The sequence below is a fragment of the Streptomyces sp. URMC 127 genome (assembly GCF_051386535.1).
Classification (GTDB): Bacteria; Actinomycetota; Actinomycetes; order Streptomycetales; family Streptomycetaceae; genus Streptomyces.
In genome coordinates this window covers 1-56,394 of sequence record NZ_JBPQTW010000007.1, presented here as the reverse complement: position 1 = coordinate 56,394, position 56,394 = coordinate 1, and the positions used below count along the sequence as shown (strand labels likewise).

At 72.4% G+C, this 56,394-nt stretch carries 51 protein-coding genes and 1 pseudogene (1 of these 52 only partly in view); 36 read left to right on the top strand and 16 right to left on the bottom strand.

The annotated features are described in order from the left end of the window. Both ACSNOH_RS03685 and ACSNOH_RS03680 read right to left on the bottom strand, forming a co-directional pair. Positions 1 to 1,498: the 5' portion of an ArsA family ATPase gene (locus tag ACSNOH_RS03685; protein WP_436719723.1), read on the bottom strand. It extends 41 nt beyond the left edge of the window; 1,498 of the gene's 1,539 nt are visible here — the first part of the coding sequence; its start codon is at positions 1,496 to 1,498; the stop codon falls past the left edge of the window. 158 nt (positions 1,499 to 1,656) lie between these two features. Then, positions 1,657 to 2,649, bottom strand: a complete 993-nt coding sequence (locus tag ACSNOH_RS03680) for an ArsA family ATPase (protein ID WP_436719707.1) — start codon at positions 2,647 to 2,649, stop codon at positions 1,657 to 1,659. Positions 2,650 to 2,741: 92 nt separating this feature from the next. Here ACSNOH_RS03680 and ACSNOH_RS03675 point away from each other — a divergent pair, with 92 nt between their 5' ends. From ACSNOH_RS03675 to ACSNOH_RS03660, 4 genes are all read left to right on the top strand, one after another. Continuing rightward, complete coding sequence (locus tag ACSNOH_RS03675; RefSeq protein WP_086785308.1) at positions 2,742 to 2,900, top strand: DUF4177 domain-containing protein; 159 nt, start codon at positions 2,742 to 2,744, stop codon at positions 2,898 to 2,900. After that, positions 2,897 to 3,361, top strand: a complete 465-nt coding sequence (locus tag ACSNOH_RS03670) for a RidA family protein (RefSeq protein WP_436719706.1) — start codon at positions 2,897 to 2,899, stop codon at positions 3,359 to 3,361. Before ACSNOH_RS03675 ends, ACSNOH_RS03670 begins: the two co-directional genes overlap by 4 nt. Positions 3,362 to 3,461: 100 nt before the next feature. After that, positions 3,462 to 4,349, top strand: a complete 888-nt coding sequence (locus tag ACSNOH_RS03665; RefSeq protein ID WP_436719705.1) for an NUDIX hydrolase — start codon at positions 3,462 to 3,464, stop codon at positions 4,347 to 4,349. Continuing rightward, on the top strand, positions 4,346 to 5,179 hold the full coding sequence (locus tag ACSNOH_RS03660) for an MBL fold metallo-hydrolase (RefSeq protein ID WP_436719704.1): 834 nt from the start codon (positions 4,346 to 4,348) through the stop codon (positions 5,177 to 5,179). Before ACSNOH_RS03665 ends, ACSNOH_RS03660 begins: the two co-directional genes overlap by 4 nt. Positions 5,180 to 5,433: 254 nt before the next feature. Here the strand turns inward: ACSNOH_RS03660 and ACSNOH_RS03655 are convergent, their stop codons facing one another. Then, the gene (locus ACSNOH_RS03655; RefSeq protein WP_030367278.1) at positions 5,434 to 6,108 is read right to left on the bottom strand and encodes a Crp/Fnr family transcriptional regulator; all 675 of its coding nucleotides are present in this window, start codon (positions 6,106 to 6,108) and stop codon (positions 5,434 to 5,436) included. 343 nt (positions 6,109 to 6,451) lie between these two features. Here ACSNOH_RS03655 and nth point away from each other — a divergent pair, with 343 nt between their 5' ends. The 3 genes from nth to ACSNOH_RS03640 all read left to right on the top strand — a co-directional run bounded on the left by nth (position 6,452) and on the right by ACSNOH_RS03640 (position 9,255). Beyond that, on the top strand, positions 6,452 to 7,294 hold the full coding sequence (gene nth / locus ACSNOH_RS03650) for an endonuclease III (protein ID WP_436719703.1): 843 nt from the start codon (positions 6,452 to 6,454) through the stop codon (positions 7,292 to 7,294). Further along, positions 7,291 to 7,974, top strand: a complete 684-nt coding sequence (locus tag ACSNOH_RS03645) for an NUDIX hydrolase (protein WP_436719702.1) — start codon at positions 7,291 to 7,293, stop codon at positions 7,972 to 7,974. The genes nth and ACSNOH_RS03645 overlap by 4 nt, the downstream gene beginning before the upstream one ends. Positions 7,975 to 8,055: 81 nt before the next feature. Then, on the top strand, positions 8,056 to 9,255 hold the full coding sequence (locus ACSNOH_RS03640; protein ID WP_436719701.1) for a MarP family serine protease: 1,200 nt from the start codon (positions 8,056 to 8,058) through the stop codon (positions 9,253 to 9,255). Positions 9,256 to 9,376: 121 nt separating this feature from the next. Here ACSNOH_RS03640 and ACSNOH_RS03635 read toward each other — a convergent pair whose 3' ends face one another. The 6 genes from ACSNOH_RS03635 to ACSNOH_RS03610 all read right to left on the bottom strand — a co-directional run bounded on the left by ACSNOH_RS03635 (position 9,377) and on the right by ACSNOH_RS03610 (position 17,314). Next, complete coding sequence (locus tag ACSNOH_RS03635) at positions 9,377 to 9,589, bottom strand: hypothetical protein (protein ID WP_436719700.1); 213 nt, start codon at positions 9,587 to 9,589, stop codon at positions 9,377 to 9,379. 162 nt (positions 9,590 to 9,751) lie between these two features. Next, entirely contained in the window at positions 9,752 to 10,759 is a 1,008-nt protein-coding gene (locus ACSNOH_RS03630; RefSeq protein WP_436719699.1) for an alpha/beta fold hydrolase, read from the bottom strand. Then, entirely contained in the window at positions 10,756 to 11,223 is a 468-nt protein-coding gene (locus ACSNOH_RS03625) for a phage holin family protein (protein WP_436719698.1), read from the bottom strand. Before ACSNOH_RS03625 ends, ACSNOH_RS03630 begins: the two co-directional genes overlap by 4 nt. Positions 11,224 to 11,289: 66 nt before the next feature. After that, entirely contained in the window at positions 11,290 to 12,687 is a 1,398-nt protein-coding gene (nhaA, locus tag ACSNOH_RS03620; protein WP_436719697.1) for a Na+/H+ antiporter NhaA, read from the bottom strand. A 223-nt stretch (positions 12,688 to 12,910) separates the two neighbouring features. Further along, a complete protein-coding gene (acs, locus tag ACSNOH_RS03615) occupies positions 12,911 to 14,872 on the bottom strand; it encodes an acetate--CoA ligase (protein WP_436719696.1) in 1,962 nt (653 codons plus the stop codon). A 144-nt stretch (positions 14,873 to 15,016) separates the two neighbouring features. Further along, positions 15,017 to 17,314: a SulP family inorganic anion transporter gene (locus ACSNOH_RS03610; protein WP_436719695.1), complete on the bottom strand. Its 2,298-nt coding sequence runs from the start codon at positions 17,312 to 17,314 to the stop codon at positions 15,017 to 15,019. A gap of 306 nt (positions 17,315 to 17,620) precedes the next feature. Between ACSNOH_RS03610 and ACSNOH_RS03605 the strand changes: the two genes are divergently transcribed. Further along, the gene (locus ACSNOH_RS03605) at positions 17,621 to 18,850 is read left to right on the top strand and encodes a hypothetical protein (RefSeq protein ID WP_436719694.1); all 1,230 of its coding nucleotides are present in this window, start codon (positions 17,621 to 17,623) and stop codon (positions 18,848 to 18,850) included. A 1-nt stretch (position 18,851) separates the two neighbouring features. On the opposite strand, the gene ACSNOH_RS03600 is transcribed toward ACSNOH_RS03605, so the two are convergent. Further along, positions 18,852 to 19,841: an ATP-binding protein gene (locus tag ACSNOH_RS03600; protein WP_436719693.1), complete on the bottom strand. Its 990-nt coding sequence runs from the start codon at positions 19,839 to 19,841 to the stop codon at positions 18,852 to 18,854. Positions 19,842 to 19,942: 101 nt separating this feature from the next. Between ACSNOH_RS03600 and ACSNOH_RS03595 the strand changes: the two genes are divergently transcribed. Continuing rightward, positions 19,943 to 20,764 (top strand): oxidoreductase, encoded by an 822-nt coding sequence (locus tag ACSNOH_RS03595; protein ID WP_436719692.1) that lies wholly within the window; start codon positions 19,943 to 19,945, stop codon positions 20,762 to 20,764. 393 nt (positions 20,765 to 21,157) lie between these two features. Here the strand turns inward: ACSNOH_RS03595 and ACSNOH_RS03590 are convergent, their stop codons facing one another. Continuing rightward, positions 21,158 to 22,003, bottom strand: a complete 846-nt coding sequence (locus tag ACSNOH_RS03590) for an HAD family hydrolase (protein ID WP_436719691.1) — start codon at positions 22,001 to 22,003, stop codon at positions 21,158 to 21,160. 454 nt (positions 22,004 to 22,457) lie between these two features. Between ACSNOH_RS03590 and ssd the strand changes: the two genes are divergently transcribed. From ssd to ACSNOH_RS03555, 7 genes are all read left to right on the top strand, one after another. Further along, entirely contained in the window at positions 22,458 to 23,570 is a 1,113-nt protein-coding gene (gene ssd / locus ACSNOH_RS03585; protein WP_436719690.1) for a septum site-determining protein Ssd, read from the top strand. Then, positions 23,567 to 24,724, top strand: a complete 1,158-nt coding sequence (locus ACSNOH_RS03580; protein WP_436719689.1) for a TadA family conjugal transfer-associated ATPase — start codon at positions 23,567 to 23,569, stop codon at positions 24,722 to 24,724. Before ssd ends, ACSNOH_RS03580 begins: the two co-directional genes overlap by 4 nt. Further along, positions 24,721 to 25,668 carry a type II secretion system F family protein gene (locus tag ACSNOH_RS03575; protein ID WP_436719688.1) on the top strand — a complete coding sequence of 316 codons (948 nt, stop codon included), beginning with the start codon at positions 24,721 to 24,723 and terminating at the stop codon, positions 25,666 to 25,668. Before ACSNOH_RS03580 ends, ACSNOH_RS03575 begins: the two co-directional genes overlap by 4 nt. Continuing rightward, entirely contained in the window at positions 25,665 to 26,474 is an 810-nt protein-coding gene (locus ACSNOH_RS03570) for a type II secretion system F family protein (protein ID WP_436719687.1), read from the top strand. Before ACSNOH_RS03575 ends, ACSNOH_RS03570 begins: the two co-directional genes overlap by 4 nt. 254 nt (positions 26,475 to 26,728) lie before the next feature. Further along, positions 26,729 to 26,866, top strand: coding sequence for a DUF4244 domain-containing protein (locus tag ACSNOH_RS03565; RefSeq protein ID WP_436719686.1), 138 nt, complete (start codon positions 26,729 to 26,731; stop codon positions 26,864 to 26,866). Between the two features lie 163 nt (positions 26,867 to 27,029). Next, complete coding sequence (locus ACSNOH_RS03560; protein WP_436719722.1) at positions 27,030 to 27,368, top strand: TadE family type IV pilus minor pilin; 339 nt, start codon at positions 27,030 to 27,032, stop codon at positions 27,366 to 27,368. Then, complete coding sequence (locus ACSNOH_RS03555) at positions 27,346 to 27,765, top strand: Rv3654c family TadE-like protein (protein ID WP_436719685.1); 420 nt, start codon at positions 27,346 to 27,348, stop codon at positions 27,763 to 27,765. The genes ACSNOH_RS03560 and ACSNOH_RS03555 overlap by 23 nt, the downstream gene beginning before the upstream one ends. Here ACSNOH_RS03555 and ACSNOH_RS03550 read toward each other — a convergent pair. Next, on the bottom strand, positions 27,695 to 30,184 hold the full coding sequence (locus ACSNOH_RS03550) for a DEAD/DEAH box helicase (protein WP_436719684.1): 2,490 nt from the start codon (positions 30,182 to 30,184) through the stop codon (positions 27,695 to 27,697). The genes ACSNOH_RS03555 and ACSNOH_RS03550 overlap by 71 nt on opposite strands. A 54-nt stretch (positions 30,185 to 30,238) precedes the next feature. On the opposite strand from ACSNOH_RS03550, the gene bldG reads away from it, so the two are divergent. From bldG to ACSNOH_RS03505, 9 genes are all read left to right on the top strand, one after another. Further along, positions 30,239 to 30,580, top strand: coding sequence for an anti-sigma factor antagonist BldG (gene bldG / locus ACSNOH_RS03545; RefSeq protein ID WP_030367299.1), 342 nt, complete (start codon positions 30,239 to 30,241; stop codon positions 30,578 to 30,580). Between the two features lie 116 nt (positions 30,581 to 30,696). Next, on the top strand, positions 30,697 to 31,149 hold the full coding sequence (locus ACSNOH_RS03540; RefSeq protein ID WP_436719683.1) for an ATP-binding protein: 453 nt from the start codon (positions 30,697 to 30,699) through the stop codon (positions 31,147 to 31,149). A gap of 551 nt (positions 31,150 to 31,700) precedes the next feature. Further along, positions 31,701 to 34,091, top strand: a complete 2,391-nt coding sequence (locus ACSNOH_RS03535) for a sodium-translocating pyrophosphatase (RefSeq protein WP_436719682.1) — start codon at positions 31,701 to 31,703, stop codon at positions 34,089 to 34,091. A 221-nt stretch (positions 34,092 to 34,312) separates the two neighbouring features. Further along, the gene (locus ACSNOH_RS03530; RefSeq protein WP_436719681.1) at positions 34,313 to 34,900 is read left to right on the top strand and encodes a small secreted protein; all 588 of its coding nucleotides are present in this window, start codon (positions 34,313 to 34,315) and stop codon (positions 34,898 to 34,900) included. Positions 34,901 to 35,018: 118 nt separating this feature from the next. Next, on the top strand, positions 35,019 to 36,545 hold the full coding sequence (locus tag ACSNOH_RS03525) for a DUF7059 domain-containing protein (RefSeq protein WP_436719680.1): 1,527 nt from the start codon (positions 35,019 to 35,021) through the stop codon (positions 36,543 to 36,545). A 541-nt stretch (positions 36,546 to 37,086) separates the two neighbouring features. Next, positions 37,087 to 39,951 carry a type I DNA topoisomerase gene (gene topA / locus ACSNOH_RS03520; protein WP_436719679.1) on the top strand — a complete coding sequence of 955 codons (2,865 nt, stop codon included), beginning with the start codon at positions 37,087 to 37,089 and terminating at the stop codon, positions 39,949 to 39,951. Between the two features lie 166 nt (positions 39,952 to 40,117). Further along, a complete protein-coding gene (gene tmk / locus ACSNOH_RS03515) occupies positions 40,118 to 43,447 on the top strand; it encodes a dTMP kinase (protein ID WP_436719678.1) in 3,330 nt (1,109 codons plus the stop codon). A gap of 286 nt (positions 43,448 to 43,733) precedes the next feature. After that, a complete protein-coding gene (locus ACSNOH_RS03510; protein WP_436719677.1) occupies positions 43,734 to 44,948 on the top strand; it encodes a DNA polymerase III subunit delta' in 1,215 nt (404 codons plus the stop codon). 297 nt (positions 44,949 to 45,245) lie between these two features. Beyond that, on the top strand, positions 45,246 to 47,003 hold the full coding sequence (locus ACSNOH_RS03505; protein ID WP_436719676.1) for an alpha/beta hydrolase: 1,758 nt from the start codon (positions 45,246 to 45,248) through the stop codon (positions 47,001 to 47,003). 349 nt (positions 47,004 to 47,352) lie between these two features. Here the strand turns inward: ACSNOH_RS03505 and ACSNOH_RS03500 are convergent, their stop codons facing one another. The 4 genes from ACSNOH_RS03500 to ACSNOH_RS03485 form a co-directional block, all read right to left on the bottom strand. Beyond that, a complete protein-coding gene (locus ACSNOH_RS03500; RefSeq protein ID WP_436719675.1) occupies positions 47,353 to 47,817 on the bottom strand; it encodes a deaminase in 465 nt (154 codons plus the stop codon). Then, positions 47,814 to 48,497, bottom strand: coding sequence for a RibD family protein (locus ACSNOH_RS03495; protein WP_436719674.1), 684 nt, complete (start codon positions 48,495 to 48,497; stop codon positions 47,814 to 47,816). Before ACSNOH_RS03495 ends, ACSNOH_RS03500 begins: the two co-directional genes overlap by 4 nt. A gap of 40 nt (positions 48,498 to 48,537) precedes the next feature. Beyond that, positions 48,538 to 49,953 carry a helix-turn-helix domain-containing protein gene (locus ACSNOH_RS03490; RefSeq protein WP_436719673.1) on the bottom strand — a complete coding sequence of 472 codons (1,416 nt, stop codon included), beginning with the start codon at positions 49,951 to 49,953 and terminating at the stop codon, positions 48,538 to 48,540. A gap of 245 nt (positions 49,954 to 50,198) precedes the next feature. Continuing rightward, entirely contained in the window at positions 50,199 to 50,564 is a 366-nt protein-coding gene (locus ACSNOH_RS03485; RefSeq protein ID WP_436719672.1) for a GntR family transcriptional regulator, read from the bottom strand. A gap of 784 nt (positions 50,565 to 51,348) precedes the next feature. On the opposite strand from ACSNOH_RS03485, the gene ACSNOH_RS03480 reads away from it, so the two are divergent. The 11 genes and pseudogenes from ACSNOH_RS03480 to ACSNOH_RS03430 form a co-directional block, all read left to right on the top strand. Beyond that, the gene (locus ACSNOH_RS03480) at positions 51,349 to 51,618 is read left to right on the top strand and encodes a DUF6284 family protein (RefSeq protein ID WP_436719671.1); all 270 of its coding nucleotides are present in this window, start codon (positions 51,349 to 51,351) and stop codon (positions 51,616 to 51,618) included. Next, on the top strand, positions 51,618 to 52,277 hold the full coding sequence (locus tag ACSNOH_RS03475; RefSeq protein WP_436719670.1) for a GGDEF domain-containing protein: 660 nt from the start codon (positions 51,618 to 51,620) through the stop codon (positions 52,275 to 52,277). Before ACSNOH_RS03480 ends, ACSNOH_RS03475 begins: the two co-directional genes overlap by 1 nt. Continuing rightward, a complete protein-coding gene (locus ACSNOH_RS03470) occupies positions 52,274 to 52,981 on the top strand; it encodes a hypothetical protein (RefSeq protein ID WP_436719669.1) in 708 nt (235 codons plus the stop codon). Before ACSNOH_RS03475 ends, ACSNOH_RS03470 begins: the two co-directional genes overlap by 4 nt. A gap of 29 nt (positions 52,982 to 53,010) precedes the next feature. Further along, entirely contained in the window at positions 53,011 to 53,220 is a 210-nt protein-coding gene (locus ACSNOH_RS03465; protein ID WP_436719668.1) for a hypothetical protein, read from the top strand. Beyond that, positions 53,217 to 53,555, top strand: coding sequence for a hypothetical protein (locus ACSNOH_RS03460; protein ID WP_436719667.1), 339 nt, complete (start codon positions 53,217 to 53,219; stop codon positions 53,553 to 53,555). Before ACSNOH_RS03465 ends, ACSNOH_RS03460 begins: the two co-directional genes overlap by 4 nt. After that, the gene (locus tag ACSNOH_RS03455; RefSeq protein ID WP_436719666.1) at positions 53,552 to 54,562 is read left to right on the top strand and encodes a DUF2637 domain-containing protein; all 1,011 of its coding nucleotides are present in this window, start codon (positions 53,552 to 53,554) and stop codon (positions 54,560 to 54,562) included. Before ACSNOH_RS03460 ends, ACSNOH_RS03455 begins: the two co-directional genes overlap by 4 nt. After that, positions 54,559 to 54,798, top strand: coding sequence for a hypothetical protein (locus ACSNOH_RS03450; RefSeq protein WP_436719665.1), 240 nt, complete (start codon positions 54,559 to 54,561; stop codon positions 54,796 to 54,798). The genes ACSNOH_RS03455 and ACSNOH_RS03450 overlap by 4 nt, the downstream gene beginning before the upstream one ends. 5 nt (positions 54,799 to 54,803) lie before the next feature. After that, positions 54,804 to 55,166 (top strand): RRQRL motif-containing zinc-binding protein, encoded by a 363-nt coding sequence (locus ACSNOH_RS03445; RefSeq protein WP_436719664.1) that lies wholly within the window; start codon positions 54,804 to 54,806, stop codon positions 55,164 to 55,166. A 23-nt stretch (positions 55,167 to 55,189) separates the two neighbouring features. After that, positions 55,190 to 55,441: a hypothetical protein gene (locus tag ACSNOH_RS03440; RefSeq protein ID WP_436719663.1), complete on the top strand. Its 252-nt coding sequence runs from the start codon at positions 55,190 to 55,192 to the stop codon at positions 55,439 to 55,441. After that, complete coding sequence (locus tag ACSNOH_RS03435) at positions 55,441 to 55,749, top strand: hypothetical protein (RefSeq protein WP_436719662.1); 309 nt, start codon at positions 55,441 to 55,443, stop codon at positions 55,747 to 55,749. Before ACSNOH_RS03440 ends, ACSNOH_RS03435 begins: the two co-directional genes overlap by 1 nt. An 84-nt stretch (positions 55,750 to 55,833) precedes the next feature. Then, positions 55,834 to 56,394, top strand: a pseudogene (locus tag ACSNOH_RS03430) (hypothetical protein); the annotation flags it as partial.

Here is a 56,394-nt window from a genome sequence, read left to right as displayed (position 1 = left end):
CGGGCGAAGCAGCCGAGGCAGCCCTGGGAGCCGGGACAGCGGGCTGAGCGGCGAGGCGCTCGCCGATCTCCCGCAGTCCCGCCAGGTCGTGCACATCGCCCGGCAGGGCGGCCACTTCCGCCACGGCGACCTCCGGGTGCAGAGAAGTGAAGCGGTCGCGCGTACGGCGCTCGCGGTCGAGCACCTGCATGCGCTCGGCATGCAGCCGCAGCAGGCCTGCCGCCGTCCTGGAGGCCTCGCCTTCCGAGACGTCGCCTTCCGAGACGTCACTCTCCGAGATGTCACTTTCCGAGACATCGCTCGGTTCTCGCGAATCTCCCGAAGATGCCGGCTGGGGGAGGCCGCTCACGGGAGAGGACGGAGAAGACGGAGCAGAAGAAGCAGACGGAGCTGTGGGAGCGTCGGTGCCCGCGACGCGAACGGTACGTGACCCAGCTTGCCCGCCGTCACGATCCACAATGCCACCGGCAGCAAGATTTTCCGATGTTCCTGCCGGAGCGGGCTCCGGCGCGTCCACGGGAGCGTCCGGACGGGCCGGATGAGCCGGATGAGCCGGACCGACCGGGTCAACCGGATCGTTCACCAGCCCCTCCGAGAGAGCCTCCGCAGCCGCCAGCGCCCGCTCCGCCGTCAGCTGGCCGGCCGCACTGCCGTGCACCCGGTTGAGGACGAGCCCCGCCAGCGGCATGCGCTCCGCGGCCAGCCGCTCCACGAAGTACGCCGCCTCCCGCAGTGCGTCCCGCTCGGGCGCCGCGACGACCAGGAAGGCCGTACCGGGCGCCTGCAGCAGCCGGTACGTGGCATCCGCGCGCGTACGGAACCCGCCGAACATGGTGTCCATGGCGGCCACGAACGTCTGGACGTCCCGCAGGAGCTGGGCACCCATCAGCTTGTTCAGCGGCCCGCTCATGACGGACATGCCCACGCCCAGGAACTTCATCCCGGCCCGCCCGCCGAGCTTCGCCGGCGCGACCAGCAGCTTGATCAGCTTCCCGTCGAGGAACGATCCGAGCCGCCCGGGGGCGTCCAGGAAGTCGAGCGCCGAGCGGCTCGGCGGGGTGTCCACGACGATCAGGTCCCACTCGTCGCGGGAGCGGAGCTGGCCGAGCTTCTCCATGGCCATGTACTCCTGCGTGCCCGCGAAGCCGGCCGACAAGGACTGGTAGAAGGGGTTCTCCAGGATCGCCCGGGCCCGCTCCTTGTCGGAGTGCGCCTCCACGATCTCGTCGAACGTCCGCTTCATGTCGAGCATCATGGCGTGCAGCTCGCCACCGGCGGACGAGTCGATGCCGGGCACCCGGCGGGGCACGTTGTCGAGCTCCTCGATGCCCATCGACTGCGCCAGCCTGCGCGCCGGGTCGATCGTCAGGACGACGACCCTCCGGCCGCGCTCCGCGGCCCGCACCCCGAGCGCCGCCGCCGTCGTCGTCTTGCCGACGCCGCCGGAGCCGCAGCACACCACGATGCGGGTGCGCGGGTTGTCCAGGACGGGGTCGATGGCGAGGACGGACGCGCTGTCGAGCCCCTTCCGCCGGGCCGGTACATCTGCTGCCGACGACCCTGCCGTCGGCGACCCTGCCGTCGGCGACTCTGCTGTAGACGAGCCCCCTGCCGACGAATCTGCCGCCGACGACCCTGCTGTCAACGAGTCTGCTGTCAACGCGCCACTCCTTGCTTCCGCAGTTCGCGCGCCATGCGGTAGAGCCCCGCCAGGTCGACGCCGTCGCCGAGCAGTTCCAGTTCGTACGTGGGCAGGCCGAGCGCCGCTATGCCCGCGCGGCCGCTCCGCTCCAGGGCGAGCCGCTCGATGTGCTCGCGGGCCTCGGACAGCAGCGGATCGACGAGCTGCTCGGCGAGGCCGGGGTTGCGGGCGCCACCGAACCCGGTGCGCTCCAGGGCGAGCGACAGGGACCGTGCGACGGCGGTCCGCCGGCCGTTCGCGGGGGCCTCGACGGCCGCCGCGTCCAGTATCTCCGGACGCACCATGTTGATGACCACGCCGCCCACGGGCAGGCCCGCCGCGCGGAGCTCGGCAACGCCGTCGCGGGTCTCCTGGACGGGCATCTCCTCCAGCAGCGTCACGAAGTGCACGGCCGTCTCCGGCGACTTGAGCACCCGCATGACGGCCTGTGCCTGGTTATGGATCGGGCCGATCCGGGCGAGCCCGGCCACCTCGTCGTTCACGTTGAGGAAGCGGGTGATGCGACCGGTGGGCGGAGCGTCCATGATCACGTAGTCGTACGTGAAGCGGCCGGTGCGGTCCTTGCGGCGCACCGCCTCGCAGGCCTTTCCGGTCAGCAGGACGTCGCGCAGCCCGGGCGCGATCGTTGTCGCAAAATCGATGGCGCCGATCTTCCGCAGCGCCCGCCCGGCACTGCCGAGCTTGTAGAACATGTGCAGGTAGTCGAGGAGCGCCCGCTCCGCGTCGATGGCCAGGGCGAACACCTCGCCCCCGCCCGGCGCCACCGCGATCTTCCGCTCCTCGTACGGCAGCGCCTCCGTCTCGAACAGCTGGGCTATGCCCTGACGGCCTTCGACCTCGACCAGGAGAGTGCGTTTGCCCTCGGCGGCGAGGGCAAGCGCGAGTGCCGCGGCGACCGTGGTCTTGCCGGTTCCGCCCTTGCCGCTGACGACATGGAGCCTGCTCATGAATCGGAGCCTAATTCGTCGGCAACGCCCTTGTGGCGCCAGGTGGCGACATGAGGTCATTCGCCGCCGGCGGGAGGCATTACAGTCGGCCTATGACCAAATGGGAATACGCCACCGTGCCGCTGCTCGTGCACGCGACCAAGCAGATCCTGGACACCTGGGGCGAGGACGGCTGGGAGCTCGTCCAGGTCGTGCCCGGGCCGAACAACCCCGAGCAGCTGGTGGCCTACCTCAAGCGGCCGAAGCCGTGAGCGCCGTCGAGAGCCGGCTCGCCGAGCTCGGGCTGAGCCTGCCCGACGTCGTGCCGCCGCTGGCCAGCTACCAGCCGGCCGTGCGCTCCGGCGCGTACGTCTACACCGCCGGCCAGCTGCCCATGGTCAAGGGTTCCATCCCGGTCACGGGCAAGGTCGGCGCCGAGGTCAGCCCCGAGCAGGCCAAGGAGCTCGCGGGGATCTGCGCGCTGAACGCCCTGGCGGCCGTCAAGTCGGTCGTCGGTGACCTGGACCGCATCGTCCGCGTGGTGAAGGTCGTCGGCTTCATCGCCTCCGCCCCCGACTTCACCGGCCAGCCGGGCGTCCTCAACGGCGCCAGCGAGCTGCTCGGCGAAGTGCTCGGCGAGAAGGGCGTGCACGCCCGCTCGGCGGTCGGCGTCGCGGTGCTGCCGCTGGACGCGCCGGTCGAGGTCGAGTTCGTGGTCGAGGTCGAGGCCTGAGCGGGCTCCGGCCCCCTCCGCCCCTCCGGGCCGTCCCCCGGGCCGCCCCGGCCCCCGGCGTCCCCTCGAACATCCGCCCGTGAGCGCATAGCATCCGGCCATGTCGACTTCGAACGGCCAGTGGTACCCGCCGGAGTGGCCGGACCGGATCAGAGCGCTCACGCGGGGCGAGCTCGACCCCGTGCGCCCGCGCCGCGCCGCGACCGTCCTGCTGCTGCGCGACGGAGCCGGCGGCCCGGCCGTCCACATGCTGCGCAGACGCGCCTCCATGGCCTTCGCCGGAGGCGCGTACGCGTATCCGGGCGGCTCCGTCGACCCGCGCGACGAGCGGGACGTGCCCTGGGCGGGCCCCGCGCCCGCCGACTGGGCCCGGCGCCTGGGCGTCGACGCCGTCTCCGCCCAGGCCATCGTGTGCGCCGCCGTCCGGGAGACGTTCGAGGAGGCGGGGGTGCTGCTCGCGGGCCCCACCCCCGGCACGGTCGTCGCGGACACCACCGGGCCCGAGTGGGAGGCCGACCGGGCCGCACTCGTCAGCCGCGAGCTGGCGTTCGCCGACTTCCTCGTGCGGCGCGGCCTGCTCCTGCGCAGCGACCTCCTGGGCGGCTGGGCGCGCTGGATCACGCCGGAGTTCGAACCGCGCCGCTACGACACCTGGTTCTTCGTCGCCGCGCTCCCCGAGGGCCAGCGCACCCGCAACGCCTCCACGGAAGCGGACCGGACCGTGTGGATCGGCCCCGCCGAGGCGGCCGCCGGCTTCGACCGGGGCGAGCTGCTGATGATGCCGCCCACCATCTCCACGCTGCGGCAGCTGCGCCCGTACGGCAGCGCCGCCGAGGCCCTCGCCGCCGCGCGTGACAGGGATCTCACCCCCGTCCTGGCCGAGGCGCGCCTGGAGGGCGAGGAGATCGTGCTGAGCTGGCCCGGACACGACGAATTCACCCGGCACGTCGCCATGAAACCCTCGGGACCTTCGGAGGCCGACTCATGACATCCGCGACCGAACTCCCCGGCCAGCCCCGCACAGGGGCCCTCGGCGGCCCCGCGACCGCCCGCGCGACCTGTGTCCTCGCCCCCAACCCGTCACCGATGACGCTCGACGGCACCAACACCTGGATCGTCGCCGAACCGGACTCCGACCTCGCCGTCGTCATCGACCCCGGTCCGCTGGACGAGGCCCACCTGCAGGCCGTGGTCTCGGCCGCCGAGGCGGCCGGCAAGCGCATCGCCCTCACTCTGCTCACGCACGGTCATCCCGACCACTCCGGCGGCGCGGCTCGCTTCGCCGAGCTGACCGGCACGAACGTACGGGCCCTGGATCCGGCGCTGCGCCTGGGCGGCGAGGGGCTCGGCATCGGCGACGTGGTCACCACCGGCGGGCTGGAGCTGCACGTCATCTCCACGCCCGGCCACACCGCGGACTCGCTCTGCTTCCACCTGCCCGCCGACGGGGCGGTGTTCACCGGCGACACGGTGCTGGGCCGCGGCACGACCGTCGTCGCCCACCCCGAGGGCCGCCTCGGCGACTACCTGGACTCGCTGCGCCGCCTGCGCGCGCTGACGGTGGACGAGGGCGTCGGGACGGTGCTGCCGGGCCACGGCCCGGTCCTCGACGACGCGCGCGGCGCCGTCGACTTCTACCTCGTGCACCGGGCGAAGCGGCTCGCCCAGGTGGAGACCGCCGTGGAGAGCGGCTACCGCACGCCGTCCGAGGTGGTCGCCCACGTCTACGCGGACGTCGACCAGTCGCTGTGGCCGGCTGCGGAGCTGTCCGTACGGGCGCAGCTGGAGTACCTGGGGGAGCACGGGCTCATCCAGTGAGCGGCGGCTGCGGCGGCGGGCCGGGAGCTGCCGGCTCCGGTAGCTCCTGACGCGTGCGCGCGCGTAGGTCCGCAGCTCCTGACGCGCGCGTGCGCGCGCGTAGGCCCGTGCAGGCCTGCGTCTGCAAGCATGCGCATGCCGAAGGCCCCTGCCGTACGTGGCAGGGGCCTTCCGAGCTCGTGGGCGCGCCGGAGGGCGCTCCCGTCAGGCCGTGCGCCCCGGGCGTGCGGCGTGCACGCCCGGCACGGCCCGCATCAGCGGGAGCGCTTCGCGAGCCGCTCCACGTCGAGGAGGATCACCGCACGGGCCTCCAGACGCAGCCAGCCGCGGCCGGCGAAGTCGGCGAGGGCCTTGTTGACCGTCTCGCGGGAGGCGCCGACGAGCTGGGCCAGCTCCTCCTGCGTGAGGTCGTGCACCACGTGGATGCCTTCCTCGGACTGCACGCCGAAGCGGCGCGACAGGTCCAGCAGGGCCTTGGCGACGCGGCCGGGCACGTCCGAGAAGACGAGGTCCGACATCGAGTCGTTGGTGCGGCGCAGCCGGCGGGCGACGGCGCGCAGCAGGGCGGTGGCCACCTCGGGGCGGGCGTTGAGCCAGGGCTGCAGGTCGCCGTGGCCGAGGCCGAGCAGCTTGACCTCGGTGAGGGCGGTGGCGGTGGCGGTGCGCGGCCCGGGGTCGAAGAGCGACAGCTCCCCGATGAGCTCACCGGGGCCCAGGACGGCCAGCATGTTCTCGCGGCCGTCGGGGGAGGTGCGGTGGAGCTTCACCTTGCCCTCGGTCACCACGTAGAGGCGGTCGCCGGGGTCCCCTTCGTGGAACAGGGCGTCGCCCCTCGCGAGGGTGGCCTCGCCCATGGAGGCGCGCAGCTCAGCGGCCTGCTCGTCATCGAGCGCCGCGAAGAGCGGGGCGCGCCGCAGAACGTCGTCCACGAGTTCTCTCCTTGTCGACATGCACAGGGGACCGTGGTCCCCATGATGCCCGTCGGTAAAACTGTGTGATCAAACACAAGTGTCGCGCATCGTCGCCCGAAGCCCTACGGCAGGGGTCCGATTGGGCTGTGGTTTTTCTGCGCGAGGACCGGATGTCAGTGGTGGGCCTTAGTCTGGCCGGGTGTCCAATACGCCGGTGAGAGCACAGGGCAAGGGGGCCGGAAGGGTGACTCCACCTCGTAATTCCGCTGTGGGCGAACAAGCGGCTGCGGCGGCGAAGAAAGGCGCAAGTAAGGCCAAAAGGGAAAGCGGAGCGACATCTTCCGCAAAGTCCGCGAAGGCCGTGACCGCGTCGAAGACCTCGAAGACGTCCAAGACAGCGAAGGCTCCGGAGGCCGCCCCGGCCGCCGCCGGAGGGGAGTCCCGCACCGCCCTCGTCCGCCGCGCCCGCCGCATCAACCGCGCCCTCGCCGAGGTCTATCCCTACGCCCACCCCGAGCTCGACTTCGAGAATCCCTTCGAGCTCCTGGTCGCCACGGTCCTCTCCGCCCAGACGACGGATCTGCGCGTCAACCAGACCACGCCCGCCCTCTTCGCCGCCTATCCCACGCCCGAGGACATGGCCGCGGCCGACCCCGAGGCGCTGGAGCAGCTCATCCGGCCCACGGGCTTCTTCCGCGCCAAGGCCAAGTCGCTCATGGGCCTGTCCGCCGCGATCCGCGACCGCTTCGGCGGCGAGGTGCCCGGCCGCATAGAGGACCTCGTCTCGCTCCCCGGCGTCGGCCGCAAGACCGCCCACGTCGTCCTCGGCAATGCCTTCGGCAGGCCGGGGATCACCGTGGACACCCACTTCGGCCGGCTCGTGCGGCGCTGGAAGTGGACCGAGGCCACCGACCCGGAGAAGGTCGAGGCGGAGATCTGCGCGCTCTTCCCCAAGAGCGAGTGGACCATGCTCTCGCACCGCGTGATCTTCCACGGCCGCCGCATCTGCCACTCCCGCAAGCCCGCCTGCGGTGCCTGCCCGATCGCCCCGCTGTGCCCCTCCTACGGCGAAGGGGAGACCGATCCGGAGAAGGCCGCGAAGCTCCTCAAGTACGAGAAGGGCGGCAAGCCCGGCCAGCGGCTGAAGCCCCCGCCCGACTACCCGGGCCTGCCGGCCCCGCCGCTGGGAGGCGACGACGCATGACGAGCACGTACGGCCGAGGGGCCGCGGTCACCGCCGAGGGCCTGCCCGAGTGGCTGGAGCCCGTGGCGCGCGCCTCGGAGACGATCGAGCCCCATCAGCTCAGCCGTTTCCTGCCGCCGGAGACCGGTGGCCGGCAGTCCGCCGTGCTCGTCCTCTTCGGCGACGGCCCCAAGGGCCCGGAGCTGCTCCTCCTGGAGCGCGCCGGGACGCTGCGCTCGCACGCCGGGCAGCCGTCCTTTCCCGGCGGTGCCCTCGACCCGGAGGACGGCGACCCCGCCTCCGGCGGCCTCGTGCGCGCCGCCCTGCGCGAGGCCGAGGAGGAGACCGGCCTGGATCCCGCGGGCGTCCAGATCTTCGGCGTCCTGCCGCAGCTCTACATCCCCGTGAGCAAGTTCGTCGTCACGCCCGTGCTCGGCTGGTGGCGCGAGCCCAGCCCCGTGCAGCCGGTCGACGAGGCCGAGACCGCCCGCGTCTTCACCGTGCCCGTCGCCGATCTGACCGACCCGCGGAACAGGGCGACCGCGATACACCCGAGCGGCCACACCGGCCCGGCCTTCAAGGTCGAGGACGCCCTCGTGTGGGGCTTCACCGCCGGTGTGATCGACCGGATCCTGCACTACGCCGGCTGGGAGCGCCCCTGGGACCGCGAACGGCGGGTCCCGCTGGACCAGCGGGCCTGACGGGCATGAGACGGTGATCCCGGCCCGCGCCGTCCCCCGGCCCGGCAACACCGCAGACGACATCATTGCGAGGCATACCCGGTGAACGTGCTGGACATCGTGCTGCTGATCGCCGCCGTGTGGTTCGCCGTCGTCGGCTACCGCCAGGGCTTCGTGGTCGGCGTGCTCTCGGTGATCGGATTCATCGGCGGCGGCCTCGTCGCGGTGTACCTCCTGCCCGTCATCTGGGACAGCGCCACCGGAGAGGCCACGCCGGGCATGGCCGCGGCCATAGCGGCCGTCGTCATCGTCATCGTCTGCGCCTCCGTGGGCCAGGCCGCCACCACTCACCTGGGCAACAAGCTCCGCCGGCACATCACCTGGTCCCCGGCCCGCGCCCTGGACGCCACGGGCGGCGCGCTCGTCAACGTCCTGGCGATGCTGCTGGTCGCCTGGCTGATCGGCTCCGCCCTCGCGGGCACCTCCTTGCCGACGCTCGGCAAGGAGGTCCGCAACTCCAAGGTGCTGCTCGGCGTCGCCCGGGTGGTGCCCCCGCAGGCCAACACCTGGTTCGCGGACTTCAGCACGGTCCTCGCGCAGAACGGCTTCCCGCAGGTCTTCGCGCCCTTCTCCACCGAGCCGATCACCAACGTGCCCGCCCCCGACCCGGCGCTCGCGGGCAGCCCCGTCGCCACCGCGGCCCAGCGCAGCATCGTCAAGGTCGTCGGCACCGCGCCCAGCTGCGGCAAGGTCCTGGAGGGCACCGGCTTCGTCTTCGCCCCGCAGCGGGTGATGACCAACGCCCACGTCGTCGGCGGCGTCGACGAGCCGACCGTCCAGGTCGGCGGGCAGGGCAGGCAGTACGAGGCGAAGGTCGTCCTCTACGACTGGAAGCGCGACATCGCCGTGCTGGACGTGCCGGAGCTGGAGGCGCCCGAGCTGCGGTTCGCCGAGGCGGACGCCGAGAGCGGCAAGGGCGCCATCGTGGCCGGCTTCCCGGAGAACGGCTCCTACGACGTGCGCGCCGCGCGGGTCCGCAGCCGCGTCCAGGCCAACGGCCCGGACATCTACCGCCGCGGCAACGTCCGCCGCGACGTCTACTCGCTCTACACGATCGTCCGCCAGGGCAACTCCGGCGGGCCCCTGCTGACGCCGGACGGCCGGGTCTACGGAGTGGTCTTCGCCAAGTCGCTCGACGACGCCGAGACGGGCTACGCCCTGACGGCGGACGAGGTGCGCGGTGACGCCACCAGCGGCCGCAGGGCGACCGAGCGGGTCAACACCCAGGGATGTGCTCTCTGAGCCCTCTGAGCCCCTCCACGGGCCCTTCCAGGCGCTGCTGAGGCCTTGCGGGCCCCTGCAGGGCCCTTGGACGGGCCCGCCCGGGCGCTGTTCCCGAACGGCCGGCCGCCGCGCGGGCGGGTCAGCGGCTGCGCGGGTGGTGCCGCAGCCGCGCCGAGACCCACCGGGCGCGGCGCCGGATGATGCGCGGAATGCCGATGCGCGGGTCGTGCCCGGCTGATGGCCGGTGCTCGACCCTCCCGGCCCTCTCCGGCATCTCGCTCACGATCAGCGCGGCGTCGCCCTCGGCGCCCCGCTCCTGCGTCACGTCACGGTAGTCGTGCGTCCAGCCCATACCGTGCTCTGTGCCCGGGCCGAAAGGTCGGTAATCGCCCGGGGGTCGCTCAATCGGCCTATGCGCCGGGCAATTGGCCGTTCGAAGAACGGACGTTCCCCTTCGGTTTACGGAGCGTGGTCCGTCCGCCGTCTGTCCGGCCAGGATGCTTTCGGCCAGGCGTCAGCGGTCCGGTTCCGGATCTTTCAGCCAGTTGATCAGCTCGGACGAGAAGGCCACCGGGTCCTCCTCGTGGGGGAAGTGGCCGAGCCCGTCGAAGAGCCGCCAGCGGTACGGCGCCTCCACGTACTCCCCGGAGCCCGCGGCGCTGCGCGTGCGCATCACCGGATCGAGGGAACCGTGCAGGTGCAGCGTGGGCACCCGTACGGGCCGCTTCATCCGCCGGTTGAACTGGAGGCCGTCCGGCCGCGCCATCGACCGCACCATCCAGCGGTACGGCTCGATCGAGCAGTGCGCGGTCGACGGGATCGACATGGCCCGCCGGTACGTGTCGACGGTCTCGTCGTCCGGCTGCCGCGGCCCCGACCACTCCCGCACCAGCCGCCCGGCCAGCGCCGCGTCGTCCGCGACCAGCCGGCGCTCGGGGATCCACGGCCGCTGGAAGCCCCAGATGTGGCTGCTCGCCGAGCTCTGCCGGGGGTCGGCGAGCATGGCCGAGCGCCAGCGGCGCGGATGCGGCATGGAGGAGACCGCGAGCCTGCGCACCAGCTTGGGCCGCATCACGGCCGCCGTCCACGCAAGGTAGCCGCCGAGGTCGTGGCCGACCAGAGCGGCGTCGGGCTCGCCCAGGGACCGGATCACGCCGGTGATGTCGAGGGCCAGGTTGGCCGGGTCGTAGCCGCGCGGCGTACGGTCGCTGCCGCCCACCCCGCGCAGATCCATGGCCACCGCCCGGAACCCCGCACCGGCGAGCGCCGGCAGCTGGTGCCGCCACGTCCACCAGAACTGCGGGAAGCCGTGCAGCAGCAGGACCAGCGGCCCGTCGCCCATCTCGGCGATGTGGAACCGCGCGCCGTTCGCCGCGACGTCCCGGTGGGCCCAGGGCCCCTCCAGCCGGACGACCGACGTGGCGGAGCCGCCCGGGACGCCCGTCGGGGCCGGTCCCGGCGCGGCGGCCGGGAGGGCGGAGTCGGGCGACGCGGGCGCTGCGGGGGTATCGGGCACCGTCATACGGTCGAGCGTGTCACAGATGCGTCCGCGGGGCTCGTGTCGGTCAGCGGCCGCGGGTGCGGCTTGACGGTCGAGAGCACGGCGGCCGTCTGCTTCGCCGAGGCGATGCTCTTCTCCGGCTTGCTGACCTTCTTGAACTTCGAGACCGCCAGCAGCCCGAGCAGGGCCGCGATCAGCAGGAACGCGCCGCCGACGATCAGGAACGACCAGGCGAGCCCGAGCCCGAGGTTGTGGATGCCGTACGCGGCCGCGAAGCTCAGCACGGGCAGCGAGAACAGCGCGAGCGTGCCCGCCGCGCCGATCGCGCCGCCGCCGATGCCGACGCGCTTGACGTCCTGCCGCAGCTCGGCCTTGGCCAGTGCGATCTCGTCGTGCACCAGCGCGGACAGCTCGGTGGTGGCCGTCGCCACCAGCTGGCCGAGAGTGCGGTTGGCACCGTTCGCACCGTCGTCGGCTGCGCTCATCGGCTGCTCCCTCATCTTCGTCGCCACGTCATCCGCGGGCTTTCGGCGGATGTAAAGACTCTCAGATCATGCCGGACCATGGTCCCGGGTGGTGTCTCTGCCGACGACTTCGGCCAGCCTGCGGTGCTCGGCGGCCTTCGCCTCCAGGATCGCGGCCATCCGCAGGTGGTAGTCCGGGTTGCCCTGCTCGTAGATGTCGGGGATGCCGTCGTGGTCCTCGTCGCGGTCCTCGTCCGCGCACAGTTTCCTGTACTTGTTGTCCCGCAGCTTGAGCAGCACGCTCGCGAGGACCGCGGCGATCAGCGAGCCGACGAGGACGGCCGCCTTGATCTCGTCGGCCAGCAGCAGGTCGGTGCCGAAGGCCAGCTCGCCGATGAGCAGGGACACCGTGAAGCCGATGCCCGCGAGCGAGGCGACGGCGAACACATCGGGCCACTTCAGATCCGGATTGAGCTCGGCCCGGGTGAACCGCGCGGCGAGCCACGTCCCGCCGAACACGCCGATCGTCTTGCCGGCGACCAGGCCGAGGACGACGCCCAGCGTCTCGGGCTTGGTGAAGACGTCCGACAGCGCACTGCCCGAGACCACCACGCCCGCCGAGAACAGGGCGAACAGCGGCACCGCCAGCCCCGCCGAGAGGGGGCGCACCAGGTGCTCGATGTGCTCCCCGGGAGAGTGCCGCTCGCCGTCGTGGCGGTGGCAGCGCAGCATCAGGCCCATGGCCACGCCCGCGATGGTCGCGTGCACGCCGCTGTTGTACATGAGCGCCCAGTTGACGACGGCGAGCGGCACGTAGACGTACCAGCCGCGGACGCCCTTGCGGAGCAGAAGCCAGAAGACGGCGAGGCCCAGCACGGCGAAGCCCAGGGCGGCGAAGTTCAGGCTCTGGGTGAAGAAGACCGCGATGATGAGGATGGCGAACAGGTCGTCGACGACGGCCAGGGTGAGCAGGAACGCGCGCAGCGCCGAGGGCAGGGCCGTGCCGATGACGGCCAGGACGGCGAGCGCGAAGGCGATGTCGGTCGCGGTGGGGACCGCCCAGCCGGCCGTGGAGCCGCCTCCGCCGGCGGTCACCGTGAGGTAGACGATCGCGGGCATGGCCATGCCGCAGATCGCGGCGATGACGGGCAGCAGCGCCGCCTTGGGGTCGCGCAGCTCCCCGGCGACCAGCTCGCGCTTGAGCTCGATGCCCGCGACGAAGAAGAAGACGGCGAGCAGACCGTCGGCCGCCCAGTGCTGCACGGAGAGGTTGAGGCCCAGGTAGCCCGGACCGAAGTGGAAGTCGCGCACGGTCTCGTAGCTGCCGCGCAGGGGGGTGTTCGCCCAGACCAGCGCGGCGACGGCGGCGGCGAGCAGGAGCACGCCGCCGACGGTCTCGGTGCGCAGGGCGTCGGCGAGGTAGTTCCGCTCGGGCAGTGGCAACCGGCCGAGGAATACGGAGCGGCGGTTCTTGGGCGCGGCCACGGCGGGGGACCTCCAGGGGTGGGCGGATACACGTGTGCTGTGTGCCGACCAGACTTCCCGGCGCGCCCCTGATTCTTGTCGCGATTTTTACGCGACCACCACTCACCCTAACCGGAACGGGTGAATCGGGACGAGCGGAAGGGGGGGGGGGGGGGGGGGGGGGGGCGGGCGGAAGGGCGCCGGCAGCAGCCGGGCGCCCTTCCTGGGGGCGGGGCCCCTGCGGTCAGTCCTCGCTGGAGGCCGTGGGGAGCTTGGCCTGGATGAGCTCCATGACCGAGGAGTCGGTCAGGGTGGTCACATCGCCCAGGGTGCGGTTCTCGGCGACGTCGCGCAGGAGGCGGCGCATGATCTTGCCGGAGCGGGTCTTGGGCAGCTCGGCGACCGGCAGGATCCGCTTGGGCTTGGCGATCGGCCCGAGCTGCTTGGCGACGTGCGCCCGCAGCTCCTCGGCCAGGCCCTCCTCCTCGGCGCCGCTGCGCAGGATGACGAAGGCGCAGATCGCCTGGGTGGTCTGCGGGTCCGTCGCGCCGACGACCGCCGCCTCGGCGACCTTCGGGTGCGAGACCAGCGCGGACTCGACCTCGGTGGTGGAGATGTTGTGACCGGAGACGAGCATGACGTCGTCCACCCGGCCGAGCAGCCAGATGTCGCCGTCGTCGTCCTTCTTGGCGCCGTCGCCCGCGAAGTACTTGCCCTCGAAGCGGGACCAGTAGGTGTCGAGGTAGCGCTGGTCGTCGCCCCAGATGGTGCGCAGCATCGACGGCCACGGCTCGGTGAGGACGAGGTAGCCGCCCGAGCCGTCCGGCACCTCGCGGGCCTCGTCGTCCACGACAGTGGCGCCGATGCCGGGCAGCGGGACCTGGGCCGAGCCGGGCTTGGTCTCGGTGACGCCGGGCAGCGGGCTGATCATGATGGTGCCCGTCTCGGTCTGCCACCAGGTGTCGACCACCGGTGTGCGGTCGCCGCCGATGTGCTTGCGGTACCAGACCCAGGCCTCGGGGTTGATGGGCTCGCCGACCGAGCCGAGGATGCGCAGGCTGCTCAGGTCGAACTTGGCCGGGATGTCGTCGCCCCACTTCATGGCGGCGCGGATCGCGGTCGGCGCGGTGTAGAGGATCGTGACGCCGTACTTCTGCACGATCTCCCACCAGCGGCCCTGGTGGGGGCTGTCGGGCGTGCCCTCGTAGAGCACTTCGGTGGCGCCGTTGCTGAGCGGGCCGTAGACGATGTACGAGTGGCCGGTCACCCAGCCGACGTCGGCGGTGCACCAGAAGACGTCCGACTCGGGCTTGAGGTCGAAGACGGCGTGGTGGGTGTAGGACGCCTGGGTCAGATAGCCGCCGGTGGTGTGCAGGATGCCCTTCGGCTTCCCCGTGGTGCCCGAGGTGTAGAGGATGAAGAGCGGGTGCTCGGCGTCGAAGGCCTGGGGCGTGTGCTCCTCGGGCTGGCGCTCGACGAGCTCGTGCCACCACACGTCGCGGCCGTCGGTCCAGCCGATGTCCTCCTGGCCCGTGCGCCGGACGACGAGGACGCTGCGTACGTCCTCCGTGCCGGGGCGGGTGAGGGCCTCGTCCACCGCGGGCTTCAGGGCGGAGGGCTTGCCGCGGCGGTAGCCGCCGTCGGCGGTGATGACGACGCGGGCGTCGGCGTCGTTGATGCGCGTGGCGAGGGCGTCGGCGGAGAAGCCGCCGAAGACCAGCGAGTGCGGAGCGCCGAGCCGGGCGCAGGCGAGCATCGAGACGACGGCCTCGGGGATCATGGGCAGGTAGATGGCGACGCGGTCGCCCGCCTGCACACCGAGCTCGGTGAGGGCGTGGGCCGCCTTGGAGACCTCGCGCTGGAGCTCGGCGTAGGTGATGGTGCGGGTGTCGCCGGGCTCGCCCTCGAAGTGCAGGGCGACGCGGTCTCCCAGGCCGTTCTCCACGTGGCGGTCGACGCAGTTGTACGCGACGTTGAGCCGGCCGTCGGCGAACCACTTGGCGAACGGCGGGTTCGACCAGTCGAGGACCTCGGTGGGCTCGGTCTCCCAGCTCAGCCGGCGGGCCTGCGCGGCCCAGAAGCCCAGCCGGTCAGCCTTCGCCTGCTCGTAGGCCTCCGCGGTGACGTTGGCGCTCGCGGCCAGGGCGGCAGGCGGTGCGAAGCGGCGCTCCTCCTTCAGGAGGTTGGCCAGGCTCTCGTTGCTCACGACATCTCCCTTTCTCAGGGTGCCCGTTGGGTGATCGTGCTGTGTCCCTGGGTGCCCGTAGTGTCCCGGGGCATAGCTCACCAGCCCGGGGCACACCCTGACAAGGGCTGTTGATAAAAAATGGTTTAGACCTGTAGAAGCGGCTCAGACGGCGTCGAGGACCTCGGGGCGCACGGCCGTGAAGGTGCGCGAGGGCGGGTCCAGCACATAGGCCTGGGCCTCGCCCACGTGGAAGTACATGCCGTGCAGCTGCAGCGACCCCTCGGCCACGCGGCGGGCGACACAGGCGTGGGCCATCAGGTGGTCGAGCTGCTGCATCACGTTGACGAGCGCGAGCCGTTCGAGGGAATCCGCCACAGGACGGTCGGCCACCGCCACCTCGCCGCGGCCGAGCCGGCCGATCCGCTGCATCCGGGCCAGGCTCGGGCGGCCGTGGCGCAGCCAGCGCGTGAGCGTGGTCTGCGGTGAGCCGGGCTGCCCGCCCTCGGAGTCGAGCAGCGCCTGCATCGCGCCGCACCCCGAGTGCCCGCACACGGTGATGCTGCCGACCTTCAGCACCTCCACCGCGTACTCCACGGCGGCGCCGACGGAGTCGCACGACCCGTCCGTGGCGGGAGGCGGGATGAGATTGCCGACGTTCCGCACGGTGAAGAGGTCGCCCGGGCCGCTTGAGGTGATCATGCTGGTGACGAGCCGGGAGTCGGCGCAGGTGAGGAAGAGCTGCGTGGGGCACTGGCCCTCGCGGGCGAGCCGTGCCAGCTCGGCCCGCACGAGTGGGGCCGTATTGCGCTGGAAGGCACTGACGCCGCCGAGGAGTTGCCGGCCGCCGCCGGGGGTGGGGGAGTCGGCCGGCGCGGCGGGCCGGGTGCAGTGGTGGTTGCGCCAGGGCGTCCAGGGGCGGCACGCGTGCGTGCTGGCCGGCTCGGCGATCGGCTGCCCGCCGCGGCCCCGCAGCGTGACCCAGCCTCCTCGGGCGCGATGGGCGTTGGTCCACGACTGGAGGGTGTCGTAGGCGGTGTGGTCCATGAAGGAGCCGCCCAGCTCCACGACCGCGGCTGCCGACGGCGGCACCTGGGCGAGCGCCCGGCTCAGCTTGGGGACCGCGAGGAACGTCAACTGGCCGCTGACGCGGACCAGGTGGCTTCCGTCCTCCTCGTCCACGGTGATGCGTGTGTGGGCGAGGCGCCGCAGCGAGAGGAACGCCGTGACCACGATGCCCACGACGACGCCCTGCAGGACGCCGAACAGCACCACGGCGCCGAGCGTGGAGGCGTACATGGGGAACTCGCGGTGCCGCTGCACGTGCTTGATGTGCGCGAAGCTCACCATCTTCACGCCGACCACCATCACCAGCGCGGCCAGGGCCGCGAGCGGGATCAGCTCCAGGACCGACGTGAGCAGGCCCGCGCAGAGCAGCACCCACAGCCCGTGCAGGACCGTCGACTTGCGGGAGGCGGCCCCCGCCGCCACGTTCGCCGCGCCGCGGATGGCGCCGCCGGCGACCGGCAGGCCGCCGAGGAGCCCGGACACCAGATTGGCCGCGCCCTGGCCGGCCAGCTCGCGGTCGAGCTCGGCCGGCTCTTGCGGCAGGCCCGCGCGCTTGGCACGCAGCCGGTCCACGGCCACTGCGGACAGCAGCGATTCCATGCTCGCCACGAGCGTGACCGTCAGCACCGCCGCGAAAATGCCCAGCACCGGCCCGTCCGGCAGTGCGGGCAGCGCCTGCAGTTGCCACTCGGGCAGGGAGACACGGGGCACGGACAGTCCCGTGCTGGCTCCGGTGGCGACGGCAATGGCGGCCAGCGGGGCGGGAACCGTACGCAGCCACTGCCCGGCCCGGCCCGGCAGCCGGGGCCAGCCCACCAGGACGGCCGCAGTGACGGCCCCGACCAGCAGGGCCGAGGGGTGCGGATGGCTCAGCTCGGAGGGGAGGGCGGCCAGATTCTCCAGGGCCGAGCTGTTCGGGGTGTCGCCCAGGACGACGTGGAGCTGGCCGAGGGCGATCGTGACGCCGATGCCGGCGAGCACGCCGTGCACGATCGCCGGGCTGACGGCCAGCGCTCCGCGGGCCACTCGCGCGGTGCCCAGGGCAAGTTGGGTCAGGCCGGCGAGGGCGGTGATCGCGCACGTGGCCCGCCAGCCGTACTGCTGCACCAGCTCGGCCGTGACCACGACCAGGCCCGTGGCCGCGCCGCTGACCTGGAGCGGCGCGCCGCCCAGCAGCCCCGCGACGATCCCGCCGACCGCCGCCGCCACCAGCCCGGCCTGGAGCGGTGCTCCGGTGGCCAGCGCGATGCCCAGGGAGAGCGGCACCGCGATGAGGAAGATGACGAAGGAAGCGGCGAGATCCCGGCGCCAGGTGGACTGGCCGGTGGAATCCGGCACATCCCGTCCGTCGGCGGCTGCCTGCGGAGGGTGCGTCGATGGTGGCTGAGGCTGCATAGGCGTTCCCGTCTTCGTCGGGGCGGCGCGGACGCGCTGAAGACACGGCCGTGGTCACGGCGCGCAGCGGCGGGAGCGGCTGCGGTGGCGGGGTAACTCGGCGGTAACTCAACTCTGGGTAAACGGATCGTAATGGAGAGTAAAGAGCTGAGGGAAGAGTGGTCGCTCGAAAATAGGCGCGGTTCCATCTATTGAGTGAATTCGTCATTTTATCTGCCTGTAATACCGATTTAGGGGGTCGATTGTGCGACGGTGAAGCGCCGGATCGGGCAGGCATCGGGCAGGCAGCGAAGGCAGAGGTGGCTGATGGCCGCTGGTTGGAAAGTGGCACTGGGCTGCCTCACGGCCCTTGCGCTGACGACGGGTTCGGCGGGCTGCTCGGGCGGTGCGGACCCCGCCGCGCCGCGCGGCGCGGCCGACCCCGAGGCCGGGCGCCGTCCCGTCCGCCTCATCGGCGACGGTTCCACCGCCGACACAGGCCCCCAGCCCGGGCAGCCGACTCCCGACCGGCTGCAGCCCGGGCACAGGCCGCCGCAGTTCGTCGTCTTCTCCTGGGACGGCTCGGGCGAGGACGGGCAGCACCTCTTCTCCCGCTTCCGCGCCGTCGGCAGGAAGCACCACGCGACGATGACCTACTTCCTCAGCGGCGTGTACATGCTTCCCGCGAGCAAGCGGCGCCTCTACAAGCCGCCCCGGCACCGGGCCGGCGCCTCGGACATCGGCTTCAACACCGTCAAGGGCGTCCGGGACACCGCGGAACAGCTCCGCGGCGCCTGGCTGGAGGGAAACGAGATCGGCACGCACTTCAACGGGCACTTCTGCGGCCCCGACCGGGGGGTGGGCACCTGGTCGCCCAGGGAGTGGAAGAGCGAGATCCGCCAGGCCCGGTCCCTCGTGCGGAACTGGAAGACGAACGCGGGCCTGAAGGAAGAGGACCCGCTTCCGTTCGACTACGGCAAGGAGCTCGTCGGCGGCCGCGCCCCCTGCCTCGAAGGCCAGCGCAACCTCATCCGGGCCGCCAGGGCGATGGGCTTCCGCTACGACGCGAGCTCGATCGGCGGCAGGCAGGTCTGGCCCCGCAAGCTGGGCGGCCTCTGGGACTTCCCGCTGCAGGACGTCCCCGTGCCCGGCGCAGGCTTCGAGACCCTGTCGATGGACTACAACTTCCTCGCCAACCAGTCCGGCACCACCCGCGGCAGCCGCGCCCTGCACCGGGCCTGGGGCAAGCAGATGCGCGACGGCCTCCTGGCCGGATTCCGCCGCGCTTACCGCGGCAACCGGGCGCCCTTCTTCGTCGGCGACCACTTCGAGTCCTGGAACGGCGGCACCTACATGCGGGCGGTGGAGAACGTCATCAAGACCGTCTGCACCAAGGAAGAGGTGCGCTGCGTGTCCTTCAAGCAACTGGCCGACTGGCTCGACGCACAGGACGAGCGGCTTCTGAGGGCGCTGCGCGGCCTCGACGTCGGCCGGGCGCCCGAGGGCGGCTGGGAGCGCTTCCCCGCCGCCCGGCAGGTCAGGCGGGCCGCGGGCTAGGTCAGGCGGGCTGCGGTGCGGACGCCCAGCTCTCGTCCAGGACGAAGGACGGGTCGACCTGGGCCGCCAGGTCGGCGCCCGTCTTGGCGTTGCCCCAGCTCTCCGCGTTCTTCAGGTGGAAGTGCACCATCTGGCGGGTGTAGCGCTGCCAGTCCCGCAGCTCGTACGAGCCGTCCGCCGTCTCGCGCAGGACGCGCAGCGCCCGGTGGTTGTGCTCCTCCAGCAGGCCGAAGCGGGGCGGCCGGCCCTTCTCCATGGCCCGCACCCAGTCGGAGTGGCCGAAGGTCACCAGCAGGTCCTCGCCGACCTCGTCGCGCAGGAACTCGATGTCGTCCTGGCCCTGGACCTTGTTGCCCACGACCTTGAGGCAGACGCCGAAGTCGCGCGCGTACTCCTTGTACTGGCGGTAGACCGACACGCCCTTGCGGGTGGGCTCGGCCACCAGGAACGTCATGTCGAACCGGGTGAACATGCCCGAGGCGAAGGAGTCGCTGCCGGCCGTCATGTCGACGACGACGTACTCCCCGGGGCCGTCCACCAGGTGGTTGAGGCACAGCTCGACCGCCCCGACCTTGGAGTGGTAGCAGGCCACCCCGAGGTCGGACTCGGTGAACGGGCCCGTCACCATCAGCCGCACCGGCCCGCCGTCGAGCTCGACGGGGCGGGCGCAGGCGTCGTAGACCGGGTTGTCCTCGGCGATCCGCAGCAGGCGCGAGCCCTCGCCCGGCGGCGTCGTCTTGATCATCGTCTCGGCGGAGGTGATGCGGGGGTTGCTGCCGCGCAGGTAGTTCTTGATCAGGGGGAGCTGAGCACCCATCGCGGGCAGTGCGGAGGTCTCCTCCTCGTCCAGCCCGAGCGCCGCGCCGAGGTGCTGGTTGATGTCGGCGTCCACCGCGACGACGGGGGCGCGGTCCGCGGCGAGATGGCGGATGAACAGCGAGGACAGCGTCGTCTTGCCGCTGCCGCCCTTCCCTACGAAAGCGATCTTCATGTTCACCAAGCGTAGGGGGGAGGCTGCACGGAGTGAGAGCAGTGCGTGAAGAAGACCACTCGTTCGAGGGGTGTAGACCCGAAGTGCGTACTGTCTTACGCATGAGTACGACTGCCGATCCGCTCGCCGCCCTGGCCTCGCTCCCCGGCGTGGCCGACTCCGTGGACTCCGTGCGCAAGGCGGTGGACCGCGTCTACGGGCACCGGGTGATGCGCCGCCGCAGCAACGAGATCACTTCCGAGGCCGCGCTGCGCGGCGCGCGCGGCTCGGCCGCGCTGTCCGGTGCCGACTGGGCGCTCGAAGAGGTGCGCCGCCGCACCGACTTCGGCGTCGAGGGGGAGGCGCGGACGGTGGGGGCGGCCCTGCGGCTGACCGCGGAGGCGGGGCAGCTGCTGAGCGTGTGGCGGCAGTCGCCGCTGCGGGTGCTGGCCAGGCTGCACCTGGTGGCCGCGGGCGGGACGCGGCCGGACGAGACGGTCGGCCGGCCCCGGCTGGCGGGCGAGGCGGTCGACGAGCCGCTGGTCCGGCTGGCGGTGCCCAGCGCGTCGGAGGTGGCCGGGCGGCTCGAAGGCCTGGCGGGGCTGCTCCTCGCGGGCACGGAGGCGCCGGCGCTGGTGACGGCGGCCGTGGTGCACGGCGAGCTGCTCGCGCTGCGTCCCTTCGGGTCGGACAACGGCTTGGTCGCGCGGGCAGCGGAGCGGATCGTGCTGGTGGGCAGCGGGCTCGACCCCAAGTCGGTCTGCCCGGCCGAGGTCGGCCACGCCGAGCTGGGTGCGGATGCCTATCTCGCGGCGCTCGACGGCTATGCGTCGGGCACTCCTGAGGGGGTCGGTGCCTGGATCGCGCACTGCGGCCGCGCGGTCGAGCTGGGCGTGCGGGAGAGCACCGCGGTGTGCGAAGCACTCCAGCGCGGCGCCGCCTGAGCCTGTGGAACGCCGCCGGGCGGGCCGCCTGACGGGGCGGAGGCCTGCCCGGCGCAGGTCTGCTCGGAAGGGCCGGAAGGGCGGCGAAAGCGCCGGGAAAGGCTGCAGCGGTACCGGTCAATTCCGGTACCGCCGCTGGCATGTTCGCCGGGTTACCATGCGTGCACGATGTTTGCCCATCAGGCCGGGGACTTTGCCCGTCACCTGGTGCGGCTGGCCCGTAATCGACGGGTCGGCGTCGCGTGGGTGCCCGACGTTCATGCTTCGGTCCGTGGGGCCGTGGTGCGTGAAGGGCGTCCTCCCGGATGTCCCTGGTCTCGCGGGCCGTTAAGTCCTTTCTACTCCTGTCGCCGCCGATGCGGAAGGCCGGGCCGCAGTTCTTTGTATGTAGCGCTAAACCCGGGCAAAGCGGGTGCCGGAATCCCGGCGCCGACCGGCCAGCCAGACCAGACCCGCGGTCGCGGCGGCGGCGCCGACGGCGGCCGCGGCGACCAGCGCGGGGCGTGAGGGCATCGACAGGGCGGGCACCCGCTGCTTGAGCCGGACGGGGCGGTTGAAGGAGAGGACCGGCCAGTCGCGGGCGGCCGCTTCCCGGCGCAGGGCCCGGTCGGGGTTGACGGCGTGCGGGTGGCCGACGGTTTCGAGCATGGGGATGTCGGTGACGGAGTCGCTGTACGCGTAGCACCGGGAGAGGTCGTAGCCCTCCGACTCGGCGAGCTCCCTGATGGCTTCGGCCTTGGTGGGGCCGTAGGCGTAGTACTCCACTTCGCCGGTGAAGGCGCCGTCCTCGACGACCATGCGGGTGGCCACGACGCGGTCCGCACCGAGCAGTTCGCCGATGGGCTCGACGACCTCGGCGCCGGAGGTGCTGACAATCACCACGTCGCGCCCGGCGGTGTGGTGTGCTTCGATGAGGGAGGCGGCTTCGTCGTAAATGATCGGGTCGATGAGTTCGTGCAGGGTCTCGGCGACGATCTCGCGGACCTGCTGGACATTCCAGCCCCTGCAGAGCGCCGAGAGATACTCGCGCATCCGCTCCATCTGATCGTGATCGGCTCCGCCGGCGAGGAAGACGAACTGTGCGTACGCGGTGCGCAGCACGGCGCGCCGGTTGATCAAGCCACCTTGGTAGAACGACTTGCTGAAGGTGAGCGTGCTCGACTTCGCAATGACCGTCTTGTCCAGATCAAAGAACGCGGCTGTCCGGGGCAACGAGTGGTTTTCCACGGTGCCGAGCATAGGCGCCCTCCATTCGGCGTAAGCTGAGGCGTGTGGGTTTGCCTGAGAAGGCTCTCGGGTACACCATGGAAGTCACGGATCGTTCGCGACCGTGTCTAACCCGGCCCGACTCCTCCCCCCCCGAGTCGGCCGTGGGGACGACCCCCGCTCTCCCCCCCGGCGGGGGTCGTCGCATGTCCGGATGCATTTTGCGGGCCCTCACCCGGCATTCCTCCCTCCCGCGCCGCTCGCTCGGCGGCTGCCTCCCTCCCTTCATACACGCTACTCAGCGTAATCGGCGGGCTGCTCTGCGGAAGTCACCGGTATAGGTGACCGGGATATTCACAGCGGCGGAGTTGTCCACAGTTTTTGACCAAGATCCACATTATTTTCCAGTTCGCTGCACGGTGATTCCCCGCGCTCTTCCGCGATGTCCGCGGATGCGAGAGCGCGCAGTTGAGACGGGGAGGACGCCGTGGCCGGAACCAGCGCATCCGAATGGCCGACCGCCGCCGGCGGGAGGCAGCGCGGACCACTGATCATCGCCGAGGACGAGGAGCTGCTCGACGACCTGCTGCGCCTGTGCGCGGCGGCCGGTGCCGTGCCCGAAGTGGCGCACGGCGCCCCGGCGCGCCGCGGTGCCGGGCTGGATCCACCGCTGATCCTGGTCGGGGAGGACTGCGCGCGTCGGCTGCGCGGCTCGCGCCTCGCGGCCCACGGGGATGCGGTCGTGCTCGTCGGCCGGGACCGCGGCGACGACGCGGTGTGGCGGCTGGCCATGGAAGCCGGCGCGCGGGATGTGGCGCTGCTGCCCGGCTGCGAGGGCCGGCTCGTCGAGCGGATCGCCGACGCCGTCGAAGGCGCCGGGCGGCCCGCCCTGACCGTCGGGGCGATCGGCGGATGCGGCGGCGCGGGCGCGAGCACGCTGGCGTGCGCCCTCGCGGTCAGCGCTGCCGCCGCCGGCCGGCGCACCATGCTCATCGACGGCGATCCGCTGGGCGGCGGCCTCGACGTCCTGCTCGGCGGCGAAAGGGCCGAGGGGCTGCGCTGGCCGGCATTCGCCGACTCCCGGGGGCGGGTGGCGTGCCGGGCGCTGGAGGAAGCCCTGCCCGAGCTCCACTCCATGCGCCTGCTCAGCTGGGACCGCAGCCCCTGCACGGCCGTTCCGCCCGAGGCGATGAAGGCCGTGCTGGCCGCGGCGCGCCGCCGTGGCGGCGCGGTGGTCGTCGATCTGCCGCGCCGGCTCGACGAAGCGGCTCTCGAAGCCCTCGGACAGCTCGACGCGGGCCTGCTGGTGGTGCCGGCGGAGCTGCGGGCCGTGGCCGCGGCGCACCGCGTCGCCGCCACCGCCGGAGCCGTCGTCGGTGATCTGCGGGTCGTCGTCCGCACGCCGCGCGCCGCCGGCCTGGACGGCGAGCAGGTCTCCCGCCTCCTCGGCCTGCCCCTCGCCGGCGAACTCCCCGCGGAGACGGGCCTGGCGGCCGCGCTCGCGGCGGGCAGGCCGCCGGGCGGCGAGCGCGGCCCGCTGGCCCGCTTCTGCACCGACTTCTGGGCCTGTTTCGAGGCCCTTCAGGGGGCGTCGTCATGAGCGCCGGACTGCTGGAAGCCGTACGGCTGAGGCTGGCCGAGAGCGGCGCCGAGCCGACGCCCGCCAAGGTCGCCGAGGCGCTGCGGCAGGAGGGGCGGCTGCTGGGCGACGCCGAGATCCTCGGCGTCGCGGCCCGGCTGCGCTCCGAGCTGATCGGCGCCGGCCCGCTGGAACGGCTGCTGGCCGAGCCCGACGTCACCGACGTCCTCGTCACGGCGCCCGACCAGGTCTGGGTCGACCGGGGCGCGGGCCTGCAGCGCACGGACGTCGTCTTCCCGGACGCCGCGGCCGTGCGCAGGCTCGCCCAGCGGCTCGCCGCCATCGCCGGGCGCAGGCTGGACGACGCCCGTCCCTGGGTGGACGCCCGCCTGCCCGACGGGACGCGCCTGCACGCGGTGCTGCCCCCGATCGCCGTCGGCTCCACCTGCCTGTCACTGCGCGTCGTGCGCCCCCGCGCGTTCACCCTGGACGATCTGGTGGCCGCCGGGACCGTGCCGCCGGGCGGGGACCGGCTGCTGCGGGCGGTGCTGGAAGCACGGCTGTCGTTCGTGATCAGCGGCGGAACGGGCTGCGGCAAGACGACGCTGCTGACCACCCTGCTCGGGCTGGTGGCCCCCGACGAGCGGATCGTCCTCGCCGAGGACTCCGCCGAACTGCGCCCCGACCACCCCCACGTGGTCCGGCTGGAGACCCGCCCGGCGAACCAGGAGGGCATGGGCCTGGTCACCCTGCGGGATCTGGTCCGGCAGGCCCTGCGCATGCGGCCCGACCGGCTGGTGGTCGGCGAGGTCCGCGGCGCGGAGGTCACGGACCTGCTGGCCGCCCTCAACACGGGCCATGAGGGCGGCTGCGGCACGGTGCACGCGAACGCCGCGGCGGACGTGCCCGCCCGGCTTGAGGCGCTGGGCTCGGCAGCCGGGCTCGACCGGGCCGCCCTGCACAGCCAATTGGCGGCCGGCCTGTCCGTTGTGATCCACCTCGTACGGGAGCGGGGCGGGCTGCGGCGCGTCGCCGAGGTGCACGTGCTCGACCGGGATCCTGCCGGGTTCGTCACCACGGTGCCGGCCGTTGTGCGGGGAGCCGGGGGCTTTCAGCGGGAGCGCGGATGGGCGCGGCTGGCCGGGCTGTGCGAGCGCGGCGGAGTGACGCTGTGACGGCCTCCGAGGCGATGCCGCAGGCCACGATCACGGGCGTGGCCGCGCTGAGCGCGCTGTTCATGGCCTGGCCGCTGAGCGGCCCCGGCCGGGAGCTGCACCGCGCCCGGCTGCTGTTCGCGGGCGGCGGATCCGCTGCGCCCGCCGGCCCCTGGCCGTCGGCTTGGGCGGGCGAGCAGGCCGCCCGGCTGCGGCGGTGGGTGGAGGCCCGGTGGGAGCTGATGTGTCTGCCGGCCGGCGGCGTGCTGGCCCTGTTGGGGTCGTCGCTGCTCCCGCTGGCGGCTGCCCTGGTGGCCGTTCCGCTTGTACGGAGGTGGCTGGCCGCCCGGCGTGAGCGGAGCGAGCGGGAGCGGCGGGAGGCGGCCGTGATCGAGCTGTGCGGGGCGGTCGCGGGCGAACTGCGGGCGGGCAGGCAGCCCGGCCAGGCGCTGGCCGGTGTGCCCGCGGGAGACCTGGGCGCGCAGTGGGCGTCCGTGGCCGCGGCGGCGAGGTTCGGCGGCGATGTGCCGAAGGCCCTCCGGGGCGTGGCCGGGCATCCCGGCGCCGAGGGGCTGCACGGGGTGGCCGCGTGCTGGCGCGTGGCCGTGGACGGAGGTGCGGGGCTCGCATCGGGGCTCGAACGGGTGGCGGCCGCGCTGAGCTCCGAGCGGGACCAACGCGAGGAGCTGCGGGCCCAGTTGGCCGGCGCCCGGTCCACCGCTGTGATGCTGGCGCTGCTGCCGGTGCTGGCCCTGCTGATGGGCAGTGCGCTGGGTGCGGCTCCGCTGAGAGTGCTGCTGCACACTCCCGCCGGGCTCGGCTGCCTGCTGCTCGGCGGGCTCCTGGAGGGCGCCGGCATCGCCTGGACCGGGCGGATCGTGCGGAAGGCAGCGGGGGAGCCCGGGGCGCGCGGCGAGCGCGTAGGTTCCCGGCCCGGCCCCTCCGCGGAAAGGGTCGGCTCGTGAGCGCGGATGTTATCCACAGCCTGTGGATGGCGATTCTTGCGGGGGCCGCGTCCGCCTGCGCGGTGAGCGCGGCGGCCCGGATCCGCAGGAGGCGGGCGGCGCGTCGCCGGGCGGCCGCTCTGTTCGAGTGCGAACCGGCCACGGCCGCCAAGGCGCGCGGGCTGCGGGCCCGGGCCGCGAGGCTGCCGGGAGTTCGCGACCGGCTTCTGGCCGCGGCGGCCGGAGCCGCCGGGTTCATCCTCCTCGGCGGAGCGGCCGGGTGCGCGGCGGGACTCGCCGCGGCGTACGGCACTTGGCGGTGGCTGCGGAGCCGAAAGAGGGCCGGCGCGGAGGCCCGGGGACCGGCACAGGCTCTGCCGGAGGAGGCCGGGAGGCAACTTCCCCTGGCTGCCGACCTGATGGCCGCATGCCTGGCGGCCGGTGCCGGGCCCAGGGAAGCGGCCGAAGCAGTCGGCCTGTCGCTGGGCGGCCCTGTGGGTGAACGGCTCGCACGCGCGGCGGCGGAAGTCCGGCTCGGCGGCGACCCGGCCACGGCCTGGAGCCGCTTGGGCGGCCTTCCGGGAGCCCGGGGTCTCGCCCGCTGCCTGGAACGGGCGCAGGCGACGGGAGTGCCCGCTGTGGAGCCCATGTCGCGGCTCGCCGGCCGGTTGCGGGCCGAGCGCGGCAGGGCGGCGGGCATACGGGCCCGGCGCGCGGGCGTCCTGGCGACGGCCCCGCTCGGGCTGTGCTTCCTGCCCGCGTTCCTGACGGTCGGGGTCGTGCCCGTGGTGATCGGTCTGGCGAGTGGTCTGACGAAAGGACATTGACGGTGAGCGGGATGCAGGTCGTGGCAGCGATGCCGGTGGGGAAGGCAATGGTGGGCAAGTCGATGACGGTGCGGAGGGCGTGGGGTCCCCGGGCCTGGTGCGGGGTGTACGGAGGACCGCCGATCCTTGCGGGGAGCCGTTCGCTGAGCGGGCCGCGGGCCCGGTGGTGGCCCGGTGGATGGGTGCAGCCGTGGCGCTGGCCGGTGCCATGGCGGACGGGCAGGCGGTGGGCCCTCGCGGCCGGGGACACGGGCATGTCGACGGCCGAGTATGCCGTCGGCACCGTGGCCGCCTGTGCGCTCGCCGCCGTGCTCTACAAGGTGGTCACCAGCGGAGCGGTCAGTGCGGCCCTGCAGGGGCTCATCGGGAGGGCGCTCAATGCGCCGTCCTGACGGGGCGTCGGGCGGCTCGCACGTGTGCGGGCCGCCGGGGCGACATGCCCGGCCGGGGCCGGACTCTGACGGTGGATCCGGCAGGGTCGTCCTCGCCGGATCCGGCCGCGGACCGGGGCGGTACCTTCCGGCCGTCCCGGCCCGGGGCGGCGCCCCGGGAGGGCTGCCGCGCTGCGAGGGCGGCTATGTGACCGCCGAGGCCGCGATGGTGCTTCCGGCGCTGGTGCTGTTCGGCATGGCCCTTATCTGGGGGCTGATGGCCGCGGCGGCGCAGATCCAGTGCGTGGACGCTGCCAGGGCGGGTGCGCGGGCGGCCGCGAGGTCGGATCCGGAGGCGGCGGCGGTCGCGGCGGCCCGGTCCGCCGCGCCGCAGGGGGCCCGCATCGCGGTCGCCCGGGAAGGCGACCTCGTACGGGTGCGGGTCGAGGCCCGCGCGGCGGGGCCGCTCGCCGTGCGGCTGGGCGGAGAGGCGGTGGCCCTTGCGGAAGAGACGGTGCGGTGACCGGGGGACGGCCACGGTGTGGGTGGCGGTCGCGGCCGCGGCTCTCTGCGCGGTGTTCGCGGCGCTGCTGGCCATGGGGCAGGCCGTGGTGGCCCGCCACCGGGCGGGCGGCGCGGCGGATCTGGCCGCGCTGGCCGCGGCGGACCACGCCCTCGAAGGGCAGGAGACCGCCTGCGGCCTCGCCCGGCGCGTGGCCGCCGCCCAGCGGACGAGAGTGGTGTCCTGCGCCGTGAGCGGGGAGGTCGCCGAGGTCGCGGCCGAGGCCCGGGCGGGGCCGTATGCCGTCCGGGTGCGGTCGCGCGCGGGGCCCGCCGAAGCGGCGGGGTTCACTCCGGTGGCGGAACCGGCCGCTGTTTTCCTCCCGGTCCCGGGGGCTCGTCCTGCGGGGCATCCCTGAGGAGGCGGGTGAGGAGACGGATCGCGGCTCGCTTGTCGAGGGGATCGTTGCCGTTGCCGCACTTGGGGGACTGCACGCAGGACGGGCAGCCCGTGTCGCACTCGCAGGCGGCGATCGCCTCGCGGGTGGCGGCGAGCCAGCGGGCGGCGGTGCGGAAGGCACGCTCGGCGAAGCCGGCGCCGCCCGGGTGGCCGTCGTAGACGAACACGGTCGGCAGGAGCGTGTCCGGGTGCAGCGGGACAGAGACGCCGCCGATGTCCCAGCGGTCGCAGGTGGCGAAGAGGGGGAGCATGCCGATGGAGGCGTGTTCCGCGGCGTGCAGGGCCCCTCCGAGGGCCTCGGGGTCGATCCGGGCCTCGTCGAGCTGGTCCTCGGTGACGGTCCACCACACGGCGCGGGTGCGCAGCGTGCGGGGCGGCAGGTCCAGCTTGGACTCGCCGAGGATCTCGCCGGTGATCAGCCGGCGCCGCAGGAAGGAGACGACCTGGTTGGTGACCTCGACCGAGCCGAAGCACAGCCGGGCCTCTCCCCAAGGGATCTCGGCGTCGGTTTCCAGGATGGAGATGGAGGTGGTGTCGCGGGCGGTGGTCGAGTACGGCGGGTCGGCCTGCTCGACGAGGGCGACGGAGTCCTCCAGGTCGAGGCGGCGGACGAGGTAGGTGCGGCCCTGGTGGAGGTGGACGGCGCCCTCGTGGACGGAGGCGTGGGCCGCGGCCGCGTCCACCGTGCCCAGCAGGCGGCCGGTGCCCTCCTCCACGACCTGGACGGGCCGGCCGCCGCCGCCCCGGATGTCGGTCAGGTCGGCGGCGCGCTCGCGGCGGGTCCAGTGCCAGGCGGCGCCGCGGCGGCGGAGCAGCTTGCGCTCTTCGAGGCGGGTGAGCACGTCCGGGGCCGCGGGCCCGAAGAGGGCCAGGTCGGCCTCGGTGAGCGGCAGCTCGGCGGCCGCGGCGCACAGGTGGGGGGCGAGGACGTAGGGGTTGTCGGGATCGAGGACGGTGGATTCCACGGGCTGCCGGAAGAGCGCCTCCGGGTGGTGGACGAGGTAGGTGTCCAGCGGGTCGTCGCGGGCGACCAGGACGGCCAGGGCCCCCCGGCCCGTACGGCCCGCGCGGCCGGCCTGCTGCCACAGGGAGGCCCGGGTGCCCGGGTAGCCCGTCAGGAGGACGGCGTCGAGGCCCGCGACGTCGACGCCCAGCTCCAGGGCGGTCGTGGCGGACAGGCCGAGCAGCTCGCCGGTGTGCAGGGCGTGCTCGATGGCGCGGCGCTCCTCGGGGAGGTAGCCGCCGCGATAGGCGGCGACACGCCCGGGGAGCGAGCGGTCCACGGCGGCGAGGCGCTCCTGGGCGATCAGGGCGATGAGCTCGGCGCCGCGCCGTGAGCGCACGAAGGCGACCGTGCGGACGCCCTGGACGACGAGGTCGGTGAGGAGGTCGGCGCTCTCGGCCGTGGCGGTGCGGCGCACGGGTGCCCCCCGCTCGCCGTGGAGCTCGGTGAGCGGGGGCTCCCACAGGGCGAAGACGAGTTCGCCGCGCGGGGAGGCGTCCTCGGTGATCTCCGCCACCGGGACGCCCGTGAGCCGGGTCGCGGCGGTGGCCGGGTCGGAGGCGGTGGCCGAGGCGAGGAGGAAGACCGGATCGGACCCGTAGCGGGCGCAGACGCGCCGCAGGCGGCGCAGCACCTGGGCGACGTGCGAGCCGAAGACGCCCCGGTAGGTGTGGCACTCGTCGATGACGACGTAGCGCAGGGCGCGCAGGAAGGAGGACCACCTGGGGTGGGCGGGCAGGATGGAGCGGTGGAGCATGTCGGGGTTGGTGAGCGCGTAATTGGCGTACTGGCGCACCCACTCCCGCTCCTCGACCGGGGTGTCGCCGTCGTAGACGGCGGGCCGCACGCCCTTGCCGAGGGGCTCGGCGAGGGCGCGCACGGCGCGCCGCTGGTCGGCGGCGAGGGCCTTGGTGGGGGCGAGGTACAGGGCGGTCGCGCCGCGGCCGTTCGGGGCCTCCGAGCCGTCCAGCAGGGTGCTGAGGACCGGCGCCAGGTAGGCGAGGGACTTCCCCGAGGCGGTGCCGGTGGCCACGACGACCGACTCGCCGCGCAGCGCGTGCCCGGCGGTGAGCGCCTGGTGGGCCCAGGGCCGCTCGATGCCGGCCGCCCGGACGGCGTCGAGCACTTCCGGCCGGATCTGCTCAGGCCAGGGGGCATGACGTCCCGGACGCGGGGGCAAGTGCTCCGTATGAGTGATGCGTGCAGCCCGGTCGGTCCCGGCGGTCAGCCGGTCGAGGACTGTCCGGGGAGCGGGATGTACGCCCGCCTCCGGCGGGAGTTGATCGTTGGCCATCGGCACCGAGTGTGTCACTGGCGTGACGGACAATGGCGTCAAGGCGTCGTGCGCGCCTGCCGGTAAGTGATTGAATGCCATCGCGGCTGCCGATCCATGGGGGGCGACCGCTCGATGCAAGGTGCTGGAGGATCCGTGGACCTGTCCCTGTCGACCGAGACCGTAGGCGACCGTACGGTTGTCCGGGTCGGTGGCGAGATTGATGTGTACACCGCGCCCAAGCTGCGTGAGCAGCTGGTCGAGCTTGTCAACGACGGCAGCTATCACCTCGTCGTGGACATGGAGGGCGTCGACTTCCTCGACTCCACCGGGCTCGGCGTCCTGGTCGGCGGGCTGAAGCGGGTGCGTGCCCACGAGGGCTCGCTGCGCCTGGTCTGCAACCAGGAGCGCATTCTCAAGATTTTCCGTATCACCGGACTCACCAAGGTGTTCCCCATCCACACCTCGGTGGAGGATGCGGTGCAGGCGACCGACTGAGGCCGCCGGGGAAGACTGTCACGCGGGGGGCACCCGGGCCCGTGGGTCCGGCCCCCTCGTGAGTCCGCCCTTTTCCGGATGAGGGGGAGAGGGCACGTACGACCGAGGGGGATGGCATGGCCACCGTCGAACTGCTCTTCAGTGCCCTTCCCGAGCATGTCCGGACCGCTCGGCTGGTGGCGGCCGCGGTGGCGCGCCGCGCCGGTGTGGACGAGGCCGTGCTGGACGAGCTCCGGCTCGCCGTGGGCGAGGCCTGTTCGCGCGCGGTCGGCCTGCACATCACCCATGAGGTGGCCACGCCCGTGCGGGTGACGCTGATCGAGGAGGAGAAGAAGTTCTCCATCGAGGTGGGGGACGACGCCCCCCGCCCGGCGCCGCTCGAGCTCGCCTCCGCGAACGGTTCGGAGCGCCCCGCGGCCGCGCATGAGGACGCCGGCGCCGACAGCGAGGACGACATGGGCCTCGCCGTCATCAGCGGCCTGGTCGACGATGTCGAGGTGACCGCGGACGAGCGCGGCGGCCTGATCCGTATGAGCTGGCCGATCGTCCCCGCCACCGTGCTGCCGTAGCCCGTCCGGGCCCATTGCCGTACGCCTTCCTCCGCGATCGGACGTAATTCCCGGCTGCACCGGGATCGCGCCACATCGGCGGCTTGTCTGCGGCTTATCTGGGCTTGTCTGCAGCTAGTCGATGACCCGCGGGCGTCCCTTCACCGGCCCTTGCCGGTCCCCGCCGGGCCCGTGCGGCCCGCTTCTGCCGCGCCCGGCCGGCCTCCCGCCTTCCGCCCGCCTTCCGCCGAATTGATCAGCAGTAATCCGCGATCTCTTCGCTGATCAATTGCCCGCCCCGGAATGGATCTCCCTTTTCGATCTCATTACCGATCTCCATTTCCGATCTCCGTGCGCGATCGTTTATTGTGCGGATCATTCACTCGATCTTCACTTGCACAGGCCAATTCCCTTTGCCGCGCTCTGTTTTGATCTCGCCGGGCTCCCTACAATCCGTCCATCTTGAGCTCAGGACGCCTGAGCGTGGCTGCTGTTCCGCGCCCGTGGGCCGAACGTGGACCAAAGGCGCGGAGGAGCTGCGCGCCCATGTGCCAAACGTCTAGGGAGGACGAATGGCGGGGCCCTTCACCCCTTCACAGGTGGACTTCACTCAGCATCTCGCAGCCGAACTCACCCAGGGCAACCGCACCATGGTGATCGTGATCGCGGCCGTCGCGCTCGCGGCGCTCGTGGTCGCCGTCGCCCTGGTGCGGCAGGTCCTCGCGGCGGGCGAGGGCACCGACAACATGAGAAGGATCGCGGCGGCCGTGCAGGAAGGCGCGAACGCCTATCTCGCCCGGCAGTTGCGCACGCTCGGTGTGTTCGCCGTGGCGGTGTTCTTCCTCCTGATGCTCCTGCCGGCCGACAACTGGTCGCAGCGCATCGGACGTTCGGTCTTCTTCCTGATCGGAGCGCTGTTCTCGGCGGCCACCGGCTATATCGGCATGTGGCTCGCCGTGCGCAGCAATGTGCGGGTCGCCGCGGCGGCGCGGGACGCCTCCCCGGCGCCGGGCGAGCCGGAGAAGGACCTGACGGCCGTTTCCCACCGCGCCATGAAGATTGCGTTTCGGACGGGTGGCGTCGTCGGGATGTTCACCGTCGGCCTCGGCCTGCTGGGCGCCTCCTGCGTCGTCCTCGTCTACGCCGCCGACGCGCCCAAGGTGCTGGAGGGATTCGGCTTCGGCGCGGCGCTGCTGGCCATGTTCATGAGGGTCGGCGGCGGCATCTTCACCAAGGCGGCCGACGTCGGCGCCGACCTCGTAGGCAAGGTCGAGCAGGGCATCCCCGAGGACGACCCGCGCAACGCCGCCACCATCGCGGACAACGTCGGCGACAACGTGGGCGACTGCGCGGGCATGGCGGCCGACCTCTTCGAGTCGTACGCCGTGACGCTGGTGGCCGCGCTGATCCTCGGCAAGGCGGCGTTCGGCGACGCGGGCCTCGCCTTCCCCCTGCTCGTCCCGGCGATCGGCGTGCTCACGGCGATGATCGGCATCTTCGCGGTCGCGCCGCGCCGCGCCGACCGCAGCGGGATGACCGCGATCAACCGGGGCTTCTTCATCTCGGCCGTCATCTCGCTGGCCCTGGTGGCCGTCGCGGTGTTCGCGTACCTGCCCTCCAGCTACGCCGATCTCAAGGGCATCGGGGACGACGCCATCCGCGCCCACTCCGGCGACCCCAGGGTGCTCGCCCTCGTGGCCGTGGCCATCGGCATCGTCCTCGCCGCGCTCATCCAGCAGCTGACGGGCTACTTCACGGAGACCAGCCGGCGGCCGGTGCGCGACATCGGCAAGACGTCCCTGACCGGCCCGGCGACGGTGGTCCTCGCGGGCATCTCCATCGGCCTGGAGTCCGCCGTCTACTCCGCCGTGCTCATCGCGCTGGGCGTCTACGGGGCGTTCCTGCTCGGCGGCACGTCCATCATGCTGGCCCTGTTCGCCGTCGCCCTCGCCGGCACGGGCCTGCTGACCACCGTCGGCGTCATCGTTGCGATGGACACCTTCGGCCCGGTCTCCGACAACGCCCAGGGCATCGCCGAGATGTCCGGCGACGTCGAGGGCGCCGGGGCGCAGGTGCTCACCGACCTCGACGCCGTCGGCAACACCACCAAGGCCATCACCAAGGGCATAGCCATCGCCACGGCCGTCCTCGCGGCGTCCGCGCTCTTCGGCTCGTACCGCGACGCGATCGCCACCGCCGTGCAGGACGTGCACGCCAAATCCGGGGAGCTGGGCCTGAGTCTGGACATCTCGCAGCCCAACAACCTCGTCGGGCTGGTCCTCGGGGCCGCGGTCGTCTTCCTCTTCTCCGGGCTGGCGATCAACGCGGTGTCCCGGTCGGCGGGCGCGGTGGTCTTCGAGGTGCGGCGGCAGTTCCGCGAGCACCCCGGGATCATGGACTACAGCGAGAAGCCGGAGTACGGGCGCGTGGTGGACATCTGCACCAAGGACGCGCTGCGCGAACTCGCCACGCCTGGCCTGCTGGCCGTCATGGCGCCCATCGCCGTCGGCTTCTCGCTCGGCGTCGGCGCGCTCGGCTCCTACCTCGCGGGCGCCATCGGCACCGGCACGCTGATGGCCGTCTTCCTCGCCAACTCCGGTGGCGCCTGGGACAACGCCAAGAAGCTGGTGGAGGACGGCAAGCACGGCGGCAAGGGCAGCGAGGCGCACGCCGCCACGGTCATCGGCGACACGGTCGGCGACCCCTTCAAGGACACCGCCGGACCGGCCATCAACCCCCTGCTGAAGGTGATGAACCTGGTGGCGCTGCTCATCGCCCCCGCGGTGGTCAAGTTCTCCTACGGCGTCGACGCCAACAAGGGCCTGCGGATCGGCGTCGCGGTCCTGGCGATCGTCGTCATCGTCGGTGCGGTGTACGTCTCGAAGCGGCGCGGCGTGGCCGTGGGAGACGACGGGAACGCCGAACGGGCGGCGAAGTCCGCCGATCCGGCGGTGGTGTCGTAAGAAACTGACACCTCAGCACCTCAGCACTCCGGTACTCCGAGCCCCGGGCCGGCGGCACGCAGCGCGACCCACGCCGCCGGCCCGGTGCACAGGTGCGGTGAATGACACGCTGAGCTTGATGCAAATGGCTCTAAAAGCGGGCATACGGGGTGCCCGGCTCCTGGGCGGTCCCGCTCGGACGTGTAAGTTCCGGGCCGAGAGCCATCGAAGGGACCGATCCGGTGAACAAGAAGCTTGCGGCCGTACTGTCCGGCGGTACGGCGCTTCTGCTGGCGCTGACCGGCTGCAGCGGCGACGACGACCAGAGCAAGAAGAAACTGGACGACTGGGCCAAGAAGGTCTGCGACCAGATGCAGCCTCAGGTGAAGAAGATCCTGGACGCCAACAAGTCGATCGCGAGCGTCCAGACCGAGGAGGACTCCAAGAAGGTCCAGCAGACGGACTCCGCGGCGTTCCAGGTCAGCGTCGACGCGTACAAGGCGCTCGCCGACGCGGTGCAGGGCGCGGGCGCGCCGCCCGTCAAGGACGGCGAGACCAACCAGAAGAACGCCGTCAAGGCGCTCAACGACCTCTCCACGGCGTACGCGAACCTGAAGAAGCGCAGCGACGCCCTCGACACCGGCGACAAGAACAAGTTCGGCGAGGGGCTCAGGGGCATCGGCGGCGACGTCTCCAAGCTCAGCAACCAGAGCACCGAGGCGCTCAAGAAGCTGCAGGAGGGCGACGTCGGCAAGGCCATGGCGAAGCAGCCGGGCTGCCAGAAGAACACGCTCTCGCCGGCACCGGCGCCCTCGGCGTCCAAGCAGTGACCCGGGGCGCCGTCCGGGCCGGGTGAGCGGCGGGGCACGGCGCCGCCGCGTCCCTGCGGGGCGCCGCCGCACCCCGCCGCTTTCGGCGTTTGCCGGTGCCGCCCCCGACAATGGTCCCGTGAGTACGCTCCTTCCCGCCGCCGACCGCGCGCGCAGCTCCCGGCTGCGCGACGCCCTGCTCGCCGCCGCCTTCACCGCCGACGGCCTCCTCGACCTGCTGGGCGCCCCCGCCTACGCCGCCCTCGCGCGCAGCGAGACCGTCCCGGCCCTGCGCGCCACCCGCGGCGACGGCCCGCTGGAGACGCTGGTCCGCCTCTTCCTGCTGCAGATGCCGGCCCCGTACGCGCGGGCCGCGGCGGCGCTGCCCGTCGACGAGTGCCTCGCCGGCGGCTGGCTCGTCCGCGACGGGGACGCCGTCCGCGCCACCGTGGACGTGCGCCCCTACGGCGGCCCCGACGGGCAGGACTGGTGGATCGTCTCCGACCTGGGCTGCGCGGTCGGCGGCGCCGGCGGCATCGCCGGGGGCGGGACCGGCCCCTCCGGGGTCGACCGCGCGCAGCTCGTCCTCGGCGTGGGCGGCGCCTCGACCACCCTCGCGGGCATCACCGTCCGCACGCCCGTCGCGAGCGTCCTCGACCTGGGTACGGGCTCCGGCATCCAGGCCCTGCACGCCACCCAGCACGCCACGCGCGTCACCGCCACCGACCTCAACCCGCGCGCCCTGCACATCGCGCGGCTCACGCTGGAGCTGTCCGGCGTGGCCGAGGCCGACCTGCGCGAGGGCTCGCTCTTCGAGCCGGTCGCGGACGACACCTTCGACCTGATCGTCTCCAACCCGCCGTTCGTCATCTCGCCCGGCGCCCGCCTGACCTACCGCGACGGCGGCATGGGCGGCGACGACCTGTGCCGCACCCTCGTCCAGCAGTCGGCCGACCGGCTGAACGACGGCGGCCACTGCCAGCTCCTCGCCAACTGGCAGCACGTCGAGGGCGAGGACTGGCGCGAGCGGCTGTCGTCCTGGGTGCCGCGCGGCTGCGACGCCTGGATCGTCCAGCGCGAGGTGCAGGACGTCGCCCAGTACGCCGAGCTGTGGCTGCGCGACGCGGGCGACCACCGCGCCGGCCCGGCCGAGTACGCCGCCCGCTACGACGCATGGCTGGACGAGTTCGAGGCCCGCCGGACCAAGGGCATCGGATTTGGCTGGATCACGCTGCGCAAGTCGGGCTCCGACCGGCCCTCCGTCGTGGCCGAGGAGTGGCCGCACCCCGTCGAGCAGCCGCTCGGCCCCACCGTCCGCGCCCACTTCGAGCGGCAGGACTTCCTGCGCACGCACGACGACGCCGCGCTGCTCGCCTCCCGCTTCGTCCTCGCCGACGAGGTTGTGCAGGAGCAGGTCGGCCTGCCGGGTGCGGAGGACCCCGAGCACGTGGTGCTGCGCCAGAACCGCGGCATGCGGCGGGCCACCAAGGTGGACACCGTCGGCGCGGGCTTCGCGGGCGTCTGCGACGGCTCCCTCACCGCCGGCCGGATCCTCGATGCGATCGCCCAGCTGGTCGGCGAGGACCCGGTGCTCCTGCGCGACCGGACGCCGGAGGCGATCCGCATGCTCGTCGAGCAGGGCTTCCTGACGCCTGCGGGGGAGTAGGGGCCTACGGGACGCCTGCGGGGGGTGGCGGGGCCTACGGCGCGGGTGCCTTCCCCCGGGGCCTCCGCGCCCGCCCCCGGGGCCTCCGCGCCCGCCCGTGTTTGCGCGCCGCAATTCCGGACATCGTTTTCAGGACAACCTGCTGTGTGCCTTCCGCCCGGACGCTTGTGTGCCGGGCGTTCCGGGCACCTCAGCTGAGGGCAGGGCCATGTCAAGGATCGTCCGGGGCTCCGGTGACTCTTTCGGGTCCAAGCCCGCGCCCCCGCGGCGCGCGGCCCGCCGTCCGCTCCTCCGCTGTCAGACCCTTGGCCAGGGCAGCCCGCGTCCCGTGAAGCGCGGCGCCCGGGGCGGAGTGGACGTAGCCTTCATTACGACCCTAAGAGTGTGATGTTGGATACCGTGCTGGTTAGAACGTACATCGGGTTACCGTTCGAGTGGCGTTGCGGACTTTTTCCGTTTGACACGGGGGCGGGATGTACCGTCACACTCCGCAGCGTCACCGCAGCGCCCACACCGAGTGCCGACCGGAAGAAGAGCGAAGTTGTCCCCGACCAGCGAGACCGCAAAGGGCGGCCGCCGACTCGTCATCGTCGAGTCGCCTGCCAAGGCGAAGACGATCAAGGGCTACCTCGGCCCCGGATACGTCGTCGAGGCGAGCGTCGGGCACATCCGTGACCTGCCGAACGGGGCCGCCGAGGTCCCGGCGAAGTACAAGGGCGAGTCCTGGGCCCGCCTCGGCGTCAACGTCGAGAAGGACTTCCAGCCGATCTACGTCGTGAACCACGACAAGAAGGACCAGGTCAAGAAGCTCAAGGAGCTGCTGGCCGAGTCCGACGAGCTCTTCCTCGCCACCGATGAGGACCGCGAGGGCGAGGCCATCGCCTGGCACCTGCAGGAGGTCCTCAAGCCCAAGGTCCCGGTCCGCCGGATGGTCTTCCACGAGATCACCAAGGACGCGATCCAGGCCGCCGTCGCCAGCCCGCGCGAGCTGAACAAGAAGCTCGTCGACGCCCAGGAGACCCGCCGCATCCTCGACCGCCTCTACGGCTACGAGGTCTCGCCGGTCCTGTGGAAGAAGGTCATGCCGCGGCTGTCGGCCGGCCGGGTGCAGTCCGTGGCCACCCGTCTCGTCGTCGAGCGGGAGCGCGAGCGCATCGCCTTCCGCTCCGCCGAGTACTGGGACCTCACGGGTGTCTTCGACACCGGCCGCCCCGGCGACAACAGCGACCCCTCGACCCTCGCCGCCCGCCTGGCCTCGGTCGACGGCAAGCGCGTCGCCCAGGGCCGCGACTTCGGGTCGAACGGCCGGCTGAAGGACGCCGCCCAGGTGCTCCACCTGGACGAGGCCGGCGCCCGCGCGCTGGCCGCCGCCCTGGCGGACACGACGTTCTCGGTGCGCTCGGTCGAGTCCAAGCCGTACCGCCGCTCGCCGTACGCCCCCTTCCGCACCACCACGCTGCAGCAGGAGGCCTCGCGCAAGCTCGGCTTCGGCGCGAAGGCCACCATGCAGGTGGCCCAGAAGCTGTACGAGAACGGCTTCATCACCTATATGCGTACGGACTCCACGACGCTGTCGGACACGGCGGTCAACGCGGCCCGTACGCAGGTCACCCAGCTCTACGGCGCCGACTACCTGCCCGAGAAGCCCCGCACGTACGCCGGCAAGGTCAAGAACGCCCAGGAGGCGCACGAGGCGATCCGCCCTTCGGGTGATCGTTTCCGCACGCCCGCCGAGACGGGCCTGACCGGCGACCAGTTCCGGCTCTACGAGCTGATCTGGAAGCGGACCGTCGCCTCCCAGATGAAGGACGCGACCGGCAACTCCGTCACCGTGAAGATCGGCGGCCGGGCGAGCGACGGCCGGGACGCCGAGTTCAGCGCCTCCGGCAAGACCATCACCTTCCACGGCTTCATGAAGGCCTACGTGGAGGGCGCGGACGACCCGAACGCCGAGCTCGACGACCGCGAGCGCCGCCTGCCGCAGGTCACCGAGGGCGACCCGCTGGCCGCCCGGGAGATCACCGCCGACGGCCACGCCACCAAGCCCCCCGCCCGCTACACCGAGGCCTCCCTGGTCAAGGAGCTGGAGGAGCGGGAGATCGGCCGCCCGTCGACGTACGCGTCGATCATCGGCACCATCCTCGACCGCGGCTACGTCTTCAAGAAGGGCACGGCGCTCGTCCCGTCCTTCCTGAGCTTCGCCGTCGTCAACCTGCTGGAGAAGCACTTCGGCCGGCTCGTCGACTACGACTTCACCGCCTCCATGGAGGAGGACCTCGACCGCATCGCCCGCGGCGAGGCCCAGGCCGTGCCGTGGCTGCGCCGCTTCTACTTCGGCGAGGGCACCGAGGGTGCCGCGGGCGGCGCCGCCGAGGCCGGCAACGGCGACGGCGACCACCTCGGCGGCCTCAAGGAGCTCGTCACCGACCTGGGCGCGATCGACGCCCGCGAGGTGTCCTCCTTCCCCGTCGGCGAAGGCATCGTGCTGCGCGTCGGCCGCTACGGCCCGTACGTCGAGCGGGGCGAGAAGGACTCCGAGGGCCACCAGCGGGCGGACGTGCCCGGTGACCTCGCGCCCGACGAGCTGACCGTCGAGTACGCCGAGGAACTGCTCGCCAAGCCGAGCGGCGACTTCGAGCTGGGCACCGACCCGGGCACCGGTCACCAGATCGTCGCCAAGGACGGCCGCTACGGCCCCTACGTGACGGAGATCCTCCCCGAGGGCACCCCGAAGACCGGCAAGAACGCGGTCAAGCCGCGCACGGCCTCGCTCTTCAAGTCCATGTCCCTCGACACGGTCACGCTGGAGGACGCCCTCAAGCTCATGGAGCTGCCGCGCGTCGTCGGCAAGGACGCCGAGGGCGTCGAGATCACCGCGCAGAACGGCCGCTACGGCCCCTATCTGAAGAAGGGCACCGACTCGCGCTCCCTGGAGACCGAGGAGCAGCTCTTCACGATCACGCTGGACGAGGCCCTCGCGATCTACGCCCAGCCCAAGCAGCGCGGGCGCGCCGCGGCCAAGCCGCCGCTGAAGGAGCTGGGCACCGACCCGGTCAGCGAGCGCCCCGTCGTGGTCAAGGACGGCCGCTTCGGCCCGTACGTGACGGACGGCGAGACCAACGCGACGCTGCGCCGTGACGACGACGTCGAGACGATCACGCCGGAGCGCGGCTACGAGCTCCTGGCGGAGAAGCGCGCCAAGGGCCCGGCGAAGAAGACCGCCAAGAAGGCCGCCGCGAAGAAGGCGCCGGCGAAGAAGACCGCCGCCAAGAAGACGGCTGCCAAGAAGACCGCGGCGAAGAAGACGACGACCGCGAAGAAGACCGCGGCCGCCAAGAAGACGGCCACGGCCAAGAAGACGACGGCGAAGAAGGTGGCCGCGGGCGCCGAGGCCGCCGCCGAGTGATCCGGCCGCTTGAGTGATCCGGCTGCCTGAGTGATCCGGCTGCCGCCCCCGGCTCCTGCCGGGGGCGGCGCGGCCGGATCCGTCAGCCCCCGTGGGGCATCCATTCGTTCGGGCGTACGTTCGGGTGAAAGCGCGTAAGCCCTGCACAGCCGGATAGGCTGGCAGGATGACGCGAGCCGAGCAGCCAACCGTGGTGACCTCCACCTCCGGCGCCCTAGCCGCGGACTCCCGCGAGCGTGCCATCCGGTCCCTGCTGCGTTTCCCCCCGCTGCGGCGGCTGTGGAACGCCCAGTTCGCCGGTGGTGTCGGAGACTCCCTCGCCCTCCTCGTGCTCCTGCTGCTGGCGCTGCAGGCCGCCGTTGCCGAGGGCTCCTTCGGCGGTGGCTACCGGGGCGCGGCGCTCGCCGTCGCCGCGGTCGTCGGGGCCCGGCTGCTGGCCACCCTGCTCTTCGGCGCGGTCCTGCTCGGCCCGCTCTCCTCGCTCATCGCCCCGGCCGGTCCCCTCGACCGCCGGTGGACCATGATCGGTGCGGACGGCGTCCGTGCCGGGCTGCTCGTCGTCGCGCCCCTGTGGCTCGGCTGGACGGGCGACCGCGCGCTCTCCTTCCTGCTGATCTCGGCCTTCGTGGCCGGTGTCGCCGAGCGGGTGTGGACCGTCGTCAAGGACAGCGCCGCCCCCGCCCTCCTTCCCGCGCCCGCCGTCGAGGGCTCCGCCGTACGGCCGCTGCCCGATCACTACGACGCGCTGCGGCGCCTCTCGCTGCGGACGAGTTTCGTGTCGCTGCCCTTCGCCGCGGCCGCGCTCCTCGCCGTCACGCTGATCGGCAATCTGCTCGGCTCCGGCATCGACTGGTTCCACCAGCACCAGGCGGCCCTCGGTTCGTTCCTCGCGGCCGCGCTGTTCGCCTGCTCGGCCGGCGTCCTGTGGTTCCTGGAGCTGCCCGGCGCGAAGTCGCCGCGCGTGCGCTCCCCGCTGGAGGGTCTGCGCCGCCCCCGCGGCGCCCAGGGCCCGGACACGGGCCGCACGGGCGCCATCCCGGTGCTCGTCCTGGCCTGCGCCGCCGTCGCCGGGGCGATCGCCGCGGCCGTCGGCGTCGCCGCCCTCCAGGCCGTCGACCTCGGTGGCGGGCCGGTGGCCTTCGGACTGCTCGTGCTCGCGCTCAGCGGCGGGCCCGTCATCGGCATCCGCAGCGCCGTCAAGGTGCTCCCCGGCTTCTCCCGGCGCCGGCTGCTCGCGCTGTCCATCGCGCTGACCGGCCTCGCGCTGCTGGCCGCCGGCCTCGTGCCCGACCCCACGACGGTGCTCCTGCTCGTGCTGCTCGCCGGTGTCTGCGCGGGCATCGCCGCCAACACCGGGCACTCCCTCCTGGACCAGGAGACCGAGGAGGCCCGCCGGCCCCGCACGACCGACCACCTGCACGCCGTCGTCCGCGTCACCGCGGCCCTGGGCGCGGTCGCCGCGCCGCTGCTCGCCGCGGGCATCGGGCCGCACCGGCTGGAGCGCGGCGGCTTCGTCTTCGCGCACGGCGGCGCCGCCTTCACGCTCATGCTCGTCGGCGCGCTGCTGCTGCCCGTGGGCGCCATCGTCCTCGGCAAGACCGACGACCGCCACGGCGTGCCGTTCCGGCGCGACCTGATGGACGTGCTGCGCGGCGGCGACCCCGAGCAGGCGCCCGCCGCCACCGGCTTCTTCATCGCCTTCGAGGGTGGTGACGGCGCCGGCAAGTCCACGCAGGTGCGGGCGATCGCCGAGTGGATCCGCTCCAAGGGCCACGAGGTCGTGGTCACCCGCGAGCCCGGCGCCACGCCGATCGGGCAGCGGCTGCGCGCGATCCTGCTGGACGTCTCCTCGGCAGGGCTGTCCGACCGCGCGGAGGCGCTGCTCTACGCGGCCGACCGCGCCGAGCACGTCGACTCCGTCGTCCAGCCCGCCCTCGCGCGCGGCGCCGTCGTCATCTCCGACCGCTACATCGACTCCTCCGTCGCCTACCAGGGCGCCGGACGCGACCTCTCGCCGACCGAGATCGCCCGCATCAACCGCTGGGCCACGGGCGGGCTCGTCCCCCACCTGACCGTGCTCCTCGACGTCTCGCCGGAGACCGCGCGAGAACGTTTCACCGAGGCGCCGGACCGGCTCGAATCCGAGCCCATGGAGTTCCACGACCGCGTGCGGACCGGGTTCCTCACCCTGGCCGCGGCCGACCCCTCCCGCTACCTCGTCGTGGACGCCGGGCAGGCGCCCGAGGACATCACCACCGTCGTACGGCACCGCCTCGACCAGGTCCTGCCGCTCTCCGCGGCCGAGATCGAGGCCCGCGAGCAGGCCCGCAAGGCCGCCGAGGAGGAGGCCCGCCGCAAGGCCGAGGAAGAGGCCGCGCGCAAGGCGGAGGAGGAGCGGCTGGAGCGCGAGCGCCAGGAGCAGCTCGCCAAGCTGCGGGCCGAGGAGGAGGCGCGCAAGCGGCGCGAGGCCGAGGAGGCCCGCATCCGCGAGGAGGCGCGCCTCGCCGAGGAGGCCCGGCAGCGCGCCGAGGAGGCCCGCCGGCAGGCGGAGGAGGAGCGCAAGCGCCGCAAGGCGGAGGAGCGCACGCGCGCCGCCGAGCAGGAGCGGCTCCGCAAGCAGGCCGAAGAAGAGGCCCGGCTGCGGGCCGAGGCGGAGGAACGGCGCCTGGAGAAGCAGCGCAAGGCCGAGGAGGCGCTGCTGAAGGCGGAGCAGGCGCGGGTGGCGGCGGAGGCCGCGGCGTCGGCTGCCGCCTCGGCGTCGGCTGCCGCTTCGGAGGCGCCGACCGTTGAGCGGCCTTCGCTGCGCAAGGAGCAGCGGGCGGAGGGGCCTGCGGCTGCGGAGGCTGCGACTGCGGAGCTCGCGGCTGTAGAGCCTGCGGCTGCGGAGCCCGCGGGGAGCTCGGACGAGACGCAGATGGTGCAGTCGCCGTCCGTCCACCGGCCGGATCCGCGGAACGTGGACGTCACCACCGGGGACGGCGTCGGCACGCGGGCCTCGGACGACACGGAGGTGCTGCCGCCGGTGTGGGCCGCGTCGCCTCCGGCTGCGCCGCAGCGGGTGACGTGGGGCGTGGAGCCCGAGCCGGAGGCGCCTGCGCCTGCGCCGTCCCGGGAGGCCGAGGAGACGGCCGTCTTGCCGAAGCCTTCGGCTGCGCCGGCTGCGGATGACGACACCGCGGTGACGGAGGTCCTGCCTCCGGTGCGCTCCGAGGGCCCGGCGGACCGGGTGCCCGACTGGCTGTTCCGGCCGGAGGAGCCGGCGGACACGGGTACGGATTCGGGTACGGGCGCGGACGCGGAGCGGACGCGTGAGATGCCGCGGGTGGAGGAGGACGCGCGGGGCGCCACCGAGAAGGGCCGCCGCCGCCCCGGCTGGGCGGAGACCGCTGAGGACGACCGCCCGACCCTGGCGGACGAAATCCTCGGCCCGCGCCCTGCCGGCCGCGGCGATGACGACGAGGACGAACGGGGCGGCCGCGGCGGCCGCGCCCGCTGAGACGGGGCCTTCCGGGCGGGCGTGGGCCCGGCACCGCCGGACTGCGCCGCCGTGGCTGACCGCCGCGGCGGCGGGACGGAGAGGCGTGGCCTCTCCGCTCCGTTCGGTCGGCGGCGGCATGTGCCGGCCGGCAGGCGGACTCGCCGCCGCAGCGGTGATCAGGTGCCGAGGTGCCGTTCTGCTGCCGGCGAGGTCGGTCGGACCCCGGCCCCCTCCCGCGTGGCGTCGGGTGTCAGTGCTGTGGCCCACAATGGGTAGCCGCAGGGTGAGGGACGCGGAGGCAGTCATGGCGGTGTGGGACGACCTGGTCGGTCAGGACCGGGTGACGGAGCAGCTCTCCGCGGCCGCGCGGGATGCGGACGCATTCGTCACCGGCGCGGCATCCGCCCCCGGCGAGGCGCCCCCGAGCGGCGGGTCGATGACGCACGCCTGGCTCTTCACCGGCCCCCCCGGCTCCGGCCGGGCCACCGCCGCCCGCGCTTTCGCCGCCGCCCTGCAGTGCGTGAGCTCCGACCGGGCCGTCAGCGGTCCCGGCTGCGGTTTCTGCGAGGGCTGTCACACCGCGCTCGTGGGTACGCACGCCGACGTCGAGGTCGTCCGCACCGACCAGCTGTCCATCGGCGTCAAGGAGACCCGTGACCTGGTCCGCCGCGCCCAGCTCTCCCCGGCCGGAGGCCGCTGGCAGGTGATCGTCCTGGAGGACGCGGACCGGCTGACCGAGGGCGCGGGCAACGTCCTGCTGAAGGCCGTCGAGGAGCCCGCGCCCCGTACGGTCTGGCTCCTGTGCGCGCCGTCCTTGGAAGACGTCCTGCCCACCATCCGCTCCCGCTGCCGCCTGCTCACCCTGCGCACGCCGCCGGTGGCCGCCGTGGCCGACCTCCTCGCCCGCCGTGACGGCATCGAGCCGGAGTTGGCGGCCCGCGTGGCCAGTGCCACACAGGGCCACATCGACCGCGCGCTCCGCCTGGCGACCGACGAGCGGGCCCGCGCGCGCCGCGCGGCCGTGCTCAAGCTGCCGTTGCGCGTGGACGACGTGGGCGGCTGCCTGAAGGCGGCCCAGGAGCTCATCGACGCCGCCGCCGAGGACGCCAAGCAGGTCGCCGAGGAGGTCGATGCCAAGGAGACCGAGGAGCTGCGGGCCGCGCTCGGCGCCGCGGCCGGTACGGGCAGCCGCCTGCCGCGCGGCACGGCGGGCGCCATGAAGGAGCTCCAGGACCGCCAGAAGCGCCGCAGCACCCGTACTCAGCGCGACAGCCTCGACCTGGCCCTGGTCGACCTGACCGGCTTCTACCGCGACGTCCTGGCGCTGCAGCTCGGCTCGCGCGTCGAGATCGCCAACGCCGACGCGCGGGACGCCCTGGAGCGCGTCGCCGCGGCGTCGGGCCCGGAGCGGACGCTGCGCCGCATCGAGGCGATCATCGACTGCCGCCGCGCCCTGGACCGGAACGTGGCGCCGCTGCTGGCGGTCGAGGCGATGACGATGGCGCTGCGCGCCGGCTGACCAGCAGCACGACGGCAGCACGCCGGCAGCACGCCGGCAGCACGACGGCAAAGCCGGCACGCCATTACGGGCGCAAGCGCGAAAGGCGAGCGCATGTCCGGTTACGCACTCTCACTCATATGAGGCCTCCTTGGCCCGGCGACTGGCGGCGGTCCACACGGGTGTCGATACGCTCCGTCGGGGCACAGCGGATCTCGTAACGCTGCGTAATGCCCGACTTCTTGCTGCCCTGCACCGCCCTGCACCTCCCTGCACCGCATCCGCGCAGCTCCAGCCTTCACGCAGAGGGACCAGCCGATGGACTCCAGCCGCCTGCTCCGTACCTCCGGCGCCGCCGTCGCTACGGCGGCGTTGCTGATCTCGGGATGCGCGCTCGGGAACACCGCGCCGCGGGCGACGGCGGCGGCCAGAGCGTACGACGGCAGGGACAGCGGTTCCTCCGGCTACGAGAGCGGCGGCGCCTTCGGGAGCATCGCCCCCATGAAAGGCCTCGGCCACACAGGGAGCCTCGGCCACACAGGAGGCCTCAGCCAGATGGGAGGCCTGGGCCGCATGACAGGCCTCGGCCACCCCGGAGGCAGGGGCAACGAAGCCCCCGACGGCGCCCGCACCCTCGCGCCCCTCCCCACAGCCCTCCCTCCGGCCCTGCGCCGCTACTACGGCCAGAAACTCACCTGGCACCCCTGCGGCACCAGCGGCTTCGAGTGCGCCACCCTCAAGGCCCCGCTGGACTACGACCACCCCCGCGCCGCGGACGACTTGAAGCTCGCCGTCTCCCGCAAGAAGGCCACCGGCTCAGGCCACGCCAAGCGCCTCGGCTCGCTCATGGTCAACCCGGGCGGCCCGGGCGGCTCCGCGGTCGGCTACCTCCAGCACCACGCGGGCCTGGGCTATCCCGCCGTCGTCCGCGCCCACTACGACATGGTCGCCATGGACCCCCGCGGCGTCGCCGGCAGCGAACCGGTCACCTGTCTCTCCGACACCGAGATGGACAGCTACACGCAGGTCGACCAGACCCCCGACGACGCCGCCGAGACCGCGGAACTCGTCGCCGCGTACACGAAGTTCGCAGACGGCTGCGCCTCCCGCTCCGGCAAGCTCCTGGGCCACGTCTCCACCATCGAGGCGGCCCGTGACATGGACGTCCTGCGCGCGGCCCTGGACGACGACAAGCTGACGTACGTGGGCGCCTCGTACGGCACGTTCCTCGGCGCCACCTACGCCGGGCTGTTCCCCTCCCGCGTCGGCCGTCTCGTCCTCGACGGGGCCCTCGACCCGGCCCTCGGCGCGGAGCAGGTCAACCGCGACCAGACGGCGGGCTTCCAGACGGCCTTCGTCTCCTTCGCGGAGGACTGCGCCCGGCGCAAGGACTGCCCGCTCGGCCCGTCCCCCGACCGGGCCGGCGACCGCCTCTCCGAATTCTTCGAGAAGACGGACGCGGCCCCGCTCGCCACCGGCAAGCCCCGCAAGCTCACCGAGAGCCTCGCGACCACGGGTGTGATCTCCGCCATGTACGACGAGGCGGCGTGGGGCCTGCTGCGCAACGCCCTGAAGGCGGCCTTCGACGGGGACGGCGGGCCGCTGCTGAAGCTGTCCGACGCCTACTACGAGCGCGACAGCCGCGGCGCCTACCAGAACCTCATGTACGCCAACGCGGCCGTGAACTGCCTGGACCTCCCCCCGGCCTTCCGCTCCCCGACCGAGGTCCGGGACGCGATCCCCGCCTTCCGGAAGGCGTCGCCGGTCTTCGGCACCGCCCTCGCCTGGGCGACCCTGGCCTGCGGATACTGGTCCGTTCCGGCCACCGGCGCCCCGCACCGCATCCCGGCCGCGGGCGCCGCGCCCATCCTCGTCGTCGGCACCACCCGCGACCCCGCCACCCCGTACGGCTGGGCCCGCTCCCTGGCCTCGCAGCTCTCCTCGGGCCGCCTCCTCACCTACGAGGGCGACGGCCACACCGCCTACACCCGTGGCAGCGCCTGCATCGACAACGCCGTCAACACCTACCTGCTCACCTCGACGCCGCCCCCGGCCGGCCAGCGCTGCTCCAGCTGAGACCGGCAATGAGACTGCAAACCCAAAAGGCCCAGGTCAGACAGTGTCTGACCTGGGCCTTGTCGGAGCCGCCTGCGGGATTTGAACCCGCGACCTACGCATTACGAGTTGTCCGATCTTGTTCCGTGGACGTTCGTGGGTGTCCATGAAGCACGGACTAACGCTGGTCAGGGCACGTCTTGGACGACAGCGGACGATGGCGGACACCGGCGGAACGAGCAGCAACTGAGACTAGAAATGAGACTCCGCTGCTCGGCGCTTGTCGCACGCCCGACAGGATCCGGAGGTACGGAGACGGGCTGGGCGCTCATGCCGCCCAGGCCGTCGGTGCCGAGTGAGGGTCTTGAAATCAACCCAGCAGGTGGGCGTTCACTGCGCGGGCCTCTCGCTCCAGATCGGGAAGTTCGAGCACGGTAACGCCGTGTTCCCTCAAGGTCTCTATGCCGACGCAGTCAGCGACGAAGAGCGAAGGTTCACTCCAGGCGATGACGACACGGCGGATCCTGGACCGGAGTACGAGCTGGGTGCAGGTCAGTGTGCGTGAGCGGCGCTGAGAACAGGGTTCGAGGGTGCTGTACAGCGTGGCAGTGGGCAGCCGCGGGTCGTCCTCGGACAGCTTGGCCAGCGCGGACTCCTCCGCGTGGACGTGGGGGTCGGTCTCCCGCGAATAGCCGTGCGAGATCTCATCCCCGTCTTCGCCGACGATGATGGCCCCCACCGAAAAGGCGCCGTCGGCCGGCGGGCAATTGCGAGACAGCTCAATGGCCTTGACCATCCATGCGTGGTCGGTCGCGGTGGTGTTGTTGCTGCTCACTTATTGCTCTCCTGCTTGGGGAGGTACCGGAGAAGCACGACGTCTCCGATGGCGCGCACCTCGGCCAGAGTCATGCGGCGACTGGATCCACCAGGGTAGGACGCCGGGTGCAGGAACTTGGGAGCGTTGGCATCGCCGACGACCAGTGGGGCAATGGCGAGGTGGATTTCATCGACCAGTCCCTGCGATAGGAAAGCCGTGTGGATGCTGCCGCCCCCCTCCACCATGAGCCGGGCTACCCCTCGCTTGCCCAAGTCGTCGAGGAGCTTTCCGAAGTCGATGTCATCACCCAGCGAGACGACATCGGCCAAACCGTCGAGCCGCGCTCGGAGCTTCTCGACCCCCGCGGCCGTGGTGTAGGCGACCTTCGCCCCACCGTGGTGCCAGAACTTGGCTTCAGGGTCCAGGTCGCCACTTCCCGAAATGGTGACCTTCAGTGGGTACTCGGGGAGGCCTCGGGCTATGCGGTCGGCGCGACGTGCATCACTGTTGACCAAGAGCCGCGGGTTGTCGGCGCGGATGGTTCCAGCGCCAATGAGAATCGCATCAGATTCGGCGCGGACTTGGTCAACACGGTCGAAGTCGTCGGCATTGCTCAGCAGGAGTCGGTCCGGACTCGTGTCGTCAATGTAGCCGTCGACCGAGGTCGCAACGCTCAGAAGTACGTGGGGGCGGGGCAAGGGTTCTCCCTGGGTGTGGGGTAACGAGTGAAGGTTGACGTCATGCTTCGTGCAGCACGGCAGCGTTGAGGGACTCGTGGAACTCTCGGACGGACGGGACTGTCCGCCACTGCTGCAGGTTGGTATCGAGCTGTGCCAACTCGGTCAAGATGCGGGCTGAACCCGTTTCCACTCCGATGGAAAGAGCCTGGAGCCCGACACTGGCAGCTTGCTCCGCATCGCGGCTGCCGGCGTGCGCTGAAGCTTCGCGGGCAAGATAGACGCCGTGGTCACGGTGGTATCCCGCGGGGAGAGCGCGGATCGCGGTCCGAAAGCCTGCCGCGGCTGCTTCGTGATTCCCGAGGGCTGACAGGCTCCGTGCGCGCTGGACATCGATGTAGGCATCGTCCAGCCACACTCCCCAAGTGGACTCGGGGTCGGATTCTGCCGCGTGGAGGAGGTCTCGTGCGTGGTCGTACGCGCGCATGCATTCTGCTTCGTCTCCGCGGAGCGCATGCCCATGAGCCGCGTACGTTGCAGCCACGGCTGCAAGGCGGGTGTGAGGCCGTGCTGTGTCCTCTGCCGCTTCTGCCACGTCGACGGCTTCCACGGGATCTCGCATGTCCCCGGCGAGCTGACTCTTGCGGGCCAGGATGTAGACGGTCAGATCCCGGTCTCCGGCAATGTGCGACCACTGGAGTGCTCGGTCCGTCCAGTACTGGGCCGCTCGATGGTCGCCGGCGTCCTGATGGAACCAGCCGCACAGCTCCGCGAATTGGGTCTGCACTTGTAGGAGCTGACGTCGGTCGGCCCCCCGCTTCCCTTCGCGTAGTGCGGTAATGGCGTTGATCTGCTCCTGCACCCTGGGGATGAGCGCACGTGGTCCGAACAGGTTGTCTGAGTCGATGAGCGTGCGCCGGATGGCTTGAAGGTGCTCGACGGGGTTGCGGTCGGGAAGGGCCGTTCGGGGTAGCGACGGGCTGGCCTGGGCCGTGGGAGCACCCGCGAGGCCCACGGCTGCGGCACCGATGCCGCCGAGGAATACCCTGCGAGGTACGGACACGAAGATGATCCTTCCGTCGGAAGTGCGGCAGGGGACGGCGATCCCCTCTGCATCCGACAGTGCCTGCGCGTCCGAACCTTCGACCAGAGGGATTTGGCTGTTGGCCACATGAGGACCAGCTTTAGCCACATGACCACGGGACAAAGCGGCTATATCGGTCCCGCTCTGAATCTCCCTATGAAGCCGGACTAACGTGCCGCCGGCGTTCAACGCCTGGTCGTACGCCTGAACCAGGGCTGCTGAAGCTGCTTGTCGCCCCCGCTCTGCTCGGGCCATGTAGCTGTAGTCGTACCTGATGAGGGCCTGCAGCTTGGCGAGGGACAAGCCGCGCGCAGTGCGTCGTGAGCGCATCTCGGCGCCAAGGTAATGCTGCGGGCTCGCGTACGGCGTCAGCTCGGCTGGACGTTGTCCCATGCCTCCTCCTCGATGTGGCCCATGTGGCTGCTAACTGGCAGCCACATCGCGTGCCTGGTGGCCAGGACCGCGGTCTCGCTACAAACGGCACAGAGCGAAATCCAACCTATCGGTGCCGGATGGGCGAGGAGGGGTGAGCGTGGGATTGACGGCAGGTGAGCAACGTGAACTGATCACGGCCCTGCGTCAGCTGTCGCAGCACGCACATGAGCTGGAGAGACGGCTCGACCGTGTGGGGCGGCGCCTCACTTCGGCTGCTCTGCCTCCAACTGCTGCAGCCGGTCGTCCAGGCGAGCCAGGTGCTCACGCAGGAGCTCGATCTCTCTCATGATGGCCGTGAACTCCGGACTGCGTTTGACCTGTGGCTTCGTGCGTTCGGGCTCGTCGGTCACGTAGTAGCCACGCGTCGAGTCGGCCCGGACTAGGCCCCGGGCGGCAAGGGTCTGAAGAGCCTTGGTCGCCGTCCCCGGGGCAACCTGGAAGCGCATGGCGATTTGCCGGACTGCTGGCAGTCGCTCCCCTGGCTTCAGCCTCCTCGCGACGATGTCGGCGCGCAGTTCATCCGCGATCTGTTGGTGCACCCGGCGTGCGTCGTCGGCGGTAGGCGTCATACCCAAGATGCTAGCCAACCCCTTACTGATCCAACCGGCACGAGCAACACAACCTCTTGTACTGCTTGTAGCAGCCGTGCTAGAACAGTCTCGTTGGCGGGTCGTCCCCGCACGGAGTGGACGCCCGTCGATGAGCGACTCGACCTGCACGAACGCCCGGAGGAAAGCCCGCAGGGGTCAGTACGAAGGAAGCGTCAGTTCATTGAGAACTCAACAGAGCGATGAGCTTGACGGGGGCGAAAGTCCCCGTCCCCGCAACGGCCCGGGTGACGGCCGCTGGCAGCCACTTTGTGGCAGGTGACCCTGTCCTGTCCGCGTATCAGCTCTGGAGAACAGTCGTGGGGGTCAACCCCTTGATTGCCACCTGATCCGCGCTGCCCTGCTGGCGTCAGAGCAGTGACGATGACGCACCGACTTCCCGGGCTCGGGGCTGGTCGGCCGTTGCCGCGGCTGAGCAGCGAAGCCCCTACCGCTCCTCGACTGGGAGGGAAGCGTGTACCGACGAAGACCCGAGACGCCTGCCGGGCTGGACCGGTCCGGCAGGACGTCCTTCGCGTCACCCACCACCGGCCGCCCCGAGCACGGGTCCGGCCGGTGATCGCTACCGGGACCGCAGCCAGGCGCTGCGGCGGTTGCCTCCTCCGCCCGTCCGGCCCGCGCTCCTCGCGGTGCCCGGAGGGGCGGGGTGGAAGGGAGCCGAAGATCCGGTTTCACCCAAGGCGCGGTCCCGGTGCGGACACACCGGGACCGCGAGGGCCGTTCCTGATGAAGGGAGCACGACCCCATGACGCACATCATCCCCGATCCCGCCCACGCGGTGGGATCGGGTTTACTGCCGCCGGTCATGGAGCCGACGGACGCCGAGCTGGACGCCATCGAGCAGGAGATGCCGCTGATCCTGGCGGAGGTCGAGCTGCTGGACGCCCAGATCGCGGTGCTCGACCGCCCGCTGTCGGGTGTGGACGTGCAGCGGCTGCGCCGGGCGTTCCGCCGGGTGCTGGCCGCGCGCCGCCTGCTGGCCAACCGGGCCGCGGGCGGATCGGAGGCGGCCTGATGGACACCTTCGACGTGCTGTCGGCCGGTGCGACGGCGGGCCCGCTCATCGCGGGTTGGTCCGCGCACACGCTGTGGATGCGCCAGCGGCTGACGCGGGCGCGGATGGACGCGCTGACCGGCCTGCCGGCCCGTGAGCTGTTCACGCACTTCGCCCGCCGTGACCTGCGCCGTCTGGAGCAGGTGGCTGTGGTGCTGCTGGACCTGGACGGGTTCAAGGCCGTCAACGACACCCACGGGCATGCGGCCGGCGATGCGGTGCTGGTCGCCGTGGCGGGGCGGTTGCGGCGGTGGGCAGCGGACCTGGACGGCACTGCCGCCCGGCTGGGCGGGGACGAATTCGCCGCTACCGCCTTCACCGAGTCCATCGCCTACCTCCCGGGCCACCTGCGGGCCCTGGAAGCCGCGCTGCGTGAGCCGGTGCCCTTCCGGGAGACGACGCTTCCCGTGGGGGCGTCGATCGGCGCGTACACCCACACCACCCTGCCGCGCATCGACCTCGGAACCGCGCTGCGCAGGGCGGATGAGGCCATGTACGCGGCGAAGCGGGACGGCGGCGGATGGCGGATCGCCGACGGCCCCATCCCGGAGATGACGACCACGAACGGTCGGCGGACCGGCCGCCCGGGGACCACAGTGCTGCCGGGGGGTGCGCGGTGAGCTGGTACACCAACGCGGACGACCACATCACCCGGCACCCCGAGCCCCCGAGCACCGCAGGCGCCACGCTCTACGACATCGCGGGCCTGCATGGTGCCGCTCTGCGCCGGAGCATCGCGGTCCACGAGGCCGGTCACGCGGTGCTCGGGTTCGCTTTCGGGATCCCGGTCGCGGCGATCTGCGTCCGGGAGGACCTGGGCATGGTGGGCGAGGGCCCGGCCGCGTGGGTGCAGTGGGGCCGGTACTGGGACGTCCCGTGGCAGCGCTCCATCACGATGTGCGCTGCCGGGGAGCGAGCCGAGGACCGGCGGCTGCGCGAAGAGGGCCTGTGGACCCCTGAGCGTGCCTGGGTCGCCGAACGCACGGCCGAGAGTGATCGGCAATGCGTAGCGGATGTGCTGCGGGCGCACTGTGGGATGACGCTGTCCTACGGGTGCGCCTCGGCCGGTGCCATCGACTACGCGACCGTGACGGCCGCAGCCGACGCGGCCCTGGATCACCTGTGGGACCGGGTCCTGTCGCTGGCCGCAGCACTTGACCAGCGTGGTCACCTCACCGGCCGTCAGGCCGCCCGATCCGCCCGCCTGACGCACATCGCCATCACATGCGACGACGCGCCCGCGCGGCCGACGGGCGTCGAGGACGGGTACCTGGAGGCCATCGCTGCGGCGCGCGGGACGGGCACTGCGCGGGAGGCGGCATGACGGCCACGACTCCCTTCTGGAGGTGCACGATGAGCGCCCTGCGTCACCGTCTCTACCGCCGCCTGCACCCGCGCCGCTACCAGGCCGGGAGGATGGCGGAGCAGCGTCACCAGTTCCTGGAGCTCGACCCGCACCTGGTGCGCGACGACTTCACCCGCCCGGCCGTCGTGGACGACGCCGCGCTCGCCGCCGTGGAGGCCCTGGCCGGTCCCCTTGCGGTGGGGAAGGGGGAAGCATGAGCACGCTGACCATGGGCGACCTGCGGGCGCCGCTGGTGCTCTTGCGGCTGTTCGGCGTGGACTTCGCCCATCTGCCGGCACCGTCTGTCTCGGTGTCCACCGTCTACCCGGACGTGCTGGAGCTGTCCTTCCACGATGATCTCGCCGGGTTCGAGGCATGGCGCGAGGCCCTGGGGATCGCCCCCGAGGCGGTGAGCTACCACGAGCAGTCCGCCGGCTCCACGCGCGTCCTGCGGGTGGTGAGCGACTACGCAGGGGCCCGGGTTGAGCTGGTCGGCTACGCCAAGATCTCCGCCTCCGTGTCCCTGCGTTCACGGCAGGGGGCGGCGCCGTGAACGGTGTTCAGGTGCGTTCAGCTGAACGCGGGCTGTCGGTGGGCATGTGGGTGATCGTCGGCGGGTCCATGCTCTACTCGGTCTTGACGGTCACGCCGCTGATGGCGGCCCACACGCCCAGGGCGTGGGTGTGGACGGCACCGATCCTGCCGCTGGTGGTCGATGCCGCGGTGGTGATCGTCGTTCGTCTCGATTCCGTCCTGGCCCGCCTCGGCGGGCACGGCGGGCGCTGGCCGGTCGCCCTGCGGTGGATGACCGGGGCCATGACGCTCGCCCTGAACGTCGGCGACTCCGCCCTGCACCGCGACGCGGTCGGGGTGGCTGTTCACGCGGTGGCACCGCTCCTGCTCATCGTCACCGCGGAGACCGGATTGGCCTACCGGCGCGCCATCGCTGCTGCCGTGGCGGCCCTGAAGGCCAAGGAACGCTCCGAGCGTGAGGCGCGCGAGCAGGCTGCCGCCAACCGTCAGGAAGAGGCTGCGCAGCGGGCCTGGGAGGCTCGTGAACATCAGGCCCGCCTGGCTCGTGAACAACGTGAACACGAGGCCCGGCTTGCCCGGGAAGAGGCTGAACGGCAGGAGCGAGTACGGCGCGAGGAACAGGAGCGAGCCGAGGCCCGGGAGCGGCAGGAGCGGGCCGAGGCGGAGCGCCGTGAACGCGAGCGTGAACAGCAGCAGCGCGAGCGTGAACAGCGTGAACGCGAGGCTGCCGAGGCCCGCGAACGCGACGCCCGTCAGCGTGCTGAGCAAGAGCGCCGTGAACGCCAGGCCCGCGTCGAGCGAGCTGAGCGTGAACGGGCCGCCCTGCTGTCCGTCGGCCCGGCCGTCGAGAAGCTGCCGGAGGACCGCGCTCGCGCGACCGTCCGCGCGGCGTTCGACGCCAGCCTGCCGGTGCGCGCTGCGGCGGAGCTGACCGGCTGGTCCACCGGCTGGGTCAGCTCCCGCTACCAGGAACTGCGCGACACCCCCAACCCGACGCCCAAGGTCCTCCAAGGAGCAGCCTCGTGAAGCTCTCCCCGCACACCACGCCCGTGGAACCGGTCGATCTGCTGATCCGCCTGCACAACCTCGTCGGCGCCGCGGTCGACGTCACCGGCAGCCAGTACGACAAGTCCACCTGCTGGGTCTGCCACGGCTGCGGATCCGCGTCGAAGGCGCCCGAGAGGGACTACCTCACCTTCACCCGCAACAAGGCCAACGGCCACGCCAACGAGTGCCGGGCCGCCTACCACAACCTGCGCTGACGGTCATGCACTTCTACGACCCGACCGGGGCCAGATACGGCATCCCCACGTACCCGTGGCGCCTGGCCCCGGACGGGTACGCCACCCGCCGTCAGCTCCGCGCCCGCGGCCTGCGCCCGGGCGGGCAGCCCATCGCCGCGCAGATCATGTGGCGCAGCCGGCGCCGGGGCGTGCGGGTCGCCTACCTCTACCACGTCGACCGCGCCCTGCCCGTACGGCCCATGACCCCGGGCCGGGCCGCGGCACTGGCGGCGGCGATGCTCGCTCGCCGCACCTGCCCCACCTGCCACCAGGACGCCGGCTACTGCATCCCCACATCCCTCAGGGAGTGCGTGACCTGCGCCTACCCCGAACAGCGCGCCGCCTGACCCCTTTCCTGAATGGAGGAATTGTGTCCAGCTCGACCGCACAACCGATCACCGGTACGCAGGGCATGACCGCGTACCACTACATCACCACCGTGCAGACCCGCAGCGGCCACTTCGCCACCCGTGACGGGATCCTCAACGTGCCCGTCGGTTTCACCCGCGCCGCGTGCTTCGGCCACCTGCTGTCCCAGCTCACCGAGGAGTACAGGTCGCCGCTCGTCGTCCTGTACTTCGCCCTGGAGCCCAACACCCTCACCACGGACTCGGGCCAGTGATGGCCCGGCGCATACGGGTGGTCATCGCCTTGGGGTTGGGAGCCGTCGCGGCCGCGGTGGTCTGGTCCCGGCTCCGCCCGTACGGGCTGCCGTGGGACCTCATGGCCGTGTGCGTGCTGCCGGTGGCCGGGACCATCGCGTCCACTGTGCTCCATCTCGCCGAGGTGTGCAGTGCCACCACGCACCGGTGCACGGCGCCGGGCTGCACCTTCCGGATTCGCACGACCGGGGTGGACGCGGCGGAGCACCGGCGCTGGCAGGAGGCCGCGTCCGCGCACCCTGACCACCGTCTCCCGCGGTCCGTGTGACCGCATCTGTACGGCGCCCCCGGCCCGCTTTCTCAGGGCCTGGCCGGGGGCGCCTGCTCCCACTGACGAAGGAGCGTCACCAGCATGGCGGAAAAGATCGCTGCGGGGGAGAAGCCCCCCGGCCAGACGGAACGGACCCTTGACGAGGTGGGCGGCACGGCCCCCACGCTGCCGATCGAGCTGACGGTCACCTCCTCCGATACCGAAGACGGCAAAGACAAGAAGGGGCGGGAGCGGGCGCCGCGGCAGAGCCCGGTGCCCGTGCTGCCGTTCGCGGTGGCCGGCAGTGAGGCGCTGGCGGTCTCCGGCAGCGGCCTGTACGCGGCGGCGGGTCCGGTCGTCCTGGTCGCCGCGGCCGGCGTGGTGACCGCGGGTGCGGTGACCACCGCCGCGGTGGCCGCCCGGCGCCGCCGCAAGAACGGCCGCTGGGACCTGGGCGGGCACCACCGGTCCTCCGGTCTCGGCTGGGGCAGGGGCCGATCGGATCGCCGGGGGGCCGGCAGGAACGGTCTCCTGTCCGGCGCCACTCCCCGCAGGAGCGGAGGAAGCGGAGGCGGCGGGCACTTCGGCCCCCGGACTGCTGGTGCAGGCAGGGGAAGTAGCGGCTCGGGCAGCAGGGGCGGCGGCGCTGGCCGCGGTCCGTCC

Excerpts from the sequence above, each read along its gene's own strand:
- ACSNOH_RS03465 (WP_436719668.1), top strand. The coding sequence starts at position 53,011 with ATGAGCGCCCTGCGTCACCGTCTCTACCGCCGCCTGCACCCGCGCCGC.
- ACSNOH_RS03635 (WP_436719700.1), bottom strand. The coding sequence starts at position 9,589 with ATGGGCTGGACGCACGACTACCGTGACGTGACGCAGGAGCGGGGCGCC.
- ACSNOH_RS03475 (WP_436719670.1), top strand. The coding sequence starts at position 51,618 with ATGGACACCTTCGACGTGCTGTCGGCCGGTGCGACGGCGGGCCCGCTC.
- ACSNOH_RS03590 (WP_436719691.1), bottom strand. The coding sequence starts at position 22,003 with ATGCTCGGCACCGTGGAAAACCACTCGTTGCCCCGGACAGCCGCGTTC.
- ACSNOH_RS03435 (WP_436719662.1), top strand. The coding sequence starts at position 55,441 with ATGGCCCGGCGCATACGGGTGGTCATCGCCTTGGGGTTGGGAGCCGTC.
- ACSNOH_RS03605 (WP_436719694.1), top strand. The coding sequence starts at position 17,621 with ATGGCCGCTGGTTGGAAAGTGGCACTGGGCTGCCTCACGGCCCTTGCG.
- ACSNOH_RS03665 (WP_436719705.1), top strand. The coding sequence starts at position 3,462 with ATGTCGACTTCGAACGGCCAGTGGTACCCGCCGGAGTGGCCGGACCGG.
- ACSNOH_RS03625 (WP_436719698.1), bottom strand. The coding sequence starts at position 11,223 with ATGAGCGCAGCCGACGACGGTGCGAACGGTGCCAACCGCACTCTCGGC.
- ACSNOH_RS03645 (WP_436719702.1), top strand. The coding sequence starts at position 7,291 with ATGACGAGCACGTACGGCCGAGGGGCCGCGGTCACCGCCGAGGGCCTG.
- ACSNOH_RS03540 (WP_436719683.1), top strand. The coding sequence starts at position 30,697 with ATGGCCACCGTCGAACTGCTCTTCAGTGCCCTTCCCGAGCATGTCCGG.
- ACSNOH_RS03480 (WP_436719671.1), top strand. The coding sequence starts at position 51,349 with ATGACGCACATCATCCCCGATCCCGCCCACGCGGTGGGATCGGGTTTA.
- ACSNOH_RS03535 (WP_436719682.1), top strand. The coding sequence starts at position 31,701 with ATGGCGGGGCCCTTCACCCCTTCACAGGTGGACTTCACTCAGCATCTC.
- ACSNOH_RS03600 (WP_436719693.1), bottom strand. The coding sequence starts at position 19,841 with ATGAAGATCGCTTTCGTAGGGAAGGGCGGCAGCGGCAAGACGACGCTG.
- ACSNOH_RS03660 (WP_436719704.1), top strand. The coding sequence starts at position 4,346 with ATGACATCCGCGACCGAACTCCCCGGCCAGCCCCGCACAGGGGCCCTC.
- ACSNOH_RS03490 (WP_436719673.1), bottom strand. The coding sequence starts at position 49,953 with ATGGGACAACGTCCAGCCGAGCTGACGCCGTACGCGAGCCCGCAGCAT.
- ACSNOH_RS03595 (WP_436719692.1), top strand. The coding sequence starts at position 19,943 with ATGAGTACGACTGCCGATCCGCTCGCCGCCCTGGCCTCGCTCCCCGGC.
- ACSNOH_RS03675 (WP_086785308.1), top strand. The coding sequence starts at position 2,742 with ATGACCAAATGGGAATACGCCACCGTGCCGCTGCTCGTGCACGCGACC.
- ACSNOH_RS03680 (WP_436719707.1), bottom strand. The coding sequence starts at position 2,649 with ATGAGCAGGCTCCATGTCGTCAGCGGCAAGGGCGGAACCGGCAAGACC.
- ACSNOH_RS03580 (WP_436719689.1), top strand. The coding sequence starts at position 23,567 with ATGAGCGCCGGACTGCTGGAAGCCGTACGGCTGAGGCTGGCCGAGAGC.
- ACSNOH_RS03630 (WP_436719699.1), bottom strand. The coding sequence starts at position 10,759 with ATGACGGTGCCCGATACCCCCGCAGCGCCCGCGTCGCCCGACTCCGCC.
- ACSNOH_RS03550 (WP_436719684.1), bottom strand. The coding sequence starts at position 30,184 with ATGGCATTCAATCACTTACCGGCAGGCGCGCACGACGCCTTGACGCCA.
- ACSNOH_RS03445 (WP_436719664.1), top strand. The coding sequence starts at position 54,804 with ATGCACTTCTACGACCCGACCGGGGCCAGATACGGCATCCCCACGTAC.
- ACSNOH_RS03610 (WP_436719695.1), bottom strand. The coding sequence starts at position 17,314 with ATGCAGCCTCAGCCACCATCGACGCACCCTCCGCAGGCAGCCGCCGAC.
- ACSNOH_RS03510 (WP_436719677.1), top strand. The coding sequence starts at position 43,734 with ATGGCGGTGTGGGACGACCTGGTCGGTCAGGACCGGGTGACGGAGCAG.
- ACSNOH_RS03565 (WP_436719686.1), top strand. The coding sequence starts at position 26,729 with ATGTCGACGGCCGAGTATGCCGTCGGCACCGTGGCCGCCTGTGCGCTC.
- ACSNOH_RS03460 (WP_436719667.1), top strand. The coding sequence starts at position 53,217 with ATGAGCACGCTGACCATGGGCGACCTGCGGGCGCCGCTGGTGCTCTTG.
- tmk (WP_436719678.1), top strand. The coding sequence starts at position 40,118 with ATGACGCGAGCCGAGCAGCCAACCGTGGTGACCTCCACCTCCGGCGCC.
- ACSNOH_RS03505 (WP_436719676.1), top strand. The coding sequence starts at position 45,246 with ATGGACTCCAGCCGCCTGCTCCGTACCTCCGGCGCCGCCGTCGCTACG.
- ACSNOH_RS03485 (WP_436719672.1), bottom strand. The coding sequence starts at position 50,564 with ATGACGCCTACCGCCGACGACGCACGCCGGGTGCACCAACAGATCGCG.